Below are 57,671 nucleotides of genomic sequence, written 5' to 3'. Positions count from 1 at the left end.
ATTTATGAATTAAAAAATTCAAAAAGCAAAATGGAATTTCTTAAGTTAGTAAATAATAAAATACTCGAGTATTTCCCAGATGATGATTTAAGTGAGTTGCAATATGGATTTGAGAAAATACGTCATATTTTATTATTTCATAATGTACAAACTCTATTAAATAATCAAAATGAAACTACAAGATTTCCATTTGATCGTTACAAAAAAGAAAAATGGGATGTTGAACATATTACTGCACTTGCTGACCAGCCACCAAGATCTGATCAGCATAAGAAAGATTGGATAAAAGAAATTTTGGATAATAGTTCAAATTTAAACTTAGATTCTCAACTTCAAAATAAACTACTTGAGGTTCAAAGTGATTTATCACAGTTTGATGAGTTTTTTATTCAATTTATGGAGTCATTCCAAGATCAATGTTTAGATGTTAACTCTATTGATAATCTGGTTTTGTTAGACTCTTCAACCAATAGAAGTTACAAAAATTCAGTATTTCCTATTAAAAGAAGGAAAATTATTGAAAGAGAGAAAAATGGTACATTTGTGCCTATCTGCACAAAAAATGTATTTATGAAATTTTATAGCACTGATGTAGAGCAAATGAGTTTTTGGGGAGAGAAGGATCGGGAGCAATATTTAACTGATATTGAAGAAACAATAAATTCTCTCAAACAATCTTAATTTGCATAAGGAATTATACAGTGTTAAATAAAAAAACCGCAGAAAAAATATCTTTTTGGAATCTTATTCAGTCTAGCAAAATTGAAATTCCAATTATTCAACGTGATTATGCCCAAGGGCGTTTAGAGCAGGAAAAAGTCAGAACTCGTTTTCTAAATGCACTTCATACTTCATTAAATGAAGAAAAATTTATTGAGCTAGATTTTATTTATGGCAGTCAAATTGATGATGCTTTGCAACTTTTAGATGGACAGCAACGTTTATCAACCTTGTTCTTATTGCACTTTTATTTTGCAAATAAAGATCAAGTTGATATAAATTTGAAAAACAGACTGTTAAATTTTAGTTACGAAACTCGTATTAGCTCACGAGAGTTTTGTGAATCCTTAATTAAGGATACTTTTGATTTTTGTAACTTAGAGAGTAGTGAAAAAATATCTGAATTGATCACTGATAAGCCTTGGTTCTTTTTATCATGGAAGCAAGATCCTACGATTTCTGCTATGTTGAACATGCTAGATGCTATTCATGCTAAGTTTTATAATATTCGCAATGGATGGAGTAAACTCACAGAACAAAATGTGATTCAATTTTATCATCTAGATTTGGATAATTTTGGTTTATCGGATGATCTTTACATTACCATGAATGCTCGTGGAAAGGCTCTTACCTCATTCGAAAACTTTAAGGCATTATTAGAAAAACAAATTAGTGATGAGGGTTGGGAAAATAAAGACACTGAATTTAATCAAAAATTTTCCTTCAAAATAGATAATCAATGGACAGATTTATTATGGAATTATCGTAGTAAAGATAATTCCATTGATGAATATTTTTTACAATTGATTTCTAATCTATACTTAATAAATAAAAAAGATTTACTTAATATACAGAAATTAGCAGCCTATCCATCTGCTTTAATTTCTATTCTTTTTGATAAAAGTACATTTGAATATTTAGTAAATAGTTTAGACAAATACGCTGATATTGATTTTAGTGCAATTAATACTGCATTGAGTAATTTGAAGTTTTTAAACCTTAAAGATTTAAAAAGTGACTCTGTTTTTAATAATTTTTTTGAGCTCATTGCAACTTCGACACATGTTACCTATCCACAACGAGTGATGTTCTATGCACAAACTTCTTATTTAATTTCCGAATTCGAATTCTCAATAGAATCCTTTTCAGATTGGATGCGTGTTATTCGAAATATTGTTAATAATTCAACAATTGATAACGATGATTCTTTTTTAAGTGCTTTAAACTTGGTGACAGAGTTAGCACCAGGACAAGATAAGATTTATCAATATTTGCAGGATAAATCTATTTCTTCAAAATTCGCAACTAAGCAAGTTGAAGAAGAGAAATTAAAGGCTGCATTGATTATTCAGTCTGAAAATAATCGAAAGGCAATTCATGATTTGGAGGACACTTTATTCTGTCGTGGAAGTATTAAAATTTTCTTAGAGTGTTTTAAAGATTTTGATTATGAGAATTTAAATATATTGCGAAAAAATGTCGTAGAAAAATACCTATCTGAAAAGGATATTTCTAACGACTTTAGGCGTGCTTTATTAACTATTGGTGATAATAAATTCTACCAATATTGGTGGTCTATTTTACATGCAGTATCTGCACCTAAGCGATGTTTAATAGCGAATACTGAAGATTTAAAATTTCTATTTAGTCGTGATTCAAGTTATTTAAAAGAGCTTTTTAATTTATTGATGAAAAAAGATCTGGGAGAAATTATTACTGACTATAAAATCCCTCTAGATATGCCGAATTGGAAGAAGCGTTTAATTACTGAGCCAAATTTGTTGGACTATGCAAAACATCATTATATTGCGATTAAAGATGACGAGTCTTGTTGCTGGCTGATTCCACAAAGTCGAGTTGCTAATAGTGATGTCGGACGTTTGAAATGTAGATTAATTACATAAATAACAGGATAGGCGTCTATCATAAGTGAATTTTCTGATAGACGCTTTTCATTATTATGAAATAGAAATTAATTCTTTTACTCGATTAGCATTAAAAAAATATGCGATGTCGTTTAAAAAGATACGGCGTCCTTCATCAGCTTTTACATAGCTTTGTTCCAATTGAGCGCCGTGCTTGAGCATAAGATCGACAGCATAAGCATTATCTTTTTCAATAGCCAGCATAAAGGGTGTATAGCCTTTAATGGGATGTTGAGCTGTATTTTGATTTGGATCGGCACCATATTGTAGAAGTAACTCGAAAATCTCGTAGGCATCGCAAACCTTCTTGTCTACAAAAGAGATTTTTTGTATTTCTTCAAATAACATTTTTCTCGAATCATGACTTGCTAGGCTTTGAAGCTGTCTGTAGCTTTCGAGATCACTGCCTCCGTTAGAGTGACGTCTAATCGAATCTGCAAGATATTTATCATTGGCTTGTTCAACTTTATGACCATTTAATATGCCAATCACACCCAAGTTTTGGTAAAGCATAGAAATACCATAAAGACCTGTAATATTGGGATTAGCCCCATTTTCCAATAAGAGTTTTACTAGTTTTGGCAGATTTTCCTCAACAGCAAGGTTTAAAGGGCAAGTTTGCTTTTTGGCTGTCCGTTCATTTAAAAGCTCTTTATCAAAACCACATTTGAATACATATTGGATAAATGCATATGTCTCATCGGGGCTAGAATTAATGTGGTTTAATGCCAATAGCACGATACTTTCTTTGTTTGAAGTTAAGGCATTTATGTTGGCACCAGCTTCAATGAGTTTTCTAGCCGTAGAAAAATCTCCGATAGCGACAAAGTAGTGAAGCTGAGGCCATTTGCGTCTTTGTTCAATATCAATGTAAATGTTTGCATTTACTTTTTTAAAGTTAGGTCTAATATCTATAGAAACTGCAAGGTTCCCGATTTTTGGAATTAATCTCTTAATCTCCGTACCTTTGTCGCTAAAAGTCTCGGCAGTAAAGTATTTAAAGAACCCAACCAGCGTTGCTTCTTTTTCCCATTCTTCAAAAACAAAGTCAGTTTTAAAGCGGTCAGGGCGTTCAATTGGATCAAATATTCCAACCTTAAGCTCGAATTGGATCGCTAAATTTGAAATCTTTCCAATGAGTTTGTTTTGGCTCTCCACGAGTGAAGCAGTGCAAAGCATCTCATTTAGTAGTACTTCTAAATAACGCATATCACGATATAATAAACCATCCAAGCATAGTTCATATTCAGCGAGTGCTTCCTTAAATTGATATTCATATACCAAATTAATCGCTTTAACCCAATGAATATATGGCAGTAGGTGAGCTAGTTCTTGGTGCTCGGTAAGGTACTTTTCGATTTGGTTTATCATCAATATATTTAGTTGAAACGTTGTTTCACCTGTTGAGCTATATACCATTGATGCTAAACGAGTATCAGTTTGATCAATACGTTTGATGTGTGTTCTATCAAAAAACACTTGAGTTAACTTCTGATATGAAAGAGGAATCTCCATTAAAAAAGGAAAATGTGTTTGTGCATTGGCAATCGCCATAGCGCTAAATATTAGTGCTTGGGTGTCATGTTGCGACATATGATGAGACTTTAATTTTTGGTTGTGTTGTTCGGCCAAAAACTGGATAAAGTTGCCATGCTGCAATGAGAACCCATATTTAATTTTTAAGGCTTGTAGCAAGCGTGCAAAACACAACAATTCATAATGCGTCTGCGATGATTCCGTATTGGTCAAAAATAGGCGTTTTAAGGTCGACGGCGTAGGTAAGGCATCTGGACGACCAAATTTGCTGATGTAATTTTTCTCATCAGGATTTAAATCATCACTTTTCCAAAAATTAGCAAAGTTTTCATCATTATTTTTTAGATAGCTTAAGCTTTCTTGAATAAAGTTTTCGCCTTTCCAGTGCTTAGTGATCCCCATTTGTGTAATACAAAAGCTTATGAGTTGATGAAGAGATGGAACTAAGTAATTCGACCATAGTGAATTTCGGATAGAATCAACATTCATCAAGGCAGTTAAGCGAGCATGTAATAGCATTGCATTATAGCGGTCTAACACATTACGTTTAAGCAATGTCGTGAACTGCAAATTTGTACGATCTGAAAACTCTTTTGGGCATAACTGCTCCAAAAATAAGTCTACATCATAGTGTGAAGTGAATAGTTTGTTTGATGAACCATCTAAGTGTTTAGAGTCTGTCTCCGAGAGTTGGCTCTTGGTATCCATGTGACTAAATAAATCACGAACAATCTCTATAGTTGTTGGAAATGTATTCTTTGGCATTGTAAAGCTCTGCGTATATCTGTCTTAAAGTTTAAATAGGCTTTTCGGTCACTAGGTGTACCTGGTATCGTAATCTTCTGTATTTGGTTTACAAGCAAAAAATCATGTTTTTTACCGGGTTTAAAAGATGCGATACCATCCTTGATGAGTTGCCGAATAAATTTGTTCAGTTCTTTGTCATTACTGTACTTTTTCATCGGAAATCCTAGATTAAGGGGATTGCTCCCCTTAATAATTACTTGGCATTACCACGGCCACCACCTGATGGGCGACCTGTTGTGCTTGGCCAGTTACCACCAGGGCCAGGGTGAGATGACGGTGGGCGATTATATTGAATTTTCATGAAATGAATCCTTTGAAATCATAGCGAATTTGCTATGACTCAAAAGATAGCTAAGTATGATTTTTTCTTCTTCTGAGAGAATGGAGTTTAATTTTTAAAAACTAATTTTGGCTTGTTCTAATACCCAGTTTTCATACTTCTGTAGATGCCCTCGCAACATATCCATGGGGCGAACGGTATAGTGCTTTTCTGCTAAAGCACTTGGTTTATGTCCAGATATTTGTGCAGTGACACCTACAGGAATATCTACCCATTCTGCCAATGATTTAAATGAACGTCTAAGACCATGTATTGTTAGCTGAATATCTATTTCATTACAGATTTTCTTAAACTCTTTGTAAGGATTAACGATGTATCCCGTCGCAGAGGTATTACTGCTAAATATATAAGATGAATCGCTGGTTTTTTTTAAGTCACGTAGTAATTTTTCTACGTATTTGGTCATAGGTATAATACGCCCATTATCTTCAACTTTATCCTTCAGATGGATCGTTTTCCACCTAAAATCTAAGTCTTCCCATGTAAGTGATAGAAACTCATCTTTTCTGGCCCCAGTTAATAGACAACAAATATAAAATGTAGCCAAGGCCTTATTTTGAGAATTGAGAACGGTAGAGAACCATATGTCTAACTGTTCTCTTAGGAGGCAATCTTTTCTTGCTTGAACTGGCTTTACTTTGGATCTTACTTTTTTAGATTTAATTGCATTTGTAGGTGCTATTCCTTGGAATCTATCATCTTCTTCACACCAATTTAAAAAGGCTCTAATGAGACGGAAAGCTTTACTAGCTGTAGTTTCTCGGTAATTATTATTCTGAAGCCATTCAGAAAAAAAGTTGTTATCAAGATCTGATAACCTTTTTTCTAATAATTCAAAAATAGGCTGAGGTTTATAGTGAAATTTTTTTATTTCATCAAATCCACCTTTTGATAGTAATAAATGATCAAGGTAGGTGCGTTCTCTCCATCTTTCTTTATTTTCTTCAAGATAAATATTCCAAGCTTCTTTGAATAAAGTTTCTTTTCGTTTTTCAGTCTTAAGATATTCTTGGTCTGATTTAATACGTTTATTTTTTTCAACTTTGGGATCGATCCCTTGCGTACACATTACAGCAAGCTCTTTAGCTTTTTCACGAGCTTCAGTTAGTCGCCAATCTTTAATATTCCCAATAGTTATACGTCGTGTTGTAGACCCTACACGTCCCTGAAAGATATATGTCTTTTTATTGTTTGGGGTTACTTTTACCCCAAAACCGCTGGTAGAGCTATCCCAATAGAAAGAAGGCTTTGAGTCAGATAGGCATTGTAGTTTTTCAATTGCTGGTTTTGTAAAATTCATATAGATACCAAAAAAATAAGCAATTAGTAAGCATACTTAAGATACTATAATCAACTTTAAAGGCCAATGGTTGAAAAATAAAGTTTCATATCTTATTGTATATAAAAATATATTTGTTTTTTTCTTGTGTGTTGTTATATGGGTTGTAGAACTCATAATCCATTGGTCCCCAGTTCAAGTCTGGGCGGGCCCACCATATTAAACCTCGTAGATCAATGATTTATGAGGTTTTTTATTATCTGTTGTAGAGAAACTGGCTTTAGCCTATGGAAACCACTAAATAGCGAATAATGTAAAAAATGACACGCCTATAATAAACCAGACCTCATACGCGTACTATTTCCATGGTTTTTAATAAAATCAATCAATAACCATGAAACAATTCATCCAAAACTAGATACTGTCATAAGCCGTAGAAAGCTGCTCCAACTATCAATGCAGATTTAGAACCAATGTAATACGACGCTATAAATACAAAAAATACTTAAAAATTTATTATATATTAATAATTTAATTCTATTTAAAATTCGATTCCCTTCCCCTAATAACTCCCCAAAAAACTAAGTAACGACCATTATTACAATACAATTGTGCATATCTTAATGATATTAATTATCATTATTGTTTGCATTAGTGATTACAAGCAAATACAATACGCAACACTTCCTTCACAATCCCCCAAAAATTAAGTGGTGTATTAACATGAATAAACAATTGATACTGAAAACACTTTCACTTTCTATTTTAACCGCGATGTCGTTTTCAACTTATTCTGCTGAAACACAAGATAAAACAGCTCAACTACAAACTATTGTTGTTACTGCAAGTAGTGAAGCTGTTGATATTAAAGAAGCACCTGCAAGTATCAGTGTCATTACGAGTGAAGATATTGAAAAACAACCTGTAGGTAGCATTGCAGAATTGTTAAGTAAAGTTCCGGGCGTAACTGGTGGTATAAGCCCATCGGGTGAAGGATCAAAAATTAAATTACGTGGTTTACCAGAAAATTACACTTTGATCTTAGTCGATGGCAAACGTATCGGGTCTTCTCGCGATACAAATTATCGTCCTGATTTAGGTCGTCAAGATTTAAACTGGATTACACCAGACATGATCGAAAGAATTGAAGTTGTACGTGGCCCTATGTCATCGCTCTATGGTTCAGATGCAATGGGTGGTGTTATCAATATCATCACGAAGAAAATTCCAAATAAATGGGGCGGAAATGCAACGCTTAACTACACTCAACCAACTACATCTTCAGATTTAGGAACATCTCTACAAACAAGTATAATGGCTGCAGGCCCTTTAACGGATACTTTAGGTTTACGACTTACTGCCGGTTTAACAGAACGCGAAGCTGATAAAAAATACCTTGCAGGAAGTGGAACAACAGGTTCCCAAGATCAAAACTATAATGCAATGCTACATTATAAGCCGTCTGATCAGCACTCATTAAGTTTTGAAGCTGGGCATAGCATTCAAAAAAATGAAAAAGGTTCTAGAATTAATCCAACCACAGGTGCTGAAGTTGCCACTAGCTGGGGTGCAACAGAGTTGGAGCATAACTCAGTGAGTATTTCGCATGATGGTGAATGGAATATTGGTAAGTCGAAATTAAGTGCTTATTACAATGATTATGATTCAAGTATTGCAGACTCTATAACAAAATCTAATGAACTCATCGTTGAAGGCAATTTAACCATGCCTTTTGAAGCCGTATTTGATCAGGTATTAACTTTGGGTGGTCAATGGAAGAAACAAGAGCTCACAAATACTGACACCATCGGAACTCTACCTGGAGGAAGTTGGGATGGTCAAAGCTATACAAATCCTAAAGTAGACAATAAAAGTTGGGCTTTATTTCTTGAAAATAACATCAGCCTTTTAGACAATTTAAAATTGACCGTGGGTGATCGTTTAGATCATGATGATAAATATGGTACGCATCATAGCCCACGCGGTTATTTAGTTTTTAGCGCCACAGATGACTTAGTGATTAAGGGTGGGGTTGCAAAAGGTTTTCGTGCTCCGACTGTCAAAGAATCAACGCCTGGAGCTGCAACACAGTCTGGGGGTAATGGATGTAACGGCTTAAAAGGTCAAGTTTGGAAAGATATGGCTACAGGCAAAGATCTAACCTATATTAGTGGTGGATGTTATATGACAGGTAACCCTAATCTAAAACCTGAAGAAAGTACAAATTACGAAATAGGTGTCAATTATACTGGTTTTGGGACAGATCTAGGTTTGACATTCTTCCATACAGATTTTAAAAACAAAATTGCATATTCCCCTTTAGGTGTTAGAAACGGTGTTTGGTTCACACGTAATGAAAATATTCAAAGTGCTGTAACACGTGGCTTAGAAATGGTTGCAAATTTCCCAATTTTAGACAATTTAAAATGGAACAACAACGCAACCTACTTCTTAAAAGCTAAAAATGAGGATACAGGTACTACATTACTTACTACGTCAAAATTAACCATCAATTCATCATTAAATTGGCAACCTATTGATCCCTTAAATATTGATTTATCAGCGCAATACCTTGGTAAACAGTATTTAACTGAAAAGACTACAACCTCAACCATGCAAAAACCACATACCATTGTAAATTTAGCAAGCAATTATAAAGTGAATGATAATCTTACGATTCGCGGTGGTTTTATTAATTTACTGGATAAAAAACTTTCAAATGGATCTGATGCTTATTTAGTAGAACGTCAAAAAGTATTTGTAGGTGCAACCTATAAGTTCTAATTTTTTTAAATTAGAAAATATTCAATAATCAATACGAAAGATTCCTACTTTGATAAATATTTAGGAATCTTTCTTCATTTTATTGAATTCCGTTTGCTGTAATTTAAACCTAACAACCAGTTTAAGCATAAGGCAACTAAAAAGGATCGCATATAAATTCACTTATGCCTAGAATAGTCTAAAAGCTGGTCATAGCACTAAAACTGCTAAGTTCTTATTGAAGCGAAACATATACCTCTACATAAACAACGTTCTGTTACGCACTTTCAGCGTTCTAAAAATCATACTTAGCTTTTCATTTTCAGCGCTTATTCAATAGAGCTTCTCCGCTATGATTTATTCATGGTTAAAAATTAAATTACGGAGAATTACAATGTTTGATATGCGTTTATCTCAAGAACGTGGTGCAGCACATCACGGTTGGTTACAGTCAAAACACAGCTTTTCATTTGCAGATTACTGGGATCCAAAACAAGTCGGTTTCTCTGATCTGTTGGTGATCAATGATGATACTGTAGCACCATCCAAAGGTTTTGGCACCCACCCTCACCGTAACATGGAAATTATTTCCTATGTACTCGAAGGTGCGCTTGAACACAAAGACTCGATGGGTACAGGTTCTGTGATTATCCCTGGCGACATTCAGTTAATGAGCGCAGGCAGTGGTGTAGCGCACAGTGAATTTAACCATTCAGCACAAGAAAATGTTCACTTTTTACAAATTTGGATTGTGCCGAATAAAGTTAATACTACACCTGGCTATCAACAAATCAATATTGCCCCTGAAGACAAACGTGGCAAATTGCATTTGATGATTTCTGAACAAGGCGGTGACAAAACCATTGCGGTCAAACAAGATATTCGTATCTATGCAGGCTTGTTCAATGGTGATGAAAGCGCTGAATTCACCATTCCTGAAGGTCGTTATGTTTACTTACATGTCGCCAAAGGTAGCCTGTTGGTCAATGGTCAACTGTTCAATACAGGTGATGCTGCACGTATTCGTGAGGGTGGCACACTGAGTTTCAGTGGTGGTGATCAAGCTGAGATTCTGTTGTTTGATATGCGCCCTGAAGAACGTCCAAGCATGGCGTAATATTGAAAATCTTCAATAAAATACTCAAAATGCCTTAGTTCGCTAAGGCATTTTTATGGGTGGTTTAAATGCCTGATGCTTTCTAGACTTTATTTAAAAAAGCACCCTTTCGGGTGCAAAGCATGGAACTGTAAAACATTGAACCTTGAAACCAAAAGAATTCAAAAGCCAAATAAATCTTGAAACTAACTCACCTGTTGAATCCCTTGCATCTTGGCAATTTCTTGTTGTTTTAATAAATTACGTTGAATTTTCCCGCTTGAGGTTTTTGGCAAACTCTCCACAAATTCAATCTCACGTGGATAAGAGTGTTTTGATAAACGAGAGCGGACATAATCCTGTAATTTGAGATTAAGCTCATCCGATCCAGTATATTGCGGTTTCAATACCACGAATGCTTTCACAATTTCAGTCCGTTCAGGATCAGGCTTACCAATGACTGCCGATTCAAGGACTTCTGCACATTCCAATAAAGTACTTTCGACATCAAACGGTCCAACACGATAACCTGACGTTGTAATGACATCATCAGCACGACCAATGAAATCAACCCCTCCAAGTTCATTAAAGCGAACGGTATCCCCTGTTAAATAATAATTTCCAACAAATGATTTACGATTATTACCACCATAGCCCTTAAACCATGTGAGTGGTGATTGTGAGAAATCGATTGCAAGCGTACCAATTCCGCCCTGTACTACTTCTTCATTATTTTGATTCAACACGGCGAAACGGTGCCCAGGATTGGCAAATCCTGCCGAACCAATTTTAATCGGATGTTCTAAAGCATGATGATTACCGATCACCATGCCTAATTCAGTTTGTCCATATTGATCGTAAATATTGACCTCTAAATCATTTTTAAACCAATGAATCACTTCAGGTGTTAATGGTTCACCTGCACTACTGACAGCGCGTAGATGTGATTTAATCGTTTCATCAAATTTTTCTTTAAAGCCAAAGAACATACGAAATGCTGTAGGCGAACCTGTCAAATTACTGACTTTATATTGGCGAATGATTTCTAAAGCATTGTCCACACTAAACGCACGTTCATCCATGATAATACTATGCCCTAAACCCAATGGACCTGTAATGCCATAGTACAAACCATAAGCCCAACCTGGATCTGCGAGATTCCAAAAAGAATCTTCTTCACGTAAATCAACTGCATGACGCATGTATTCTTTGAATGCCAAGACTGCTTTTAATGGCACAGGTACAGACTTCGCCAAACCTGTTGTACCTGAGGTAAACATCATTAAAAAATCATCTTCAAAAGTCAGCATAACAGGCGCTTGTTCAGCTGACTGTCGATTTGCTTCTGGCCAAAAATCAGGATCTTGTCTATGCGTTGTAGCTTGTTGATGGACAGTTAATATATGTGGAAGCTGAATGCCATTTAATTTTGGGCGTTGTTCTTCATTGGTCACGATCAATTGAGTTTGCGCAGTTTCAACACGATGCTCTATGGCTTTAGATTCAAATGCGGTAAATAAAGGCTGATAAATTGCACCGATCCGCCAAGTTGCAAAAATCGTGATAAGCAATTCAGGCGTACGAGGCAAAAGCCCTGCAATGCAATCACCTTGTTTCAATCCAATGCTTTGAAAATAATTGGCGAGCTTTGCCGATGCTTCAGCCAATTGTTCAAATGTCCACTGAGATGATTCACCATTTTTACCCTGCCAAATCAAAGCCACTTTATTTAAGCCGACATAACGTCCACAGCACTCTTCATAGGCATTGATGGATTGAGGATTGCCGAACAATTGCGTTTCGATCAATTGTTCATAATCAAATTCTTGGTAGGCTTGTTCTAGTGTTTTCATGTCCATATCCTTGTTTCAATTTTACAAATCATCTCGATTTGTATGTCCATTTAGGCTTTTAGCTTTTATTAAATATGTTGAATCATTCAACACGCTGGCTGATGTCTATAGATAATCATGATTAGAATTTGCACACAATTTCCAAACACCTCAATTGTGTTGCAGTTTTTGAACAACCTCATTTACACAGTAATTTTGCACAATAAAAAAGGACGAATATCTATTCATCCTTTCATTTTAGTCATTGAATTTAAAAATAAAACCAATCAAATCTGCGTCACTTCCCGTGCAATCACCAAGCGCTGAATATCCGAAGCCCCTTCATAAATTTGACTGACACGTACATCACGATAAATCCGCTCTACAGGGAAATCCGAAACATAGCCATAACCACCATGAATTTGTATCGCATCCGAGCAGACTTTTTCGGCAATTTCAGAGGCAAATAACTTCGCCATCGAAGCTTCTTTTAAGCACGGCAATCCTGCATCTTTTAAACAGGCCGCATGGTAAATCAACTGTCTTGCCGCTTCGATCTGAGTCGCCATATCTGCTAAACGGAACGCTACTGCCTGATGCTGAACCAATTCCACACCAAAAGCTTTACGCTCATTGGCATATTTCACAGCAGCATCTAAAGCTGCTCTTGCCATACCGACACATTGTGAAGCAATACCGATACGCCCTGATTCCAAATTGGACAATGCAATCTTGTAGCCTGCACCTTCTTGACCCAATAAATTTTCTGCGGGAATTCGGCAATTTTCAAAGACAATCGTTGCCGTATCTGAACAATGTTGTCCCATTTTGTCTTCAATTCGAGAAACGATATAACCTGGTGTATTTGTTGGAACAATAAAACAGGAAATTCCTTTTTTCCCTGCGGATTTATCGGTAATGGCAAATACAATCGCCACTTGGGCATTTTGTCCTGTGGTAATAAATTGCTTAGTACCGTTAATGACCCACGAATCCCCATCACGTTCCGCTTTACACAACAACGCACCTGCATCAGAGCCGGCTTGTGGTTCAGTTAAGCAGAAACAACCAAGCCATTCACCTGTAGCGAGTTTGGTTAAATAATCTTGTTTTTGTTGTTCTGTGCCGTATTTTTGAATAATTCCACATGGCAATGAATTTTGTACACTGACAATGGTGGAGATCGCACCATCACCTGCGGCAATTTCCTCAATCGCAGCCACCAATGAAATATAATCTAGCCCTGCACCACCCCATTGCTCAGATACGGTCATGCCTAGAGCGCCTAATTCACCTAATTCTTTCAGTTCTTGGGCAGGAAATTGCGAAGTTTTATCTCGTTCAGCCGCTGTAGGTTTCAATTTATTTTGCGAATAGTTTCGCATCATATCCTGAACCATTTTTTGTTCTTCATTTAAAATCATTTAAATATCCATCCCTGTAATATTCTGCTTTTTACACACTTGCATTTTTAAGTCCGTTCTAAAAATAATTCGAAATCTTAAATTTATTCACTCACAATAAAAATTTATATTGGACGTCCCTTCTCCCTTTGGGAGAAGGCTAGGATGAGGGGAATTGCTGCAAGAAAATAAAAAGTTTAATTATTTAAACGTACAGAACGATATTCCTCATCTTTTTAAGAAATAAAACTCGCATTGTGAATTGGGTATCGTTAAGAATTTACAATCACTTCGGTTGCATACGAATTGCGCCATCTAAACGGATCACTTCACCGTTTAAATAGCCATTTTCACAAATATGCCCAACCAAATGTGCAAACTCTTCAGGCTTTGCCAAACGTGGTGGATATGGCACCATCGCACCTAAAGCATCCTGAACATTTTGCGGTAAGGCTTTCAACATAGGGGTTTCCATGATCCCTGGCGCAATCGTCATCACCCGAATATGTTCACGTGCCAATTCACGCGCCAATGGTAAAGTCATTGCAACCACCGCACCTTTTGAAGCTGAATATGCGGTTTGACCAATTTGACCATCAAAAGCCGCGACAGAGGCTGTATTGATAATCACACCACGTTCTTCTTCACCTGCTTTTAGCTCATAACGTGAAATCACGTCAGCAGCAAAGCGCAACATATTGAATGTTCCTGAAACATTAATATTTAGAACTTTTTGGAAATCTGCCAAAGCATGAATACCATTTTTACCCAAAACTTTTGCCGATGGTCCAATGCCTGCGCAGTTAATCAAACCATTCAATTGACCATAATCTTGTTCAACATTTTTGAAAAATTGCTCAACAGCAACTTCATCCGTTACATCCAATTGAACGAATTTAGATTTATCACCTAAACGCTTTTGCATTTCTTCGCCAAGTGCCTGATTCATATCGACCATAATCACTTTTGCACCTTGCCCGACAAGGTGTGTAGCCGTTGCAGCGCCAAGACCTGAAGCACCACCTGTAACAACAAAAACTTTTCCTTCAATTTTCATTTTATTTTCCTGATTGTTTAAACATTTTTTGAATAGCAGTTTCAAATTGTGAGTTTTGAATGGCAAATCATACTTTTTCGACTTAAGATGCAGAGTAAACATAGTCAAGCTTGAGTACAATTTCCAAAAGTTGCATCCTGTATGATGGATTTGGACAATTTAAAATTGCCTGTGCAAAAATCAATCACAAGATAATGGAATAGACCGTGATTAATCAACAATTCAGTGAAAATAAAGGCACCATTTCAATTGCACTCGTACAAGAAGCGTTGATTGATGCTACGCAAAAGGGCTTTGATCCTCATCACATTCTAAATCAAGCAGAAATTCCACTTGAATTGTTTCATGCACCCAAAGCACGGATTTCAGTTTCGACTTATGCAAAATTATGGACTGAAATTGCCAATGTGATGGATGACGAATTTTTCGGTATGGATAGCCACCCTATGCGTCGCGGTTGTTATAAATTATTGTCTAAAATGGTCATGCATACAGGCACGCTTAGAAATGCAATTGAACAAATACTGCAATATTTCAATTTTATTTTGGATGATTTTTCCAGCAAACTGATTATTGATGAAAATTATGCATACATTGTCATTACTAATAAATTACAAAATAAAAGAATGTTTTGCTATGCCACCTATATCATGCTGATTCATAGTCTGATCTGTTGGTTGGCTGATCAACGAATTATCCTGAATCAATTGCAATTAAAATGTGATCCTCCACAAGATGACCAAGATTATCGCGTGCGCTTTTGTGAAAAAATCAGCTATCAAGCGGATGAAAATTATCTACAATTTGATGCCAATTATTTAAATATTCAGATTAAACGTGATCAAAAATCATGGTATGAATTCATTAAAAATAGCCCTGAAAATTTACTGATTCGTTTTAAAAATCCTTTAGCACTCAGCTCAATTATTCGAAAACAACTACTTTCAATTTCCCCATGTGAATGGATGGAATTGAGTGAACTTGCACAGCAACTCAATATTTCTGAAGCGACATTTCAACGCCGTTTAAAAAATGAAGGTATGAGTTATCAGCAACTTAAAAATGATATTCGGCGTGACATGGCGATTGATTTGCTCACACAATCGACTGACAGCTTACAAGACATCAGTGACCAATTGAATTTTCAGGATGTCAGTGCTTTTCACAGGGCATTTAAAAAATGGGTAGGCGTTAGTCCAGGCGCTTACCGTGATCTACAAAGTATTGGCTGATTTTTAAAATATTTGTGTTTAGAAAACCATCTCCATGATTTTAGAAAATATTTACAGTTCGTCTGAATAAGATTGCTTTTTAAACCAATTTGGTATAATTTTCACTCAATTTAAAGCAGTCTTTCTGCTTAACTCCTGCTGTAAACTCCTCCCCTTTAATCACCTTCAGGTCACTACCATGATTAAGATGATTGATGTACTAGACCACAATCTAGTTCAAAATTTTATCCATTCACTTTCTGCTCAAAATGAACATTTCGATGAATTAATCGACGGCATACTCAATGCGCCCGATCAAGATTTTGACAATGCAATGCAGCATTTTTTTAGCAATAATAATCCACTTGATCTTGCTCAAGCACTTGATATTAACCAAGATCGCTTGAATGCAATTCGTTCGGGTTTAGCAATGCAAAAAGAAAATCTTGCTGACACTGCAAAAATCGTTGCATTGTGTCTCACACTCGAAACAGGCAGCCTAGACCAAATTGAAATTGCGGATTGTTTAGAAGACTATCTTGTATAAAAGTCACTTAATTATAAAAACGGCATCTCTATGATGCCGTTTTTTATATATTCAGAAAAATATACTAAGAAAATTATTAGATAAGTGTTTCATTTAATTGTCTATAATATAGATTACACAAATTAAATATTAAAATTACATTTAAAATAAAGCACTTAATTAAAACATAATAATTAATTCAATTTTCATGAAGTCTTTATCTATTTTTCTTTTTTGTACTTACATCGTAAAAACTATACATATCTATTCTGTTTTCTCTTTGAATTTTATGGAGTATTTATGAAATCTTTCGGCAAAAAATTGACAACGCTTGTTTCAGGTCTGACTCTTAGCTTGACAGCCACCTCATCATTCGCAGCCATTCCTACAACATTAAAACTTGACTATGCTTACTACGCACCAACAAGTTTAGTCGTCAAAGAGCAAAAACTGTTAGAAAAAGCTTTACCTAAAACAGAGGTCAAATGGGTCTTTAGCCAAGGCAGTAACCGTTCACTTGAATATCTAAATAGTGGCAGTATAGACTTTGCCTCAACAGCCGGACTAGCTGCAGTATTAAGTCGTGCCAATGGAAGCCCAATCAAAACCGTTTATATTCAAAGTCAACCAGAATGGACAGCATTAGTCGTTGCTAAAAATTCAACGATCAAAACTTTAAAAGATTTAAAAGGGAAGAAAATTGCGGCAACCAAAGGAACAGATCCGTTCCTTTTCACGCTTCAAGCACTTGAAACAGTTAATTTAAACAAACGAGATGTTCAACTTGTTCATTTACAGCATCCAGATGGCAAAACTGCATTAGAACGTGGACAAGTCGATGCTTGGGCAGGTCTTGACCCACTTATGGCTTCAGCCCAATTACAATCAGGTGCTAAACTTCTTTATCGTAATATTTCATTTAATAGCTATAGTGTTTTAAGTGTAAAAGATCAATTTGCAATTCAAAGTCCTGAAGCTATTGATGCCGTCATAAAAGCTTATGAACAAGCACGTAAATGGGCAAAAGCAAATCCTGACAAACTTGCCGAACTTTTAGCGCGTGAAGCAAAATTACCACTCGAAGTTGCAAAACTTCAACTCAGCCGAACCAACCTCGATCAGAATATTCCAACAGCGAAACATTTAAATGCGCTGAAAAAAGCAGGAACAATTTTGAATGAAGAAGAATTAGTCCGCAAAGGCACCAATGTCAACCAAGTAATTGATCAATTATTTGATAGTAAATATGCGCAAAAGGTTGTTGGGAAATAATGAATAAAATTTCGGCTTCAGCAGTCAATACAATTGCACCTACGGCTGTCAAAAAAGTTGTTATAAAAGCCAAGCTCATTAAATGGTTAAAAGCAATAACCATCCCAGTTTTGTTCATTTTACTCTGTGAATATTTTGTTCGTGCTGGTTGGGTTGAACCATATCTTCTTCCAGCACCGAGTAGCTTATTTGAATCTTTTAAAGATCTAGTCAATGGCGATTTATTCACGCATGTATATACCAGTACATGGCGAGTTTTTTTCGGTTTTTTTGTGGGTAGTGCTCTTGGACTGATTATTGCAATTGCGGTGGGTTTGAATCAACACATTGAAGAATTTTTAGAGCCAACATTCTCAGCGATCAAATCCATTCCGAGTCTTGCATGGATTCCTCTATTACTGTTATGGCTAGGAATTGATGAAGCTTCTAAAATTACTTTAATTGCGATTGGGGCTTTCTTTCCAACTTATACCAATACTGTTTCAGCCATTCATGGTGTAGATAAAAAATTACTGGAAGTCGCCAAAGTCTATCGCTTGAATTATTTACAAACTATTTTTCAAATCGTACTCCCTGCTGCTTCACCAGGAGTTTTAGTGGGTTTAAGAAATAGCTTAAGTTTGGCTTGGATGTTTATGATCGCTGCTGAATTAATCGCTGCCACACAAGGCATAGGTTATTTACTGAGTGATGGTCGTGAAACCTCCCGACCAGATATAGTGATTATTGCAATCATTTTATTGGCAGTACTGGGCAAATTGACCGATACGCTGATGAAATGGATTGAAAACTGGTTTTTACGCTGGCGAACCTAAATCATGAAGAAATACGGCTTTTACTCAGCCGTATTTTTTATTTTCCTATTTGAAACTTGCATTTATAGTTTTGTCTATGAAACACTGACAAAGTTATATGTAGGTAAACAGTATGATCATTCGAGATAAAAGTAATAGCTTTGCCCTGCTATTTGCATGGCATGGCACGATTCTTCCTAAAGTATTACCTGCCTTAAGTATAGTCGTACTGATCTCGACGATCATCGTGTATTTATCCTCACAGCATTATTTTACGTTTCCTGCTGTACCTGCGATTGGTTTCACTGTTTTTGGGATTATTTTGTCAATATTTATGAGCTTTAGAAATACGGCATGTTATGATCGCTGGTGGGAAGGACGTAAACTGTGGGGCGCTTTAATCGCCACTTCTCGCCATATTTCACGTGATAGTCATGTCTTGAATGATAATGAACGCAGAATCATGATGTATCGTGTAATGCTATTTACAGGTTTACTGCGCAATCGACTTAGAAATAGTTCACAATCTATTGAATATTATCGTGATAAAGTCAATTTCAATGAACGACAATTCAATGCATTATCTACACACATCAATGCATCACAATATGTTTTAGAAGAAATCCAAAAATCATTGGTACAATCCCTAAAATCAGGTGAAATTTCCGACATTATTTATCAAGGATTGAATCATCACATTGTAGAACTTGGCGCAATCCAAGCAGGCTGTGACCGTATTTTAAGTACACCTTTGCCTTATTCTTATTCAGTTTTATTGCATCGTACTGTGTATTGTTTTTGCCTGATTCTTCCTTTTAGTTTGGAATCAAGTTTAGGAGTTTGGACACCTGTGATTGTCAGTTTGATTGCTTACTTATTTTTAGGATTGGATGCTTTAAGTGCTGAACTTGAAGAACTGATGCGCGCCGAGATAATTTAGGGATTTTTTTGAGATAATTACATTATTTTTTCATTTCATAGAATGCAATATCTTTTCACTTTACGCATGATTTATATTTACACGTTATTCTGCACTAAAATCAATGTGCAGAATAACGAATGAATTAAGCAATTCGAACCCAACGGTTAACGACGATCGATGGCTGGACAATACTAAACATTTCACCTTGACCTACACTTTGTTCTGCTGCATCTTCCCAAGCTTTCGCTGTTAAACTTGACACAGCCATCTCCATCTCAATTTTTGAGTTATCATTTTCAGATGAAGTTAATCCACCATATCCCTCATTTTTATCATATACAGTAGACCTTACATCCTGAGCTAACGCAGCAAACTTATTGAATTTGTCCGTTTTACTGTGTTTATGGGGAGGCAGGTTTTCAACCTCTAAACTTTGGTTAAATGTACCACCGAATCCATTGACATTTTTAGTCCAACTTGGTGCTGTTGGATCACTATCAACTATTAGACCAACACTGACTCGACCTTCACCGTGTCGTATCCATGTCGTACCTACAAAGCGTACATTTGGGTTAATATTTTGGATACCGAAATCAACGATTGTTCCGACTGGATAAAAGTAATCAACCGAGTTCTCAACAAAACTTTCAAGCTGAATGACTCGTTGTTTAAGATCATCTGATGCATTACTTGCTTGTTGACTAATCTGTTTCAAAACAGCAAGTAATTGAGTGTTATCAGTAGGATCAAGTGATTTTGAAAATCCTTCTATTGCATTTGCTAATTCCTCTTGAATTGTATTCATAAAAGGTGGAGTTAAATAAGTTGCGTCCTGACCACTCAAATCAGCATTATCATGAAAGCCATTTTTACCTTGACCATTTTGATTCGCACGTGCGTTAACGCTATCAATTCTTTGCATGATGATAGTTCCTATTTTCTTAAGACTTTGTTTTGTTCAAATTGAGAGATGATATCTGTCAGTTTTACAAACTGTTTAGAGCTGTCTGAATTACAAATCGATTTTGCAACTGTTTCTAAAAAAGCTTCAGCGAGTAGTGATGTTGCTTGATTTGAAGATTGTGCGTTTGAAATGATTTTTTGAGCAACAACATAAAACTGAAGTGTTTTGCGAATCACATCGTGAGGATCGTATGTGGGATTAACAGCAGATGCAAGATCAATACGTCTATATCTAAAAACACATTGATTATTTGAAACATATTGAAAAGACCCCCAAGCCCCACTGTCTGAGGTAACCGTTGGATTTCTAGAAACTGCTATCATACAAGCTTCATATTGATCTGAAGAAGCTGTGTAATCTAGACCGCCTAACCACCAGATTAATTTAGGGTTATTTGGATTTTGAACTGTGTATACAATCTGATTATTAGCAACGTCCCAGACCCAATCAGTTACACCCGTCAACTCATTAGCTGCATCAATCACAGCTTGCCATTTTTGCATATCAACATCATGCATAGCCCTAACGACTGCTTCAGTTAAATTCAAATCAGCAAAGCCATCATAATAGTCACGTAAATTTGTTTTATACGCAGAGTAGTGTGCAATGCCGTTATTTACCCTAATGTTTGAACAATTGACGATCCATTCACCCCAAGGCATATCAATCATCCAGTCAACACGCAAATAAGCGGGCAAATAGTTTTCAATAATACATTCAATGTCAGCATTTACTGGATATTGCAGATGCAAACGTACTTTGTAGCGCAGTTGCTCCGTATTCACAGGTGCATTACACGGTGCAGTACATTGGATTGGCTTAAACTTAATAACATCAACCAATACAACACCAAAGATTGCCAAAAGTTGAGTTAAGTACTTCTTGTTATAGACATTTTGGTTATTTCGAACCCACTTTAAAATCTCAATGCGTTCAGCAAAAGTCCGAGTAACATTGGTTGAACATTTCAGTGGTAAACCGTACTCGTACTCAAACTCATCAATAAGTTCTTCAGGAATAGAATCAATCACTTTAAGTAAGCGATGAGCATCTAAGTCAGCTTGAGCTAAGAGCTTTGCATGTGCGTAGATGTCTTTTGCGACAACTGTATTTGGTGATTTGTCATAGCCTCCCTCGGGCAGTAATTGACGCAATACAGACGCATATAATTCAGTAACTTGCTCTAATGTCATCATGCTCGACTCACTGTTAAAGAACCAAGGCGAATCCAGTTTGTATACATCCAATTCACCACTGGAACAACGTTAGAACTGGGTGTTAATTTAACGTCAGTCACATATTGTAGGGCCATGATACGAGCTGTTAAAACGGCTGACTGATATTCTTCAGCTGGGGCAAGTTCTGCAAAATAATCACGAATCGTTGTTTCAACACTACTGAGATCAGAACTACTTCCTGACACTACAGCTGAGACATGTAAAAATTGTTCAGTTGGTGCATAAACACGCAGATCACCCCAAAATGCTTCTTCCGCATCTAAAAAATCTTGAGCCGTTTTGATTAAAGCCTGTGTGGGTAAAGTAGGTGGATTTCCAACAGCTGTGATTGCAGCATCTAACGACCCTAAACCACGACGCTTCGGATAAATATAAACGTGCTTAATACCTGTGATTTCTTTAAGTTTTGAGATTAAATCTGTGTTTCTATCACGATCTTTCCCAAGCTGTTTTCGTTCAAGCAGACGTGCGCGCCAGTCTTCAAGTTCTTCTTGATCTGAGCCACCTGAAATGGAAATAACAGTTGCTATACCAGCCAAGCCTGCAATCGGGCTTACAAACAATAATGTCGAACCTGAGAAATTCCACGAAGCGCCAACTTGATCTGCATTTACGCTAAGCACAGTAGCAACATTCGCTTTTAACTGAGTATCAGCAACAACACTCCAGTAATGACCTTTGCCGTCAGTTACTTTAGTTCCAGCAAGTACGGTTAAGTCAATATTTGATGTTGCTTGAGTCGTACCCGAAGCACGTGTACCGCCAAGTCGTGGAAGTCCAAGTTCTTCAGCATGAATATACAGATAAGGCTCATCCGCTGTTTGAATGAACAACTGACGCTGTATATAGTTTTGGTGTTGATATAAACCTTCCACAACCGCAGCTGTACCATCAGCTCGAATAGAAGCATCTGAATCAGCTGAAATCGTTAAGCCTGTTTTGTTGCGAATTTCTTGAACAATGACTAGATGCAGTTTTTGGAAAGTAGGAATCGAAAACATATTAACCTCCCACTGGGACAAAGTACTGAATAGTCTGCTTTTGACCAGTCAACGGGACTAAATCAATCACTAAATTCACTTGGCTTTTTTCACTTTGAATAGCATTTACAACAATGGATTGAAAACGCCCTGGTACTAAATCTAGAAGCGCTTCTTCAGCATATTGCTTTGCCAATAAAACATTACGTTTTAAATCTTTTGCACGTCTCAACAAGTACAAGCGACTACCAAGCTTTGGATTCGCCCAATATTTGCCACGATGAATATTCAATCGCTGGCAAACACATTGCACATCATCTTGACCAAATGCAGCATCAAGACTGAGTAATACATAATCTTTATTTTCTAAATTAATGATTCCCATGAATTACTCCATTTTCGATCCAGTTTGCGGACTATTGCCATGCACATGTCCGTTATAAATGACGCGCATCTGCGCCATTGAACTTGTTTTATCTGAGATATCAGCTTTAGATTTAATGTCTTTTTCAACGGTTAGACCGCCTTCAATAATTTCAACATCACCAACCATTTTTATGCCGTCTTTATGCAGTAACACTTGATGCCCAAATTGGTCATAAATACAGGTTTCACCTTCAGAGACATTAACAACGACTGGTGCGCCTGTTGTGGCAACCACGATTGATTTGGAAGTCTTTCCATTCAGCGGAATAACCACTACACGTGCGTCTTTTGGAATATGCGAATTGAATCCAACATGCTGATAAAGTTCTATATCTTGAAGCGTTTCATCTGTAAGACCAGTTAGCTGAAGGGTTTTAGAGCCACTACGAGCCACAATTCCCAAAAATGCTTGGCGGACTTGATTTAAACCTTTATTGATTTGAGTTTGCATTGCCTTGATCATTTGTGCTTCTCCTTATGAATTAAAGGTTGCGCCCAATCACTTTGGCGTTTTAAACGTAATTTAGTGGTTTTCCCTTGCTGACGTGAAAGTAGAAGTGTGCGACCATAAACTGCCCATTTTGCTGTAGCGTTAGAAATCACATTGGTTTCAACATTGACATGCCAAGATGGTGTCCAAATCTTTCCATCTACAGCCCAACCATCAAAAGTCGTTGAAAGGCTATAGGCTTCCAAATCATTGTCTTTTTTTATTTTTGCAAGTGCTGCCTCAGCTTCAGCTTTGGTTTCAACATCACCTAGAGTCACAATTTTTAAGCGATTAAATGCGTACTGCGTTTTTGTTTTTGACTCAGCCAAAATATGATTGCCTTTTCCATCTTGGCTTAATACTTTAATTTCACTGAAGACACCTGAAACGTCATTGTCATACTCCAAATCAAGTAAATTATTTGTGTTATCTAACGGCTTAATTAAACGTAGTGATGTCTGCACTTGGTAGGGATTTGCAAACGGATCGCCGACAACTAACGTGCCGTTTGGCTCTAACCAAACATGCTGTCCTGTAACCTGAGCTGCTTTAGCAATAGAGTCCCAAAGTGATTCACCAGGCTCTATTGAAATTTTATTCTTCAGCCATGCGTTATCTTGAACCTTTACACCATGAATGACTGATTTAAAGTCACCATCCCGAACAAATTTATTAATTAATTCTTCAAGTGTGATCTGACGACCATTAAAAATGGGTACTGAACAATCTATGAGCTGACCAACTAAGTCACGACCTGCAATCTGCAAACCATAACCATCTCGACTCACAGCTTCTGTCACGCGATCTGCAATAGATGTTAAAACCAGTTCATTGTTGTAATAAACTTTGATGTTTTTTGCGCCAGCGATGTCTTTAGGTAGTGTCAAGCTTTCTTGCTGAAAAAGTGTAAAACTCCAATTTTCAGCTGGCGTATCGATCTGACTATCAATTGAAATACTATCCCAACTTGAAATCGAATATCCGCCAATTTCTAAACGGATTTCATTCCCTTGGTTATCTTTTAGATTGTTTAAATGATTATTGGGCATAGATCGTTAACTCCATGCCAGGTAAAAGCAATGCTGGATTTTCTAAAGTTGGGTTTAGACGTTGGATTTCATTTGCACGGCTAAAATCACCATAGAGCTGGTGTGCTAACCAATGCAGGGTACAAGGCACAATAATCGTTGTTGTTGAAATCGGTGGACGAGTTTCAATGAGTTCTTGAATCTGTAAATGCACTTGATCTGCAACAGTTTTATAGACTGCTATTTGTGCAACACTGTTTGCTGAAGTTGTAATTAAACGCTCAGCATTGATTGAGTTTTGAATCACAATGCGATTTTGTTGACGAATCACAGCAAGATCAATTGGCGTTAGATTAATCTCTTTATTTACCGCCATATCACTTCTAACGCTTGCAACAATCTTTTGCGTTAGAGTTATCGTAGAAGCAACTTGGGTTGCGCGCCAAAGCTGTTCTAAAGCTTGTTGAGCTTGAGCTGTATTCAAGCTACTTGAAGAATTATCACTGGTGAAAAGCTTTTCAAAGCGTTGGATGCGGTTTGCCAAATCACGCCATTTTGATATTGCTGAAATACTCGTATCGAAAGTGACTAATTGAGACACATCATCAACCAATCCAACAATAAAATTGGCTGGTGAGAGTACGTTATCAATGGTGCTACGGATTAGACCTAAGCCTTCGCGGAATTTATTGACACCAGTGCGGATATTATTAACAAAGGTAAAAAATTCATTCTGATCAAGCTGTTCTAATTTTTTTAATGCCTTTTCTAAAGCCGAAGCTGGAACTTCAATAATATCTTCAGTTGCAATAGTTTCTTGAACTTGGATCGGGATAAAAAGTTCACGTTGTTTATCTTTGGCTTGGATGAATTTAATTTGAATTGTGCATGAGTCAAAGTTTTCAGCATTATGATCAACACTGTAATTCACAACATTAACTTGCTGAATACCATAGATCGGGTGGATTAATTCACCTGAGCCTGTTTCGAGCAAAGCTGCTTCAAGTGCATCTAACCACGTTTTATAGTCTTCACCTGAATAAACCGCATTGATTGAAATATCACGTGGGTTATTTCCCATGTCTTCAATGCTTGCATCATTCGAATATGGAGCTTGTTTAATACTGAGTGATTTAGATACAGCATCAGCTGTTGATGTACATTCGAATTGCACACCGCGAAAACTTGCATCTTGTAGTTCTTCAGCCCAGCTCATAAGAAAAAACCTCCATTAGAGGAGGTCATTATTCAAAATTCATCGTATTTATATCAGACGGAAAGGCTTCCTTTTAATTTGGCTTATACATCAGCAAAGCTGCGCCATGTCTTTTCTCTTCAGTAGCAGCATTTTTTGAGATATCTCCTAATAATCCTCCGCCACTCATTGTAGGGAAAGGGAGAGGTTTGTTTTGGCTGGTAACCGCAATTAATGAGTTTAATTTATTAATCATATCCGCACTTAACTTGTTACCTTGCTCTTGTTGCGCAAGCATTTGATCATACTTAGCTTGAGCCTCAATAGCAGCCTTAGCCTCATCATTACCAAAAGCAGCCAAAACATGAGCGATACCACTACCCAACTTATCATCAAAATCTTGCCCAGCTTCAGTATTCATATACATATTCCGAACACCAGTGCCTATGCCGTAACCAACCGCTCCAGCAACAGCAAACTGCCCACCGACACGAGCAATACCTGCCGCACCTCCAGCCGCACCCGAAACGCCAGCAACAGCTCCACCAACTTTACCCAACAACCCACCTTTACCTCCACCTAATGCTCCTCCTAAAGCGGCCCCACCAGCAGCACCCGCTAGAACAGTTAAAGCTCCAGTGGCTGCCAATGTTGCAGCTGTTAAACCTTGGTTGCCCTGCATAATAGAGACGAGATTCTTTTGAAACTCTCCAAGCTTTTCGCTGGCTGTATCATAAATTTTAATTTGAGCAAGAATAACTTCTTGTTGCCGAGCCGTAGCTTGAGCAAACTCATTCCCCCCCTTAATGTCAGAAATTCTATTTACAGAACCTTCAGCCTCCCAAGATTGATTGTAGATATCTTGGTAATCTCCATTTTTCATGCCTGTTACAATTGATGAGATTCCAGATAAAGATTGTTTATTATGAAAAATATCCCCAAATTCGCCCGTAATAACTAATTCAATCGCTTTTCTTAAATTCTCAGCTTGAGCTTCATCTTTGCTTTCGATTGCCTGATTAAGTTTAGCTGTTAAGTTATTGTATTCACTATTTTTTGATAATTGACGGTTCATTAAGTTTGCAATAGATGTTGTTGTATCTATACCTTTTAATGAATCATTAACTAAATACTGAGTTAGATCAAACTCTCTCGATCCTTTCTTTTTACCAGCTCGCGTGGGGTCACCAGCTTCCACAGTAATATTTTTTGCAATTGCATCTTTAAAATGCTTTTGACCTGTTAGACCATACAAATCTTCCATATTGGTCGAAGCCTCACCAGGTGTTCCTGTATATTTACGCGCAAGTTGCAAATGCGTAGTTACGGCATTTAAGCCTTGCTCACCTGAAAAGCCTGCCTGCTTAGCTACACCCAATAGAGCAGGAAGATGTTGAGCCATATCTCTTAATTCAAAGCCACCAGCAATACCAGATCCCATCATTCTATCTAGCGCTGCCTGTGTACGATCAGGTGCAACACCAAATTGCTTTGCTTGACCAGCGAGCCTCGCCATATCAGCTTCAGATGCATTTGACGCAAAAGAGGATTGGGCGATTGCAATAAGAGGTTTTTGAAGGTCAGAAACGGTTTCATAATTCCCTGAAGCACTTAAAATTTGAGCTGCCTCCGAAATACCCTCCACAGTGCCACGCCCCTGACGGACAGCATCCTTTGCATAACCCATTAACTGTTGATTGGCTGCCTTGGCTTGCTCATTAGTCATCCCCTTAAATCCACCAGTGATAGAGGTTGTTGCATCAAAAATACTGGCAGAAAAATTGCGACCATGATCTAAAGGTGATGCAGCAACATTTCTTGCAGCATAATAACCAGCCGTAGCAGCTCCAGCGATAGCCCCGCCACGCTGTAGGGTACTCATTCCACCAGAGCCACCAGTCTTTTGAATTTGCTGAATTTGTTTTTCAGTTGATACTGTTTTACCTAGCTCAGTATTGAGGGTTGCTACACGTGATTTCATGGAGGCGTATGCACGCTCCATATCTTTGGTTGTAACTAAGCCTTGCCGCTGTAGAATACTGAATTGAGCGTAAGTGTCCCGCGTCTTTTTAATCTCAGCATTAATCTGCTGTTCAGTTCTAATCCCTAACTTTCTTGCAGTATCTAAGGCTAGCGCTTCACGTTTTTGTGTTGTAAATGCTTGACCTTGTTTGCGAAGTTCATCCGATATTTTTTTGGCATTATTAATCTGACCTGCTTGAATAGGCACAAGCTTTTGTTGCTCAGTATTAATTCTTTGCACAGCGGTAACTTGCTCTGTAGTAATCCGCTTCAGCTCTTGACTGGCTTGCTGACCTTTGACTAGAAGGGTTAAGGAGACTACAGAGTTCTTGCTCATGGATTATGCCTTTGGTTGGGAGTGTCTACGCTTCGTTGCAACCTTGGTGGTTGTGGTTGATGTTTCAGTTTTTGGGCTTTGCTGTTTTTTCGGGTTTTTAGGACGAGTATTGTTTGGCCGCTCATCTACGAGCATGGCGATTGCCACATCGGTCGGAAGCTTTATAGCTTCAGAGTATGGAATACCTATAGCAAGAAGAGCGCGGATTAGCCGCGCTCCTTCCGTTACTCTTCGGCTTCTTCCTTTGCCTCAAGTTCTTTCAACTTTTTATTGAGGTATTCAAGGTTGGACTTAGAGGAGTGACCTAACATGTCATAAGTAATTTCATGTTCTTTACCATCTTCACCCACTAGCTTGGTCATGGCAGCAAGGTCTGCAATTGCGATATATTGACCTTCAATGCCTGATTGTGACTGCATATATTCAATAGCCGTCATTTGGCGCATGACAATTTTTTTGCTTGAAATCTCAGTCTGACCATCGAGTGCTTTTAGTGCAACAGGCAGTGTGCCTTCAACTTGAAACATATTGTTTTTCCTTATGGGTTATAGGTTTTCTTGGATATAGTTCAATGCAAAGCCTTCGAGATTTCGGCGAGTTTCACCTGCAACATCGTAAGAGTCACTAATGGTTTGTACGTTGAAATCAACATAAGTTTCACGAAAATCACCTGACTCAGATTCAATACTGAGGCGAGCATCCTCAACTTCAAGCCAATTAATTTGATCCTTACCATCAGGAATCACCACAGCAACAGTGAGTGCGTAAGTACGAAGCCCTTTTGATTTGAACTTCACTTCACGGGTTCGGTTCATCGTTGCGATTGGACGATTGCCTGTGGTTTTGGTGGCGCTAAATGATGCACAGTCATATTCATCACCGTTGACACCTAAAATAATAAAGCCAACTGCTTCTTCAGACATTTGTGTAGTCTCAATTTAATGTTGACTTATTTTTTCTCAATTTGTGGCTGGATATCAGACGGAAGGGCTTCCATTTAAATTAAAAAAAGACTGCGGATGCAGTCTTTTTAGGGTGATAACGCTAGCAATTAAAATCAATACACATTCAATGTCGTGGCAATCACATGCATACCACGCACCCAATGGCTTGGAATCTCTGCATTGGCACGGGTTTTATCATTACCATCTTGCGTTACAGTGAGCTGATCGGCTGTAGTAGTCACATTTTCAAGAATTTCTGCTTTTTCAAGCTTGATTGCCTCTGCCATAAACACTGAACGCAAATTACGACGCGCAGGGCCAGTATTTTTACGACGACGTTCTTTAGATGCCGCTGTACGCATCACAAGGCGAGTGTAGTCAATCACCAAGGCGCCATTGATATCCAGCATAATATCATCAGCCATACCTGAATCTGGATTTTTACGGAAAGTGGAAATTGCACGCACAATTTCGGGTGTACCATCCGCACCAGTTGCAATAACACAAACACCTGCTTTCAAAGCGCGTTCTTGACGCTCAAAAGTCAGCTTGTATTTATCCTCCACAGCCCCAACACCTTCGAGATTTACCCCATTAAACGGCAATGCAGGGTCATTCGAGTCAGCTAAAGCGGCTGCCATTGCTGCACCAATCTCTGCTTCTTGGCCTGTTGCACCGTGATAGCATACTGCGACAATGCGATAGCATGTTTCAACGGGTGCTTGGGCTGCAAATAGTGTTGCTGATTCAATATTAGAAAATGGTACAACCAAAATTGCTGGGCGTTGTTCAATAGCATCACTGACAAAATTCAAGTGATCCACCCAAGCCTCTGTATCATCACCCACAGAGGGCGCTTTATCTAACGCCAAAATCGTATGACCTAGCGGAGCAATAATTTCTGTGGTTTCATCCACATCAACTACTGGTGCTTGAGGGTCAGTGTGGTTCGTTACCAAAGTGATGGCCTGAACATCAACCAGACGGTTGGTCTTAACAGCCGCCTTAATCATACGACCAACAATGCTGTCCGCACCAATTTTAGTATCTGCGTCCGATACATCATAAATTGCTACGGGCTGATCCATAACTTTGGTATCTGCTGTAATAAACAATACTTTATGCGTATTTGCAGGTAAGCCAGTACGCTGAGTATTAATATTGACATTGGTATACATACCAGGGGTACGAATGCCTGCTTGAATAGACATAAAAATTATTCCTTCAGCTCGACCAGATCAGATTCAAATAATCCAAATTCTTTCGGGTCAAAATGGTAATTAATGTTGATTTTTTCCAGCCATGCTTCTTCAGCAGCCTCTTCGCGAACGCGGTCTGAAGCAGTAATGGTGTATGAGGTGGTAAATTCTTGCGCCAGCACACTTAAAGATTGGCTGCGGGTGGACGTATTAAAAATAGTTTTAACTCGACCCAGCTCCAAAGGTGCTAAACCTTTAAGCTCTTGACTTGATAGGTCATTGCCTGTCAGTAATTGCTGTACATTGTGTAGCATCTGAAATGTGCCAATATCTGCACCTGCACCATGTCGTTGTGACTCTTCATTACGTACAGAACGATTACCAACCAAAACCACAAAGGTCACTGGCATCTTGGTTTTGTTGGCACTGGTTTTTTCTGGGGTTTTACTACCATCAAACGTCACCCAAATCGCAGGAAAGGTTTTAATAATCACAGAAATATCATCATCAAACTCGCCGCCATAAGTTTTGATTTCACGAATCCAAGGCCATTTCTTGTCCTGAATTTGCTGCGCCATTTCATCCTTGATGGCTTGCTCAATGATAGATAAATTCAGCATCACCAACCCCCATTACCAAAATCACGACGCCCTACAGCAAAGACCACATTATTGGAGGATGTTTGCACTGGCTTTGATTCTCCAGCTGGAGAACTACCCAAGGTGAGCTCTCCTTTGGAAATCTTGGTTAAGGTTTTAATCGATGACTCATAACGACTCTTAATTGGATCGTTTTCAGAAAGATCACCTGTAACAGCGTAATAACGCGCTAAGTTACAGCCAATCTCAGTCAAAAATGGAGGGATAACCTGCAACGGCAGTGGATAGCGACTTCCCACATAGGCGTCAATTTCACTGTTTGCTTCATTCATGGCTGAATTTAGCTTATCCATGTTGATTTCACCCAAATAAGGCGGTTCGGTTTCAGTGAGCTGAATCAGCTCACGTTCACCAAATTTGAGTTTCATTGCCTTTACCGTTGCGTACATGGCTTATGCTCCCGTTGAACCCACAGCCATTTGCCACAAGCCGAAGCCAGCCGCGCCACGTGCTTCAGCACCAAACTTAAACTTCTTGCGCATAAACACAGCATCGCTTGAAGTATCGGTCTGCTGTACAAAAACAGGTTTTTTACGTGGCTGGAAGATGATTGGTTTGACAGCTTTACTTGCATCCAGTAAATGCCACTCCGTGTCTGTTTTAAGCCATCCCACAGCCAGCACTTTGGCAGTGCCTTTGTATGGATTTGGCTTACCATCTTCCAAACGATCCACGGTCATCAATGCGTTAGCAGCATCTTCCAATGCAAAAGGAACAACCAGTACACTTGGGGTCAAATTCAGTGGACGACCTTCATTGTCTTTCACGCTTCGCAGCATAGTGCGGGCTGTACCATAGCTGGCTTTAGCTTCAGCCAAGGTATCAATTTTTAAAGGTGCGCTTAAACGGTTGGAAACCAGTTTTTTTGATTTACCTTCACCCACTTCATGGTTGGTGGCGTAGAAGGTCTTGCCGTCATAGCAGACTTCATCAAAACCACCTGTCAGCGCAGCAAAAACCAAATCATCCGCCCATTGCTTGGATGATTCACCCGCCATTTGCGCTTGAGGTTTATAGATACCTAAGTTGTCATCTTCAATATCGTTGCGGTCAATTTCAACAGTAGCTTCAAAGTCATCATTCACAATGGTGTAGGCATGGCCTTTAAGCTGATTGACGACTTTGTCACCCAACCACTTACGCAGCTTGGGGAACTTTTCAATCCACGCATAAGTATTGGATGCACCATTACTTGGCACTTCCATTGCTACATCCGCCCACTGACTAGGCGCCGCTTCAAATGCACCGTCAAAGACTTTTTTAATACTGGTCGCAAGGGTATTCACCACATGCTGTGCATTTTTTTCATTAAAAATCATTATTCAATCTCCACCCATACATAAGCAGGGTTTTCTAAGTCAAATCCCATAAAATAACCCGCTACAGAGCGCGTGCCAGTTCCATCTGTTTTAGCAATGGTTTGATTGTCTTCTACATAAACCACAGCCCCAAGATCAGCTTGTGTGACAGGATCAGCAGTCGAGTTTCTCACCAAAAACTGCTGCTTGCGGCGTACACATGCCACTACTTCACCATCTACACCAGAGTTTTCAGCAGAGTGATCCCAAATACCGATACAGCTTTGATCTGCACCACCAACGTCTGCGGATGCCACAGCAAAGCCATTTGCATCTACAACAGCAAAAGTACCCTGAAGTACCAGCGCTAAAGCTGCCAAAGGCACAGGTATTAAAGACCCGCAACGCATTTCTGTGACGATCGCTTGTTCTGTTTTAGCCATAGTAAATTGTCCTTAAAGCCCAAATTGAGCGTCGATTGATGCTTGAACATCATCTACAGCTGGAGGTGTTTTAGTTTGACCACTGCCCAAGTCGATGTGCTGAGTTTGTTGTGAGGTCAGTGCTGCAATTTTTGGCAAAGCTTCGATTTGTGTTTTCACAAAGTCGGGGTTAGTTGCAGCCTGAGCTTTGTACCAGTCGATGGTTGCTTTACCTGTCAAACGACCATCACCACATGCAGCAACAATCAGATCATTAATTTCTTTGGCTTTAGCCGCAGCATCTGCATTGCCTGCTTTTTGAACCGCTTCTTGATAAACAGCCATCGGTACAAACTGGGTTGGATCGACAGCATTTGAGCTGTTGGCTGCAATTTTCAACTGATCAATAGCATTCAATGCGTCATAAAGAGTTTGACTATTGGCTGCCACAGCAACACCTGTTTTTTCTTTGATCTGCGTTTTAAGCTTATCTAACTCAGCAGTAATTTCTTCTGCGGTTGCTGACAGAGGCAAATTCAACATCCAACGCAGCTGTTCTAATAACTCTTCCATTGTGGAATCCTGTTGTGGTAAATCTTGGGAAAAAAGTTCCTGAGCCGCAGCAGCAAGTTTTGCTTCAGGCAGCTGATCTAATGCAGGGGTATTGGTCAAGGCAACATTGATTAAAGCCGTAATGTCGCCCGTCTTGGTGTACAAAAAGACTGGGGAAATGTATTTATATTCTTTGGCTTCTATATGCGTTTTAGCTTTATCGAGCCATTCAAAGTCAGTGCTACATAATCCAACTCCTTCAACATAGGTAAACCCCGCTGATTTCAGCCATCCCGCAGCAGGTGCAGATTCACCAGTGGTTTTTGATTTTAAAGTGGCGTGCTCATAATCAATGACCATGTCAATTTTGCGCTGATTCAAGGCCGCAGCCATTTGATGACCACGCTCAGGGCTGAGTGCCCAGTGAGGCGCATCATATGGACGTCCATCAATCTCACTACGAAAAACACCTTCAGGTATCAATACAAAGTGATCTGATAAATTTGATAAGTCGAATGAGCACGAAGCTGCGAGAAGATTCTTTTTCATGCAGTCAGATTAAAACCAACTGCATAAAAAGATCAGACGGAAGGACTTCCGATTATTTTTAGGAAATTAGAAGAATTTTTTCCAATAGAAATCGACGTCTTTGAAAATTTCGGTTTCCGCTTCAGGTTGTAAAAATCCATGTTCGTCCATCGGCATGTATGGACGGGGTTGAATCTTGATGTCGTGTGCACCCGTAACGCCCGATGTCGGGCCTGTAAAACTATTTTTGCTAAAACTGGCTAGACGAGCACCTTTTTGATAGCGCGTTCCACCAGGGTGTTTAATGGTTCCACCAAAATGCTGAATCGCTGCATAAGGCATATTACTGCCAATACTGGCACTATCCCGATCCGAACTGGATGTGATGCGTGATCTTAAAGCACCTGATAATTGCAGCACACCACCATAAGACAAGCCTCTACGCTGATAACTTTTGATTGTCGAAGGTTTACGCCCAGCCCAGGTGGGCCGACCTTGCGCTGCAAAGTTATCATCAACCACCGCCACAAAACTGCCCGCAATAGCCGCAGTCAGTGGTGAGGTATCCTGCATTGCTTCAGCGACTTGGTTTAATTTTGCGATTAGCTCAGGGCTTTGAATCTCCATAATGCTCATCATTCACCTATCGAACAGCTAAATATGTATTGGAATTCAGTCGATCCACCGCAGTACTACGCTCAACAACTGCAATATCTACAATTTGCATCACACCATTTTTGGATTGTACTGCGACCTGAACCACTTGATTTGCACTGTGTGACTCAACAGTAGGCAACCAATACAACAACTGGCTGTTTGCCTGATCCCAAAGCACACGCCATGATTGAGCAATGATGCCTGGTAAATCCACCCATTCAGCATCTGCTAAAATCGATCTTTTATCTAAAAACAGTTGGTCACCCAGGGTGATGATTGGGTTTTCAATAGCTTGCTTCTGAGCAGCCATAAATTGAATATCAGTCGCATGCATCACAGCAACTGTGCTGGTTTTATTCTGAAGTGGTGTATCACTCAGTGAGTTTTTGATAAACGCCTCGTGCGCCTTAAGGCGTGGACGAGACAACAACATTTGCTGAATTTGCTGAGTACCTTTGTCCACACCCACCAGATCTACAGCACGCTTACTGAGTTCAGCATCGAGCAAGTAGCTTGAAGCTGGATGGCTATTAAAACCCGGTGCTGGACTGAAGAAAGACTCAGAACCATCTTGCTGCTTAATGCGAATGCGGGTTTGCGTAGAAACAACATCCTGACCTGTAAAACTACTTTTCCCAATTATGACTTGATGATGCTCAATATCTTCAGGCTGGGTCTGAATCAAGTTTAAGTTTTGATCCTCAATATCACTTTCACGCCTTGCAATCACTTTGCATTTGCAGCCCCATTCCGTAGGTGGGTAAGCATACAGCCAGAATGGATCATCATAACGACGTGCTTCACCATTACGGGCTAAATGAATTTTACGGGGATTAGAAATTGAAATATGCACCCATACCCAAATTGGACGGGTCTCAACGGTTGCCATCATGGCCTTATATCGCCCAGCGGCAAGGCTCTTGTGCATATTGGTGTCAAAGATAGTTTTAAGGCGTCGAGGGCTACCCAACTGAACAGGTTGTTCAATACCCGCAGGATTGATTACGGTTTGTTTTCCCCACCAGCCCTTTTGCTGAAGTGTGGGGGTGATATTGGCTTTCCATTGTTCAAAGCCTTGACCTTGCTGCATCGCATCAATCAGAGATTTACGGATATCCTGAAGTAAATCAATGCGGGCCACCTTGGCAACCGTGAAAGCTCGACTGTGCGCCTCATTCAATGTTTCATGCCAATCCCAACCAATTTTAAAACCCTTGGCTTTCAGGTAGTCAATTGCATCCTGTGGGGGCATTTCAAACAATGCATTGAGTTCTGGGCGTTGTGGGGTTTTAGCCATTTTCCGCATCCACCTGGGCGCTTAAGCGTCCAAATACTTCTGCTGCAAAAATCAGCTGAGTCAGCTTTTCCTGAAGCACAGGTTCATCATCGGTTGGATATATCTCAGATAGAACCGCCAAGATTTCATTTTCATCTTGTCCAGCATTGATTTTCGCCATTAAATCATGCATCCAAAGTTCAGCAGTTTGCTGGGCTTCTTTGGCCTGATCTCGCAGCTGGAGTTGCACCGCTTGCTCATCCAGTGGAATATGCGCTGAATTGGCAGCCAGTAAATTCCCCAGTAGGTGCGGTTGCCAACTGTTCATTGCCAACTGTGGCGTCTGTGCTTGTACGCGGGTCAGAATCGCTTCCTTGTCATCCGTAGGCATTGGAATACCAGCCCGCTCATGCGCCCAGGTGAGTGGAATTTTCATGCCAGTATCCACCATTTCACCTAAAGATTTACTGAAGCTCTCAAGGTCTTCAGTATCAGAAGTGTCAAACCAAAATTTTGGATAGCGGTCAGGCGTAATATTTGGATGATTCAACTGCATCATTGCAGTAATCAAGCTGTCATTGATTGAGCGGGCCAATTGCTTGGCATCCGATTTATTAATCACATCAAACTGGTTTTCATGGGTCTGACTTTGTGCGTTGGTGCTAGTCTTGCCATCTGCTTGTGACAGCAATGTACCACCGACAATAATCTTAGACTGGGTTTGTTCACACCATTTCACCAAATTCATGTGATTGTTGGTATCGCCATCGGTGGCATCATCAAAATCAATTGACATGCCTTGGGGCACAATACCGCCAGCATTTCGACCAATGCTCATCACTGCACGCATCAGCGTCATTTTTTCAGCATCAGTTGCACCAGATGGGTACTTACCAATTTTTGAAGGTAAACCATAGGTTTCTAAAAACTCCATGATGTCCCTGACACCATAATTTTTAAACAGGAACGGCCAGGCTAAAACACGGAACAATCCTGAACGAGAGACATAACCCGACTTGGCTTTATGCCGATGAATAAACCAGCCAAAAGGCCAAAATTCTGCACCATCAGGTGAACCATCATTCAGGCGCAATTCATTTGGCTGGTTGTATGGCGTCATGATCAAGCGCGGTTGGGCGTGCTGAAAACTTTCAGGCAGCCAAAGACCGCCAAGTTGATGCCATTTGATTTCCTGAGCACTGTAGCCATGTCCCACGGCATCCATGGCTTCAAACAAAAACATTTCAAAATCTTCAATGTCATCCAGCCATTCATAAACCTCTTCAGCAATTTTCTTTTCTTGCTCAGAGGCATTCTTAGGTGGCTTGACTCCCCACGGCAGACCATTCACAGCTTGCTTACGCTTGGTCATCTCAGAAAAAATATGCCCATCACGCTCTTCCATGTCACAGAACAAATCAGCTTGGGCCTGTAGGTTGCCTTGCTCAGCATCCGTCAGCAGCAGATGCATACGCATAGGTGTCATCCCTACAACTGGGTGTTCTTGCCACTGGTTCGCCAACCAAGCAACTTCTGCGGTCTGTGAGGTCTCCAGTGCAGCGAGGTCTTGTTTCTTTTGAGAACGGTCTTTTTTAGCCATGATGAATGCAAATATAGAAAGTGGATTTTGCATCACGATAGACAATTTAAGCTGGATGAATCAGACGGAAGGACTTCCATTTATTTTTAGAATTTATAAGAACGCCTAATTTGCGATTTAAGCGTTTTTGGCTCAAGCATGGGTCATTTATGCAAAACTTTAAAAAAAGCGTAAAAAACACATTCATGAATCTTCATGAATGTGTTTTTCTAAAGGAGCCGTGATTAATATTTAAAAGTGTAGCCATTCACCCCTAAAGAGGTATTCACAGAGCCTAACGCTGATTGCAAAATTTCTTTGATTCGCAAATTGGTTTGTGTGTCCATAGTTGCCACACCACAAGGCGAACCCACTTCAGGAACGACACGGCTAAAAACAACATCATCCCCCAGCTTAACCTCTACACTAAATGCTTGAGAGCGCATAGCTCGACCATCAACAGGACGTAGTTCTGCTGGTTTGAATCGCGATTTCTTCAACTTGGATTTTATTTTTTTAAATTTTTTAGGTTTCAATGGCTGGAAGGATGCGTGTACACCTTCATGTCGAATAGCACTATGACCATCCCAGCATGAACATTGCTTATTTATTCCAAGCTGCTGCAATCGAACAAGCTCATCTACTTGGTTTATCGCATTCGCAAATCGAGATTTCATTTCCTTCAGTGTTTGCACATCCGTAGGCCGTGTTGCAAAACTCTGCATCTCACCCATAAAGTCCAAATACCAGCCCGAACAGTCAAGCACACCCGATGATTGTTTCATTTCGCATCACTCATTTTAAGGTGACTTTATGGTGGGGAATTGCACAAGTAAAAGTCAGACGGAAAGCCTTCCAGCCAAGTGCATTCTTTTTAAATGCACCCAGCTTCACTAAACCATCCGTCATAACGATCCTGATTCATTTCCAAATCACTGGCAGATGGCAGTGGGATAAATTCAATTGGGCTGGATAGATGCAGGCTTGCAAACCACCCTAAAATCATGGCTACCGCACCATCCCCATGTCGGTGCAGCTCAGGGTCTTTAATATCCTTGGCACGCGCCTTGGATACCATGTAAATACCGTCTACTTCCTCAATCGCAGAACAGTCATTTTTGAGGTCTGCATCTCGTGGCAAATCAATCATATCCTCTTCAAAGGCAGTGACTAATTTGGGTGTCCACAAACCATACCAAGCACGGCTGAGCTTGATTTGGTGCACCATGTGTTCACCATATTTTTCGGCTGTATTTTCTGCAAGGGTTTCACCGTTACCCGTTGCATCCATCGCAATACCACCAAAACGTGGCAGTCGATCCAACATGTACCAAAGGATCTTTTGCTGTAAACGTGAAGGCACTTTATGCATCTCAATTGCAAACGGTGCAATCCGTCGTAAATCCTGAGCAATATAAAACGGTAGAATAAAACTGAAGTCGCGGTGACGTGCATAGTCTTGTCCAGCACAGTGCTGTTTGCGCTGATCTAGCTTTTGTAATTCAGGTTCTAAATAACGTTGAATCCAATCATCAATATAAGCATCACGCTCATCAGGCGTCATTTCAGTAAAGTCATCGCCCAGCGCTAAGCGTAAAATAGTCCGTGGCTCAGACATTGCTCGCTCTACCCAAAGTGTAGGTAAGCACACTGACGATCCATCACGCGGAATGGCATCAAGTTCCTCACGCATGGCAGCCTTACGACTACCATAAGCTTTACGGATTTTTTTGTACCATTTTTCTTTACCTTCAAGCGTTGCTTCTTTGCCTTGCATAAAGCAAACACGCTCATATAAACCATTTTCTACAGCATCATCAAAAGTTACTACATGGACTTTGGCATCCTCTCCAAAGACTCCATTTTCAATATCTTTGACAAACTGGTTGAAAGGATTATTTTTGCCATTATGTGAACTAATAACAGAAATGCGACCACCCCAAATCAATAGTGCGGTTGCTGCTTCCATTACACCCTGTACATTTGGGTGAAAGGCTGCCTCATCAATCACCACCTTACCTTGTAAACCACGGATGTTTTCAGGACGACTGGACAAAGCCACAATCTGAAAACCACTCGCATATCGAATACGGTATGCGGTAATCTGCCGTGTTTCACCTTTGTCATTTTGGTCTTCAAAGAGAAACTCTTCAATCTGGACAATTTGCCCCTGAGCTTCAGCAATGACACGTGAAAATTTGGCACAGTAGCCAATGAACTCAAGACCTTTTTCTTTGGTATCACCAATGTAGTAAACACTCATACCACCAGCTTCTTTGCTGGCAGCAGCAGTAAATACTGCATCAAAACTCTCAGCAAAGGTAATGCCAGTACGACGGCCTTTAGGGCATGCTTTAATATCTGTCTTAATCTTGAGCCATTCGACTTGGTGTTTCATCAAAACACCTTCCTCAAATGGGTTGAGATTGTTAGGCAGATTTCGTGCACGCTCTGGAAGCTCATCCCAGTCAATAATCCGTACTGTATCTTGCCGAGGTTTTAGTGTAGTCATTATTTAATTCCCAGTACTTTTTCACGCCAGAATTGAATTTGATCTTCACCCATACCTTGTGAAGCAGCTGCTTTTTTCAGGTTTTCATCCTGTTCTTTCAGCAACTCCTCACGTGCTTGACGACGAACTTCAGCACGGTTTTCCATGGCTTTTTCTTTGGTCATAATGGCCGCACGTGCAGCACGTGCCAAAGCTCCCACATCAGAAATGTCCATCTGTGGATTCTCGTCATCGTCGCCATTATTGGTCAATTCATCCAGTGCACGTTTAGTCACAACAGCCTGAACAGCCTGAGCCAATAACATACCGCCTTTATCATCTGGATCTTCACCAAACTCCTTGACCAAATGCTCCGAGGCTGCGGCAATTTTTCTAAATTCTCTTGCCTCATCTTCAAAGTTCTTGTGGTAGCGACCTAATGCTGAGCGACTCGGAATAGTTGCTGTAGGAAACTCAGCACGAATTTCATCCAACATTTCATTAAGTGTGAGACGATCTTCACGCAAAAGCTTCTCAATGAACTTTCGCTGCTCTTCAGGCAATCTTTTAATGGATGACATCATGCCTCCTAAACTGAAGGACGTTTAATGCCAGGAATGCGAGTGCGGTTCTCAGCCACTTCCTGACCACGTTCAGTCAGTTTCACCACAAGCACAGCAGGATCTTCCATTTCAATACTTAAACAACCCTGATCCTTCAGCCAATACAATTCAGTCTTAACCTGATCACGGCTGAAACTTAATCCCCAACGATCTAGTCCGCCATGTAAAGTTGAACTATTGCCTCTGTAAGATGGCATTTCATTCAGTAAGCGAAGTAGCACTAAACGCATTTCTTCCTTAAGCTGATTTTCAAAGCTCATGATTCCTCACTTTTTATTATCAATAAGCCATTGTTCAATACGACGTACACCATGTTGCACACTGTCCATTTGTTTATTCAGTGAATTCAATTCACCGCGTAAGTTTTCAACATCCACCTTTGATGGCATGTCTTTGACAGTATTTTCTAGTTCAACTACGCGCATGCGTAAATCCAGCATTTCTTTTGCTGAAGCACTTTGTTTGTTGATGAACCAGATATAGATGCCGAGGATCGTTGTCACGATCCAATTGGCTTCTGAAAAGTTAAATTTTAGGGTTTCAAACATCAGCATCCCCAATACCAATTGGTGGAAGCGATACAGGTTTAGTCTGATTGATGTAACGTCCAACAAGGCCACAGAGTGCCGTCCATGCAATCAGATATGTACGTATATCTTCAGGCAGCACCATAAGCAGCTCTGGAGGAATAGGTGTAGTTGCAAAGAAAACAATTAGGCCAAAGCACCAGTTACTGATCCACTTCCAGCTATTACGCCAATTTCCCACCACAAAACCAGTATTTGTAAAGGAACCCAGCTCAGCCAAAATCGGCTCAGGCTTTTGTGCAATTTCAATCTTAAGCTCATCTACACGCTGTTGATGTCGCTTTGCTTGATCTAGTATTTTTTGCTTAGCTTCAGAAAGCTCTAGTGTTTTTTGATCCAGCTCACTTTCACGTGTGGAGAGCTGTAGGCGAAGTTGCTGAATTTTTTCGGATTCAACTACTACAGGTTTATTTACGAGCAATGTGATTTTGTCTTTAGCAGCATGACGCTTAACAGCTTCACTGGCATCACGTGCACCAGCGTCATAGCCACTTTTCCAAGAGTAATCTAGCTGGTCGTTATGCCCAATCAGAGCACGCTCATGGATGTTTGAGAGCAATTGAAAGCGAGTAATATAGCGTTCAACTTTCGCCAGCTGGGCAAGGTTATTTTTAACTTTAGAAGGCATGCAATATCCTCCTTAAAGTTCAAAATGCGGTGAATCATATTCACCTTTTTCGCGGTAGTTGCCATCATTATCCCAGTCTGCACCCCAGCGGATCGACACACCTAACTCTTTGGCGGCGGCAAACATGGCTTTAGCAATCTGGTCAAATTTGGAAAGATCGTTCCAGTCCACAGGGAAAGGCACTAAATCAACTGCTTTACCTGTAACGTGTTTGCTGGAGAGTGGATTATTCAGCCATGTCACTTGCGCAAGTTTTGGCTGTGCGTATTTTACTGGCACACCTTTCGCAGTACATTGCGCAGCTGTACGGCCTTTGCCGTAGTTGATATAGCATTGCTCTTTAGAACGCACGCCTTCAACAACAAGAAAGTCTTGCTGGGTGATTTCAATCGCTCGTTTAACAACTTTGACTAAGTCAGGGTTTACGCCTTCAAGACGGCCTAGACTTAACTTTGAAAGTACAAATTTTTTAGGGGTATTTGACACAACAAAAAACCTCATCTAATGATGAGGTCATGGTGCTGCTTTTATATTTTTTATATCAGGCGGAAGGGTTTCCGATTAATTTAGCTTGAACATCCTCAAGACAACCTTGCTTTGCAGCTTCATAATTTTTTGAGTATGACTCATATGAATGCTGGTCAAATTTTGCATCCCTCGAAGGTGAGTATTGAAGCTGCCATAGATTGCGCGCGATATCAACAAATACAGTACAATACCTTAAGTGATTAGCAATATTCATATCTCCATAAACAGCCTCAGCCTCATCAACTAAAGCGTTGTATTTTCGGCTCTGACGAGCAACATCAGGAGTGTATTCTAGGTTAATTTGTGAATCACTTGAGCGGAGCTGCTCAACACGATTTATAAAACTAATAGTTTGTTGCAAACTTATTTTTGGATATGCTGAAGGATTATCTTGAGTGTATTGCGCCTCCATTTGTGCCTCATGCATTGCCATAGCCACTTCATCTAGATTTTTTTCATACTCTCGATCCGCTTGAAGCTGAGCATCTTGATTAACCTCTATTTCATTCTTGTGATTTTTACTATTAACAAAATAAACAGCCCCCAAGATACTAAGAACAACACTTAAACCAACCCATCTTAACCATTCAAAATCACGCCCCATAACCCACCCAATAAAAACTAAAAATAATATTTATAAATTAACACTCAGTTAAAATTAATAATCGCCTCGCACTCTCAAAATGTGTTTGATCAATTTAATTCGAGCTTTGTAATAGACCAACAATTCATCATCCTGCTTCCTAATCCAAATCAACCAGCCCAGTGGAATTACCACACCAAAAAACATAGCCATATAAACAACAGCCAAATCATGAGGAGAAAGACCGAATAGGTTGGGAATTACGATTTTTAGCAAACAATATATTGTAAGTATTATGCCAAAAATACCCCAAATAAAAGGAAGAATTCTTTTTGACCTCAACTCCCAGAGTTTTTCAGCGCATAGTGCACGCTCAGTCCTCAAAACACAAGAGTTTTCATCCCAGAGAGTCACTGGCTGTTGAATGACGGTTGTTCCATATGGCTGATTAATTACAGTTCCTGTATTTTCATCCATCACAACACCATTATTTATATCGTTATTCAATTTAATCACCCCATCAGGAAAAATTGCTTCTACTAATCTTTAGAAAATATTTTGCCTGAATTATGCCCAACTTGAACACCGTTATTAATACCACCCTGATTGTTAACGACAGCACCTGTCGCGTCTTGTGCACCTAGCAATAACATTAAAATTTTATTTCGAGTTGCCGCATCTGCTTGACGAATCTTCTCAAGCATAAAGGCTTCTTCTGATGGTAAAACCGCAGAAGATCGTTGCCCGGTAACAATATACTGAATATCCGCACCAATTAAAGCTAATGCAGACAATTGAAATCCGTTTGGCGCCGAAACACCTTTCTCCCAATCAATTAATGTTCGCTTAGAAGCATCTGCAACCTTAGCAAAGTCAGGCTGTGTGAGGCCAAGGCGCTGTCTTTCTTCTTTTAAACGTATACCAATCATGAAAATATCCGCACTTTATATGTTTACAAGTGCAGAATTCTGCACTATTATCAAATTAACACAACTTAATACGTTTTTTTACGCACCTACAGGAGCACAACAAATGGCCGTTAAAACCGTTGAACAGGTTAAAGCTGAATACCGTTCAAAAGGCGTGACCTTCGCATCTATTGCCAAAGAACACGGCTGGCGCAAACAAGATGTTTACAAGGTCTTGAATGGGCAATCAAAGGGCAACTTCGGTATTGCGCACGACATTGCTGTTTTCTTTGGTTTAAAACCATCCGCAAAATAATAGCACCTTTTTGCACCCTAACAAATACAAGGAATAGAGAACAACATGAAATCAATCCAGCATGCTCTTGGCTTAAACCCCACTGTTTTTCCTGAGAATTTAAAAACCGTTTTCATTGATGGTTGTGAATTCGTTTCAACACTCAATATGGCGAAATACTTTCTGTGCACACACATGCAGACCAATTGTACTGCGGCATATGTATATACAAAGATTCACCAGACCAACCTCCAAAAACTGCAAGAAATTCATGAGCAACTGAATACCGAACACCTCAACCTCACTTTGGTTGACAGCATTTTCCAAGCCGAACCAGCTGAAGGTTATTTATTGGATCAGTTCGCTTACAGCCTTGTATTGCGCTGCATGCAAAATACAAACGTCATCGAACAGCTCACTCAATTACTGCAAGACAGATCAATGACCGCGGTTTTGGAGGCGTAAGTGAGCACAGTTAAATCGGGCGGCAAAATTCTCAAGGTGCTTAAAGCGCTCAAAGGCCGAAGCCTCAAAGGCATAACAATATCTGATTTAGCCAAAGAGCTAAATGAAAGTGCAAGCCAAGTACACCGTGCATTGCAAACCCTGATTCAGGAAGGTCTTGCTTCTCAACTGGATGATGGCAGCTACGCATTAGGGCGTGAGCTGGTTGCAATTGCTCATGCGCATTCAGATGAAATTAATCGCGCCCAATCGCATATTTCAGAACACATACAGCGTGTAGGCGCTCGTGTTAATCAAATTAAATCAGAGGATTGATCATGTCTGAATTTAACCAGAATGAGTTAGCTCAAATCCAACAGTCAGTTTCAGTTGAGCAAATTCAGCTTTCTGAAAAAATAGGTGCTTTAAAGGCTACAGCTTTTTTTAAGAAACTTGTAACGGTTACAGAAATTAAGCTAATTGCTGAAATCAAAGAAACCAAGCAATACAAGGGTTTGAACATAATTAGCACAAATGGAAAACCTGTAACAGTTACAACCTTTGAAGAATTTTGCAATAGCCTTGGGCATAGCTATGAAAAAATTAATCAAGACATCCAAAACCTTTCAGTGTTTGGCGAAGACTTCCTTGAAACAAGCCAGCGCATGGGCCTTGGCTACCGCGACCTGCGCAAGCTTCGCAAACTAGATGACGCTGATCGTGAAGTCATTATTGAAGGTGAAGCGGTTAAAGCTGAAGACCGTGAAAGCCTAATTGACCTCATTGAAGAAATGTCAGCAAAGCACCGCAAACAGAAAGATGCGCTTGAGACTGAAAACAAAGAGCTAAAAGCGGATAAAGACGCTTTAGAAACCATTCTTCAAAAGAAGGATGAAAAAGTGAATCAACTGGACACGCAAGTGACCAAGCTTAGCAGTCCAGCTGAAATTAAACGTCGTGCTGAATCTGAACCGCAGGAATTGGAAAAAGCTGCACTGGAAACTCTGAGCACAGAATCAATTCTTTTTCTCACAGCATTCAATCGTTACATCAATGCCCTTGGTGGTGTGATGGATATCGCTGAAAGCAAAGACTTACCGCAACTGTTTGAACATGTGGATGAATCTGTTGTTGCTGTTTGCCAACGCTATGCGCAGTACGTTCAGCGCCTTGGCACTGAGGTCAGCTTTGAAGAGATTTTAAACCCAAGCTGGATGTTCCCAGAAACAGCTGATACCGATACATCAGGACAATAATAATGACTCACCCGAACTTAGCCGAACTCGACTATTTGCGCCAAATTGCCGCAGAGCTTACCGAAGCAGGTCACGGTAAGCGCGGGCCAATTATTAAGCGTGCTTGTGAATATCTTACCGTCAGTAATGCCGAACTGTACCGCCGCCTTGCAAAAGTCGGCTTTAGCTCTGGCCGTAAAACCCGCTCAGATAAAGGCAATACCGTTGTGAGCACTGAAGCTGCCGAATTGGTGGGCGGCATGGTGATCAACACCATGAGCAAAACTGGTAAAAAACGCATGTCGATCAAGCTTGCGTTAGAAGTCGCTCAAGACAATGGCAAAGCGCCCAATGTTTCTGCTGCAACCATCAGTCGCATCATGAAACAAAACATGTGCCACCCTGCACAGTTGACGCTGCCGACAGCGCACACACGCCAGCGTTCATTGCATCCAAACCATGTTTGGCAAATCGATGCTTCAGTCTGTGTGGTGTTTTACCTAAAACATAAGGTCGGCCTACATGTCATGGATGAGCGTGAGTTCTACAAGAACAAGCCTGCCAATCTTAAAAAGATTGAGAAAGACCGTGTGATCCGCTATGTGCAAACCGACCACACCTCGGGCAGTTTTTACCATGAATACTTCTGGCGCTCTGAGAATGTGGAAAACCTGACCAACTTCTTTTTTAGCTGCATCCAAAAACGCAGCATGAAAGAGCCAATGAATGGTGTGCCATTTATTCTTTATGTTGACCGCGGTACAGCCAACACCAGCGGCATGTTTAAGAATTTAATGACTCGCTTGGATGTGGAATTTATTGCACATGACACCAACAACAGCCGCGCCAAAGGCTCGGTTGAGCAAGCCAACGATTTAATTGAAACACAGTTTGAGTCGCTGCTGAGCTACAAAACAGTAGACAGCATTGAAGAGTTGAATGCCTTTGCAAACGAATGGCGCATCATGTTTAACGAGACCAAGATTCACAGCCGCACCAAGCGTACTCGCAATCAGGTTTGGAACATGATTCGCCCAGAGCAATTACGCATTGCGCCAGCAATTGAACTATGCCGAGAATTGGTTACTACCGTACCAATTACGCGCACTGTTCGCGGTGATCTAACCGTGCAATACACCATCAAAGGCTATGGCGAAAAATTCTATAGCTTGAAGCACATTCCTGACATTTATGTGGGTGCAAAAATTGATGTTGTGGTCAATCCATACCGCGCCCCCGACATTGATGTTATTGCGGTTGATGAACATGGTGAAAAAGTGATTTACACCTGTGTACCAGATCAATTAGACATGTTCGGTCAGCTGCAAGATGCACCTGTGATCGGTCAAGAAATTCGCGCCATGCCAGACAGCAAGATTGATGAGGCCCGCAAGCGTGTCATGAAGCAGGCCTACAACGCTGATACGCAAGCTGAAGTAGATAAGGCGATTAAGAAGCGCACACCAATTTATCAAGATCAAATTGATATCACCAAGACCATTACTAAGCATGATGTGCCTGATTATTTACCGCGTGCGGGTCAGCAAATGGATATTCAGAAGCAGAAAAATCAATTGCCGCCACTGAATTACATTCAGGCCGCAAAACAGATCAAAGGCTTGGTTGAGGATGCGTGGACAGCCGAGCACATGAGCATGCTGAAAAATGAATACCCAGATGGCAACGTACCACAGGAAGATATCCAGCACTGGGCGGAACGCATCTTAGGTACTCAAAACAAACCTAAATTAAAAGTCGTTGGGGAATAAACATGACTTTGCAACAACTGCTTGACGACAACAAGATTACACAAGCTTGGCTTGCTAAGAGCCTCAGCATCAGCCCGCCAGCAATTAATTCAATTGTAAAGCATGGAGTGTGGCCAAAACGTGATCCCGAAGCTGTAAAGCAAAAACTAATCGAGACCCTAAATTTATTGGGTATTGAACTCACCTTAATCAATCAAGCATTAACCGCTGCTGTAACTCCTAGTTCAGGCGTCCAAACCACTAAGAGCACAGCAGCATCACTGGAGGAAGAACAACTCATGTTGCTCAGAAAACAAACTTTATCGCAACCAGCGAAAAGACAGTTTAAATTATTTAAGAATATTTTTGCTGAAAATATTCGTAGTAGTGCTGAAATGTTCCGTAACGGCGACATTGATTATGTGCGCGAGTCCATGTATCAGGCAGCCAAAGGCAACAGCAGTTTCATCGCAGTTGTCGGCCAGTCTGGTGCTGGCAAAACCACGTTGCGCCGCGAACTGAATGACCGTATTGAGCGTGAACGCATTCCAACGATTGTGATTGAACCCTACCCGCAAGGGATGGAGGACAATGACACCAAAGGAAAAACCTTAAAAGCATTGCATATTGCGGAAGCTATTCTGTCAGCACTTGCACCTAGCGCGAGCGCCAAACGCTCTCCAGAGGCGCGTTTCCGCCAAATCCACAATCTACTGAAGGAATCAAGCAAGGCGGGTCATCACCACCTGCTTATTATCGAAGAAGCACACAGTCTGCCTATTCCAACCCTGAAGCATCTGAAGCGTTTTATTGAATTGGAAAATGGTTTTACACCACTGCTCAGCATCATTCTGATCGGACAAGATGAGCTTAAAAATAAGCTTGCTGAAAACAACCCTGAAGTGCGTGAAGTGGTTCAGCGTTGTGAGATTGTCACACTGGAGCCATTCACCCAAACCACACTGGTTGACTATTTACAGCACAAATGCAAATCAGCAGACCGTGAACTTTCCGAGTTTATTGATGAATCTGGCATCAATGCTATTTGCGCAAAACTCACCCGCAATGTGGGGCGCAACAAACAAAATGAAAGTCTCTTATACCCATTGGCCGTAGGCAACCTGCTTACAGGCGCATTAAACGTGGCGGCTGAGTTGGGTGCTGATGTGGTTGATCACAATCTGGTGATGGAGGTCTAAATGGAATTTACTCTAACCAACGCCATGCTAATCAATTTCCCAATTTACCTCTTATGCACTGCCTTTGTTGCAGTGCTTGGGGGGTGTAATGGTTGATCTCGTTGATATGGCTGAGGAATTTCGCACCCAACAGATGCAAGCATCTATTAGTGCGCGCCCTCAGTTCGACAAGGAAAGTGAGCTGGATTGCGAGGATTGCAGTGATGCAATCCCAGCTCAGCGCAGAGCTATTGGAGGTGTGACACGCTGTGTTCAGTGTCAAATCAATTTTGAAGCAAAACAGAAACATTTTAAATAACAGGAAAATCGCATGAATGCACAAACAAACATCCCTGAAGGTTATTGGGAAAATGCTCAAGGCTCATTAGTGCCTGAAGCCAATGTTAAAGAAGTTGACAAGCTACGTGATCAAACAGTGCGTCGCATTTGGGAGCTAGCGGAAGCACTACATCAAGAAATGCTAAATTTCAAAGGCCCAGCTTTTGCAGATGTTGCTGCATTTGTTCAAATTTCTGCCGATCAATATGGTGCAAAAATTGGTGGTACCAAAGGTAATGTACAGCTTTTAACTTTTGATGGCCGTCTGAAGATCCAGCGCAACATTGCTGAACGCATTACCTTTGATGAGCGCCTACAAGCTGCCAAGCATTTGATTGATGAGTGCTTAAAAGAATGGACTGCTGATGGTCGCGATGAAGTCAAAGCCATCATCAATAGTGCATTTAATGTTGATAAAAAAGGCGAAATCAGCACCACCAAAATTCTTGGTCTTAAACGTATTGAGATCAACCATCCAAAATGGCTTGAAGCAATGCAAGCCATCACTGACAGCATCGGTATTGCTGGCAGTAAATCTTATTTGCGTTTTTACAAACGTAATGATGAGACCGGTGAGTATGTACCGATGTCTCTTGATCTAGCAACAATCTAAAACGAAGGAAATAAACCATGAATAAATCTGAATTAATTAAACAAATTGCTGAACGTGCTGACCTGACTCAAGCGCAAGCAACAACAGCACTTCAGGCTTTTGAAACCACAGTGATTGATGAATTAGCCAATGGTCGTGAAGTTGCACTTATCGGCTTTGGTACATTCAAAGTGACTGACCGTGCTGCGCGTACTGGGCGCAACCCACAAACAGGTGCAGAGATTCAAATTGCTGCATCAAAAGTTCCAACCTTCAAAGCTGGTAAAGCACTTAAAGAGGCGGTGAATTAAATGATTGAGCAACTCACAAGCGAAGAATTAAAAACCATTGAAACCATTACGTATCTAAAAAATTGGTTTGAATCATGTGTTAACACGATTAATGGAGCCGCCGATTCAGATGCCCAATCAGTAAAGCTCCAAGGTGGCGATGGCAAAGATGATATCGAAATTACTGGACGGGATAAAAATATGTTTCTTGCTGGCCTAAAAACAGCAGGTTCATTTTTTGGAAAATTCCCAATTTCAATTGATACACCAGAAGGCTCATTTGAAATAACCACTGACTCGAAGCGCTTAGAGTTTTTAGTTCAAAACCGCCTACGTGTTGAAAAGTGGAATACAACCCCTAACCACATCGAATACTTTGTTTATGACGATGAGGATAAAGTTATTGCCCAAGATTTTACACATCGCGATGCAATCGATAAGGCAATGGAAAGCTATTTAGAAGCATAAGCGAAATACAGGCTAAAGCCTGATTTGCCAAAGGTCCCGCCATTTGGCGGGATTTTTTTAACCAAAATTTAAGGAAATTCACGTGATCACACATGAAGATTCAGACAAATTGCCGCTGGAAGTTGCTATCAGCGTTGGAGAGATTTCATGAATAAAAAAACTGTAATTGAAAAAATTAAAAAGTGTTTGGCACTGAGTAAGTCTGCCAACCAGCATGAAGCTGCTGCTGCCTTACGCCAAGCCATGGCGTTTATGGAAAAATATAAAATTGATGCCGATGACCCTGAGCTTCTAGGCATTGCTGAAGCAGCAGTTTTAGGCAGCGGCTCACAAAAACCAACGGTATTTGAAGCGGTACTTGCAAATTCAATTGCAAAAATGATGGGCTGCAAAGTTATTCTCAGTGTAGATATCAAAATCGCAAAAGATATGTATTTTAAAAAGGTCACCACTTGGCAATTTATTGGTTTTGACCCAGCACCAGAGATTGCCAGCTACGCATTTGAAGTTCTGTACCGCCAGCTCAAAAAAGCTCGCAGCGTTTTTATTTCCGAGAATCTGAAGCGTGTTCAGATCAAAGCCAATAAAGTAAAACGTGCGGATCTATTTTGTGAAGGCTGGGTGCTTGAAGCAACTAAACTGGTCTCAGAATTAAATCCTGATAAAGAGAAAATGGACCAAATTCAGGCTTACGTTCAGCAAAAACATAAAGTGCGTAATAGTGAACCGACTGACCGTAATAAAAAAACTAACATCAATACAGACCGCGCTCAAAATGATCTGCATGCAGGCCGACGGGCTGGAAAGAATGCCAAATTGAACAATGCAATGAATGGCGGTGCTCCAATGGAAAAACTAGGAGTTTCAACATGAACGTCTTAATGAATTGGCTAACCGTTCTCGCATATTTTGCCGTGTTTATTATGGGGCTGGTAGGCTGTTTTAAGGATGCAAAGCAGTCTTGGGTCACACGCAATAACGCGGGTTTAACGGTATTTGAAAAACGTGCGTATAAGCTAAAAGCTGGCACTTCATTGTCACTGGCATTTCTTGCAATATTAGGCTTGCTTCAAGCGATAGCGGGTGTTTGATATGGCTAAATTCAATAAAAAAACCAAACTGATCCAGCTCATTCATGTCGGTAAAAACCATCTAGGGCTTGATGATGAGCTTTATCGTGAAGTACTGGAAAGCTGTACGGGTAAAACCAGCTCAAAATTACTAAGCATCCCACAACTAGAATCTGTTTTAGCGCGTATGAAGCAGCTTGGCTTTCAGGTTGAGTCTAAAAATAAAACTGGCGTTAAAAATCTTGCTGATGATGCACAAAGCAAATTGATCCGTCACTTATGGCTCCAGCTACACGAAGCAGGCCAAGTCCGCAACAGCAGTGAAAAAGCTCTGGCTAAGTTTGTAGAGAATAAAGTTGGTGTTAGTGCTCTTCAATTTCTAAGTACGAAGAATGCTGATATGATAATCACGCACCTCCGCCAATGGTGCAAACGCTGTGGAATAGAGCGCCTAGACCTAGCATAAAAAAGAAAAGCCCACGACTGCAATCATGGGCTTTTCAAAATCCAATAACCATCCCACCACGGACGATCCAAGCTAATATAACATATTACTTTATAAGGTAAAACTATGGCTTATCGTCCGCACATCACTGATGCTCAGCAAATTTTTTCTGATGAAGAAATCATCAACTTAATGCCTAAGAATTTTGCATTTGTCGCAAAGCTAATCGGGGTTGAAGCCTCTTTAAGTCTTATCCATGCCTATGGTGGTACATGCGTATTTATTCCATCAAAACATGCTTTAAATATTGCACACGATATTACTCACATTATTGGCTTAAACGCGCTTAAACGGCTTTCTGAGCAACTTGGCGGTTCAAACATTGAAGTACCAATGGGAACACCAATCACCGTTGCTATACGTAATAAAGCAGTCCGTGACTACGCGCTTAAAGAAAAAAGCAAACCAAAGCTTGCACGCCATTTTGGCCTCACGTTACGCTCAATCAGAACAATCCTAAATAATGAAGTAAAACCTAAAAGCAACGAAGACCGAAATTATGATTTATTTGCGAACTAAAAAAGGCGGACTCTATGTCCGCCTTATCATTTCACCAGTTGCAATAACGTTTCAAAAGTCATCCCACTTTATTTCGGTAAATCTCACTTAATCCCACAATTATCTCAATAGTCTGTATTAGTTATATAGTTAGTTATCAAAGAACCTTTTGGTTTACAGGACAATGACTTACCATTAGATTCAATCACTCGACTGATTGAAAGAGAAATGCTTTCCTCACTCGGTGAAGAACTCCTAGAACCGATTCAATTAGTGAAAAGTAATTTGACTTAATAGATATATTACATAATAAAAAATTAGAACATTCACCGCCAAGCATTTGTTTTTTTTAAAAATTAAAATATAAATTATTGCTAATAGTAATTCTAGATTATGGTGCTATCACGTTAGGCGACATGGATGTCGCCGTTGGGCGTGAGGAGTGACACTCCGCAAGAGGACATACCCCTCGCCCAACAAAGGATTTTTGTTCCTTTTGATCCTTCAAAAGGAAGGCACCACCTACGCAAATTGAGCTAAACTTTGTAAGGCTGATGAGGTTGTGCTAACCCAAGTGTAATGCTTAGAAATGTTATGCAATAATTTTGAATACACTCAACATCATAACAATAAAACTAACTCTGCCACTGCCCCAAAGTCACACGATCATTCCCGCCATAATCTTTTACAGTACGAACTTCCTTAAAACCCGCACCCTTAAAAATATTGCGAACCGCTTCACCCTGATCATAACCATGCTCAAGCACAATCCAACCTTGAGTTGCAAGCCACTTCTTGCCCTGCTGAATAATATGCTCAATATCCGCCAAGCCATGTTGCTCAGCAACCAAAGCACGTTCAGGTTCAGTCGCAAGATTTGCCATGTGCTCATCATCAGCATCAATATAAGGCGGATTCGACACAATCACATCAAAATATTGACGATTTAAAGCCTTAAACCAACTGCCTAAAAAGAACTTCACATGATCCAACTCATGCTTTTCAGCATTATGCAAAGCCACTTCTAAAGTCGGTTCATAAATATCTGTTGCAGTAACTTGCCACTCAGGACGTTCACTTGCCAATGATAAAGCAATCGCACCTGTACCCGTACCCAAATCAACAACACGACAATCTTCAGGCAATTCAAGTTTTAAAACAGTTTCCACCAAGATTTCAGTATCAGGACGAGGCACTAAAGTATCTTTAGTTACAGTTAAATCAAGCGTCCAAAACGGTTGCGAACCTGTGACATACGCCAAAGGCTCACCTTCAGCAATACGTTTCAAACCATCCACATATTGCTGTTCTTGTTCAGCTGTCAGTTCTTGCTCTTTTTTCATCACCAAATCAAAAGAATCAATTTTGGTAATGTGCTCAAGCAACCATGCATTTTCTTGGCGTTCGTAGCTTTCAGGTTCACCACGTAAGGCTAAAGCCTGTGCAATATTCACTTAGCCACCATTTTGTTGTGCAAGAAGTGCCAACTGATCGGCTTGATATTCACGATGTAAACTGTCGAGCAATTCTGTCAAATCACCTTCCATCACCGCATCCAACTTATATAAAGTTAAGTTAATACGGTGATCAGTCATACGACCTTGCGGATAGTTATAGGTACGAATACGTTCAGAACGGTCACCCGAGCCGACGAGATCACGGCGCATTTCCGAAGTTGCAGCATCGGCAGCAGCACGTTTAGCATTTTCCAAACGAGAAACCAAAAGCGCCATCGCTTTGGCTTTGTTCTTATGCTGTGAACGTTCATCCTGACATTCCACCACTGTACCTGTTGGAATATGGGTAATACGCACCGCAGAATCTGTTTTGTTAATGTGCTGACCACCCGCACCCGAAGCACGGTAAGTATCAATACGTAATTCTGATGGATTAATTTCCACAGTCGTATCAACATCAATTTCAGGGAGAATCGCCACAGTACATGCTGAAGTATGTACACGACCTTGAGATTCAGTCGCAGGAACACGTTGCACACGATGTGCACCACTTTCAAATTTCAAGCGACCATAGACGCCTTCACCATTAATCAGGCAAATAACTTCTTTATAGCCACCGTGTTCGCCTTCATTTTCAGACAGAATTTCAATACGCCAACCTTGTGTTTCGGCATATTTACTATACATACGATATAAATCACCAGAGAAAATCGCAGCCTCATCACCACCTGTTCCAGCACGGATTTCCAAATAAGCAGAGTTGGCATCATTCGGATCTTTTGGAATCATGAGAATATTTAAATCAGCTTCAAGCTGTTCGATTAAAGCTTTATTCTCTTTAATCTCTTCAACCGCCATTTCTTTGAAATCTGGATCTGCCAGCATCACTTCAGCAGTTTCAATGTCTTCTTCAGCTTGCTTATATTGCTTCCAAACATCGGTAATTTCAGTTAAATCATTATGCTCACGTGACAAATTACGGAAACGCTTATTGTCTGAAATAACTTCTACATCAGCCAATAATGCTTCTAACTCTTCATGTCGATCACAAAGTTGATCTAATCGTAAACGTAACGATTCTTTCATTTTAACTACATTCTCAATCAAAGCCTTAACCAACTTCAATGCCTGATCTACCGTGCATTTCAAAGTCGCTAAGAAAATTCTAAAATTGCGCATAGTTTAACGACTATGACTTTTAAATGACACTGTTATCTCGACAGGAAAATACAAACTTGTGAAATTAACTTTTATATTTCAAATAAAACCACATTCATGCCTCACATTTTCTTCTCAATTTTCATTTTTGTTTTTAAATTAGCCGTTTAAGTCACATTGTTAATAGAAAACATACATTCAGATACCAAACACTATCAATTAACAGGATCATCTCCACATTTTTAGGAAAAATTTTTGTTACATTTACCTCATCGAAAAGAGAGATAGAGCTGTCCGATTATTCAGGACATGGAGCAACATATGAAATTAAATACATTATTATTGAGTACTGCTTTGACAGTAACTTCATTATTTACAATGAGCGCTCATGCAGACAACTCAACTCGAATTGCCGCAACTTCAGCTTTAGGTAGTGTTGCGGGTACCGCAATTGGTAAACAAATGGGTGGTAACACTGGTGCAATGATTGGTTCAGCAATCGGTGGTGCAGGTGGTGCTGCAGTTTCTACAAACCGTCGTGACCGTACAGCTGCTGCGATTGGTGGTGGTTTAGGTGGTGTTGGTGGTTATACCGTTGGTAAAAATGTTGGTGGAACAACGGGTGGTTATATTGGTGCTGCCGCAGGTGCTGCGGGTGGTTCGGTTCTCGGTAAAAAAGTATCTGAAGACCGCCATTATGATCAACGTAAGTACAATAAAAAGTACTACAAAAAGCATCGTCGTCATAACCACTAAAACGTGGATGATCTGAAAAGCACCTTTGGGTGCTTTTTTCGTTTTAATGTATTCATCTATTTAAAAATTATAAATTTAAAAACCAAAAGTTGCTGCTAAATTCACATGATGATGAATAACTTTTAAATTATTGGATGTCTATTATTTACTACACATATCCGAAGATTAATTGATTTTAGAAAATAGTAAATTCTCAAAACAACAAATGAGACCTTTGTTACAATCAAGCTCTATGAGAGTCATAACCACACTGAATAATTTGGAATTATTTACAGCAAAATAGCATAGAGAAATTCATTTTATAACAATGAAATAAAGCTTTATTTTCTCTATTGCACTCTCATCTAACATCATTTTCTAATATTTAAAATAAAGACATTTTAAATAGAAACATAACATATTGTGAATTATAGACTTATTTAAATTATGAATAAAAATCATAGATGGAAAATACAATCTAGACACAAAATTGTGAAATTGATTACATCCGTATCCATAATTATTGCTATATGTTTCGATATGATCATTTCAAGTTAAATAATTCGAAGAAGCTTCGACACGGAGTTTGAAATGAAAATACAAGCAATATTTGGTGCAGCGGTAATCGCAACAGCAATGATTTCAACTGCTCATGCAGGTAACTCAACCAATACAGCATTGACCTCTGCCCTTGGTGGCGTAGTTGGCGCAGCAATTGGTCAACAAATGGGTGGCTCAACAGGTGCAATGATCGGGTCAGCAATCGGTGGTGGTGTCGGTGCAGGCGCAGCATCAAATAAACGTGACCGTAATGGTGCAATTATCGGTGGTGCTTTAGGTAGTGCAGGTGGTTATACTGTTGGACGTAATGTAACAGGTACATCAACTGGTGGTTATATTGGTGCAGGTCTTGGTGCAGCTGGTGGTGCTTCGCTTGGTAAAAAAGTCAGCGATGACCGACGCTATGATGATCGTTACGGTGATAGATACGATAACCGTTATGATCGATACGATGACCGTTATGACCGTAGTCGTTATGGATACCGCAATACCAATTATCGTTATAATGATCGTGGATACCGTAAAGACAACGGCAACCATTATGGTCAGTACAAAAATCAAAATCGTTGGAAAAATTGGAAAGACTAATTTCTCTGAAATACCAAAAGCACTTTCGAGTGCTTTTTTCATGTCTGCGGTAAAACCATTTAAAAAACCAAAATAATAATGACTTAAACACATGGAAACAAAATATCGAAAATTATCGATATACATTTCACATTTCATATCGTATTATTTCGATATATGAATTAAAGAGTTTAAAAATGTCAGTTTCAACAGACAATTCGTTTAACAACACCAAGTTCTCAATACTTGAACTTGCACCTGTCCGTGAAGATCAAAATGCTGAATTCTCCCTTAAACATGCTTTAGAACTTGCGCAGCATGCTGAGCGTTTAGGCTATGACCGACTCTGGTTAGCTGAACATCACAATATGGATGGTATTGCCAGTTCAGCAACAGCAGTTTTATTGGGCTATATCCTTGCCAATACACAAAATATCCGTGTGGGTTCTGGTGGTATTATGCTACCTAATCATGCCCCTTTGGTTGTCGCTGAACAGTTTGGAACTCTCGCCACACTTTATCCAAACCGTATTGAGCTTGGACTAGGGCGTGCGCCTGGTACAGATCCAATGACCATGCGAGCGCTTCGACGTGGTCGCCAAGAAACTGAAGATCAATTTCCGCAAGATGTTTTAGAAATTCTGAGTTATTTTGCTGACGCTCAACCTAATCAAAGAATTAAAGCCACACCAGGACAAAGTACACATGTCCCTGTATGGTTATTGGGTTCAAGTTTATTTAGCGCTCAGCTTGCAGCAAAATTAGGTCTACCCTATTCATTTGCCTCACACTTTGCGCCAAGAATGCTAGGACAAGCCATTCAACTTTATCGTGATAATTTTGAACCATCGCAATATTTGGACAAACCCTTTGTGTCAATGGGCGTTCCAACTGTAGTGGCACCAA

General features: G+C 39.8%; 61 protein-coding genes and 3 pseudogenes (2 of these 64 running past the window's edge). 27 read left to right on the top strand and 37 right to left on the bottom strand.

Going from position 1 to position 57,671, the window contains the following annotated elements; genetic code table 11:
• Positions 1-681, top strand: partial view of a DUF262 domain-containing protein gene (locus EXE09_RS02465; RefSeq protein ID WP_130116227.1) — the 3' portion only. It extends 1,047 nt beyond the left edge of the window; only the last 681 of its 1,728 coding nucleotides appear in the window; the start codon falls outside the window, past its left edge; the stop codon is at positions 679-681.
• Between the two features lie 20 nt (positions 682-701).
• The gene (locus EXE09_RS02460; protein WP_130116226.1) at positions 702-2,624 is read left to right on the top strand and encodes a DUF262 domain-containing protein; all 1,923 of its coding nucleotides are present in this window, start codon (positions 702-704) and stop codon (positions 2,622-2,624) included.
• Positions 2,625-2,678: 54 nt separating this feature from the next.
• On the opposite strand, the gene EXE09_RS02455 is transcribed toward EXE09_RS02460, so the two are convergent.
• Together EXE09_RS02455 and EXE09_RS02445 are read right to left on the bottom strand one after the other, a co-directional pair.
• Positions 2,679-4,946 carry an ankyrin repeat domain-containing protein gene (locus tag EXE09_RS02455; protein WP_130116225.1) on the bottom strand — a complete coding sequence of 756 codons (2,268 nt, stop codon included), beginning with the start codon at positions 4,944-4,946 and terminating at the stop codon, positions 2,679-2,681.
• Positions 4,947-5,383: 437 nt separating this feature from the next.
• Entirely contained in the window at positions 5,384-6,628 is a 1,245-nt protein-coding gene (locus tag EXE09_RS02445) for a tyrosine-type recombinase/integrase (RefSeq protein WP_130116223.1), read from the bottom strand.
• A 702-nt stretch (positions 6,629-7,330) separates the two neighbouring features.
• On the opposite strand from EXE09_RS02445, the gene EXE09_RS02440 reads away from it, so the two are divergent.
• The gene (locus EXE09_RS02440) at positions 7,331-9,391 is read left to right on the top strand and encodes a TonB-dependent receptor domain-containing protein (protein WP_068976189.1); all 2,061 of its coding nucleotides are present in this window, start codon (positions 7,331-7,333) and stop codon (positions 9,389-9,391) included.
• Between the two features lie 373 nt (positions 9,392-9,764).
• Positions 9,765-10,487, top strand: a complete 723-nt coding sequence (locus EXE09_RS02435) for a pirin family protein (protein WP_130113545.1) — start codon at positions 9,765-9,767, stop codon at positions 10,485-10,487.
• A 185-nt stretch (positions 10,488-10,672) separates the two neighbouring features.
• Here EXE09_RS02435 and EXE09_RS02430 read toward each other — a convergent pair whose 3' ends face one another.
• The 3 genes from EXE09_RS02430 to EXE09_RS02420 all read right to left on the bottom strand — a co-directional run bounded on the left by EXE09_RS02430 (position 10,673) and on the right by EXE09_RS02420 (position 14,758).
• On the bottom strand, positions 10,673-12,319 hold the full coding sequence (locus tag EXE09_RS02430) for an AMP-binding protein (RefSeq protein WP_130116222.1): 1,647 nt from the start codon (positions 12,317-12,319) through the stop codon (positions 10,673-10,675).
• A 266-nt stretch (positions 12,320-12,585) separates the two neighbouring features.
• Positions 12,586-13,722 (bottom strand): acyl-CoA dehydrogenase, encoded by a 1,137-nt coding sequence (locus tag EXE09_RS02425; protein WP_130116221.1) that lies wholly within the window; start codon positions 13,720-13,722, stop codon positions 12,586-12,588.
• Between the two features lie 265 nt (positions 13,723-13,987).
• On the bottom strand, positions 13,988-14,758 hold the full coding sequence (locus EXE09_RS02420) for a 3-hydroxyacyl-CoA dehydrogenase (RefSeq protein ID WP_130116220.1): 771 nt from the start codon (positions 14,756-14,758) through the stop codon (positions 13,988-13,990).
• A 206-nt stretch (positions 14,759-14,964) separates the two neighbouring features.
• On the opposite strand from EXE09_RS02420, the gene EXE09_RS02415 reads away from it, so the two are divergent.
• From EXE09_RS02415 to EXE09_RS02395, 5 genes and pseudogenes are all read left to right on the top strand, one after another.
• A complete protein-coding gene (locus EXE09_RS02415) occupies positions 14,965-15,990 on the top strand; it encodes an AraC family transcriptional regulator (protein ID WP_130116219.1) in 1,026 nt (341 codons plus the stop codon).
• A gap of 178 nt (positions 15,991-16,168) precedes the next feature.
• Positions 16,169-16,516 (top strand): hypothetical protein, encoded by a 348-nt coding sequence (locus tag EXE09_RS02410; RefSeq protein WP_068976195.1) that lies wholly within the window; start codon positions 16,169-16,171, stop codon positions 16,514-16,516.
• Between the two features lie 279 nt (positions 16,517-16,795).
• Positions 16,796-17,767 carry an aliphatic sulfonate ABC transporter substrate-binding protein gene (locus EXE09_RS02405; protein WP_130116218.1) on the top strand — a complete coding sequence of 324 codons (972 nt, stop codon included), beginning with the start codon at positions 16,796-16,798 and terminating at the stop codon, positions 17,765-17,767.
• Entirely contained in the window at positions 17,767-18,582 is an 816-nt protein-coding gene (locus tag EXE09_RS02400; RefSeq protein ID WP_087552735.1) for an ABC transporter permease, read from the top strand. Before EXE09_RS02405 ends, EXE09_RS02400 begins: the two co-directional genes overlap by 1 nt.
• 112 nt (positions 18,583-18,694) lie before the next feature.
• A pseudogene (locus EXE09_RS02395) lies at positions 18,695-19,477 on the top strand (bestrophin family protein); the annotation flags it as partial.
• A 148-nt stretch (positions 19,478-19,625) separates the two neighbouring features.
• On the opposite strand, the gene EXE09_RS02390 reads toward EXE09_RS02395, so the two are convergent.
• From EXE09_RS02390 to EXE09_RS02250, 30 genes and pseudogenes are all read right to left on the bottom strand, one after another.
• Complete coding sequence (locus tag EXE09_RS02390; protein ID WP_130116216.1) at positions 19,626-20,405, bottom strand: phage baseplate protein; 780 nt, start codon at positions 20,403-20,405, stop codon at positions 19,626-19,628.
• A 716-nt stretch (positions 20,406-21,121) separates the two neighbouring features.
• Positions 21,122-21,640: pseudogene (locus EXE09_RS18695) on the bottom strand (hypothetical protein); the annotation flags it as partial.
• Complete coding sequence (locus tag EXE09_RS02380; RefSeq protein ID WP_130116215.1) at positions 21,640-22,686, bottom strand: baseplate J/gp47 family protein; 1,047 nt, start codon at positions 22,684-22,686, stop codon at positions 21,640-21,642. The gene EXE09_RS02380 and the pseudogene EXE09_RS18695, both read right to left, overlap by 1 nt.
• 1 nt (position 22,687) lies before the next feature.
• Complete coding sequence (locus tag EXE09_RS02375; protein WP_130116214.1) at positions 22,688-23,050, bottom strand: phage GP46 family protein; 363 nt, start codon at positions 23,048-23,050, stop codon at positions 22,688-22,690.
• A 3-nt stretch (positions 23,051-23,053) separates the two neighbouring features.
• Positions 23,054-23,554 (bottom strand): phage baseplate assembly protein domain-containing protein, encoded by a 501-nt coding sequence (locus EXE09_RS02370; protein ID WP_130116213.1) that lies wholly within the window; start codon positions 23,552-23,554, stop codon positions 23,054-23,056.
• Entirely contained in the window at positions 23,551-24,630 is a 1,080-nt protein-coding gene (locus EXE09_RS02365) for a phage baseplate assembly protein (protein ID WP_130116212.1), read from the bottom strand. The genes EXE09_RS02370 and EXE09_RS02365 overlap by 4 nt, the downstream gene beginning before the upstream one ends.
• Entirely contained in the window at positions 24,620-25,825 is a 1,206-nt protein-coding gene (locus EXE09_RS02360; RefSeq protein WP_130116211.1) for a DNA circularization protein, read from the bottom strand. The genes EXE09_RS02365 and EXE09_RS02360 overlap by 11 nt, the downstream gene beginning before the upstream one ends.
• Positions 25,826-25,898: 73 nt before the next feature.
• Positions 25,899-28,163, bottom strand: coding sequence for a phage tail tape measure protein (locus tag EXE09_RS02355; RefSeq protein WP_130116210.1), 2,265 nt, complete (start codon positions 28,161-28,163; stop codon positions 25,899-25,901).
• Between the two features lie 3 nt (positions 28,164-28,166).
• Entirely contained in the window at positions 28,167-28,298 is a 132-nt protein-coding gene (locus EXE09_RS19130; RefSeq protein WP_265936883.1) for a hypothetical protein, read from the bottom strand.
• 89 nt (positions 28,299-28,387) lie between these two features.
• Entirely contained in the window at positions 28,388-28,690 is a 303-nt protein-coding gene (locus EXE09_RS02350) for a hypothetical protein (RefSeq protein ID WP_087554304.1), read from the bottom strand.
• Positions 28,691-28,708: 18 nt separating this feature from the next.
• Positions 28,709-29,086: a hypothetical protein gene (locus tag EXE09_RS02345; RefSeq protein WP_130116209.1), complete on the bottom strand. Its 378-nt coding sequence runs from the start codon at positions 29,084-29,086 to the stop codon at positions 28,709-28,711.
• A 134-nt stretch (positions 29,087-29,220) separates the two neighbouring features.
• A complete protein-coding gene (locus EXE09_RS02340; protein ID WP_165382027.1) occupies positions 29,221-30,024 on the bottom strand; it encodes a phage tail protein in 804 nt (267 codons plus the stop codon).
• Between the two features lie 299 nt (positions 30,025-30,323).
• A complete protein-coding gene (locus EXE09_RS02335; protein WP_130116208.1) occupies positions 30,324-30,926 on the bottom strand; it encodes a phage protein Gp37 in 603 nt (200 codons plus the stop codon).
• The gene (locus EXE09_RS02330; protein WP_130116207.1) at positions 30,926-31,354 is read right to left on the bottom strand and encodes a gp436 family protein; all 429 of its coding nucleotides are present in this window, start codon (positions 31,352-31,354) and stop codon (positions 30,926-30,928) included. The genes EXE09_RS02335 and EXE09_RS02330 overlap by 1 nt, the downstream gene beginning before the upstream one ends.
• A 3-nt stretch (positions 31,355-31,357) precedes the next feature.
• On the bottom strand, positions 31,358-32,284 hold the full coding sequence (locus tag EXE09_RS02325) for a Mu-like prophage major head subunit gpT family protein (protein WP_130116206.1): 927 nt from the start codon (positions 32,282-32,284) through the stop codon (positions 31,358-31,360).
• Complete coding sequence (locus EXE09_RS02320) at positions 32,284-32,706, bottom strand: hypothetical protein (RefSeq protein ID WP_130116205.1); 423 nt, start codon at positions 32,704-32,706, stop codon at positions 32,284-32,286. Before EXE09_RS02320 ends, EXE09_RS02325 begins: the two co-directional genes overlap by 1 nt.
• A gap of 12 nt (positions 32,707-32,718) precedes the next feature.
• Positions 32,719-33,786: a phage protease gene (locus tag EXE09_RS02315; RefSeq protein WP_130116204.1), complete on the bottom strand. Its 1,068-nt coding sequence runs from the start codon at positions 33,784-33,786 to the stop codon at positions 32,719-32,721.
• Positions 33,787-33,852: 66 nt separating this feature from the next.
• On the bottom strand, positions 33,853-34,392 hold the full coding sequence (locus tag EXE09_RS02310; protein ID WP_228257137.1) for a phage virion morphogenesis protein: 540 nt from the start codon (positions 34,390-34,392) through the stop codon (positions 33,853-33,855).
• A 16-nt stretch (positions 34,393-34,408) separates the two neighbouring features.
• Positions 34,409-35,719, bottom strand: a complete 1,311-nt coding sequence (locus tag EXE09_RS02305) for a phage minor head protein (protein ID WP_130116202.1) — start codon at positions 35,717-35,719, stop codon at positions 34,409-34,411.
• Positions 35,712-37,298 (bottom strand): DUF935 domain-containing protein, encoded by a 1,587-nt coding sequence (locus EXE09_RS02300; RefSeq protein ID WP_130116201.1) that lies wholly within the window; start codon positions 37,296-37,298, stop codon positions 35,712-35,714. The genes EXE09_RS02305 and EXE09_RS02300 overlap by 8 nt, the downstream gene beginning before the upstream one ends.
• A 224-nt stretch (positions 37,299-37,522) precedes the next feature.
• On the bottom strand, positions 37,523-38,062 hold the full coding sequence (locus EXE09_RS02295; protein WP_130116200.1) for a hypothetical protein: 540 nt from the start codon (positions 38,060-38,062) through the stop codon (positions 37,523-37,525).
• An 89-nt stretch (positions 38,063-38,151) separates the two neighbouring features.
• Complete coding sequence (locus tag EXE09_RS02290) at positions 38,152-39,789, bottom strand: hypothetical protein (protein WP_130116199.1); 1,638 nt, start codon at positions 39,787-39,789, stop codon at positions 38,152-38,154.
• Positions 39,789-40,349, bottom strand: coding sequence for a phage protein Gp27 family protein (locus EXE09_RS02285; RefSeq protein ID WP_228257135.1), 561 nt, complete (start codon positions 40,347-40,349; stop codon positions 39,789-39,791). The genes EXE09_RS02290 and EXE09_RS02285 overlap by 1 nt, the downstream gene beginning before the upstream one ends.
• A gap of 8 nt (positions 40,350-40,357) precedes the next feature.
• Positions 40,358-40,651, bottom strand: a complete 294-nt coding sequence (locus EXE09_RS02280) for an ArsR family transcriptional regulator (protein WP_130116197.1) — start codon at positions 40,649-40,651, stop codon at positions 40,358-40,360.
• Between the two features lie 6 nt (positions 40,652-40,657).
• A complete protein-coding gene (locus EXE09_RS02275) occupies positions 40,658-40,939 on the bottom strand; it encodes a DUF2730 family protein (RefSeq protein ID WP_130116196.1) in 282 nt (93 codons plus the stop codon).
• Entirely contained in the window at positions 40,932-41,606 is a 675-nt protein-coding gene (locus EXE09_RS02270) for a hypothetical protein (RefSeq protein ID WP_130116195.1), read from the bottom strand. The genes EXE09_RS02275 and EXE09_RS02270 overlap by 8 nt, the downstream gene beginning before the upstream one ends.
• 12 nt (positions 41,607-41,618) lie before the next feature.
• A complete protein-coding gene (locus tag EXE09_RS02265; protein WP_228257134.1) occupies positions 41,619-42,092 on the bottom strand; it encodes a M15 family metallopeptidase in 474 nt (157 codons plus the stop codon).
• Between the two features lie 55 nt (positions 42,093-42,147).
• Entirely contained in the window at positions 42,148-42,738 is a 591-nt protein-coding gene (locus tag EXE09_RS02260; protein WP_130116193.1) for a hypothetical protein, read from the bottom strand.
• A 54-nt stretch (positions 42,739-42,792) separates the two neighbouring features.
• The gene (locus tag EXE09_RS02255) at positions 42,793-43,224 is read right to left on the bottom strand and encodes a hypothetical protein (protein WP_130116192.1); all 432 of its coding nucleotides are present in this window, start codon (positions 43,222-43,224) and stop codon (positions 42,793-42,795) included.
• 32 nt (positions 43,225-43,256) lie between these two features.
• Entirely contained in the window at positions 43,257-43,646 is a 390-nt protein-coding gene (locus EXE09_RS02250; protein WP_130116191.1) for a helix-turn-helix domain-containing protein, read from the bottom strand.
• Between the two features lie 103 nt (positions 43,647-43,749).
• Here EXE09_RS02250 and EXE09_RS02245 point away from each other — a divergent pair, with 103 nt between their 5' ends.
• The 15 genes and pseudogenes from EXE09_RS02245 to EXE09_RS18965 form a co-directional block, all read left to right on the top strand.
• Complete coding sequence (locus EXE09_RS02245; RefSeq protein ID WP_130116190.1) at positions 43,750-43,941, top strand: DNA-binding protein; 192 nt, start codon at positions 43,750-43,752, stop codon at positions 43,939-43,941.
• A gap of 45 nt (positions 43,942-43,986) precedes the next feature.
• Positions 43,987-44,385, top strand: a complete 399-nt coding sequence (locus tag EXE09_RS02240; RefSeq protein WP_130116189.1) for a hypothetical protein — start codon at positions 43,987-43,989, stop codon at positions 44,383-44,385.
• On the top strand, positions 44,386-44,700 hold the full coding sequence (locus EXE09_RS02235) for a helix-turn-helix domain-containing protein (protein ID WP_130116188.1): 315 nt from the start codon (positions 44,386-44,388) through the stop codon (positions 44,698-44,700).
• A gap of 2 nt (positions 44,701-44,702) precedes the next feature.
• Complete coding sequence (locus tag EXE09_RS02230; protein ID WP_130116187.1) at positions 44,703-45,620, top strand: hypothetical protein; 918 nt, start codon at positions 44,703-44,705, stop codon at positions 45,618-45,620.
• 2 nt (positions 45,621-45,622) lie between these two features.
• Entirely contained in the window at positions 45,623-47,368 is a 1,746-nt protein-coding gene (locus EXE09_RS02225) for a DDE-type integrase/transposase/recombinase (protein WP_130116186.1), read from the top strand.
• Positions 47,369-47,370: 2 nt separating this feature from the next.
• Positions 47,371-48,546 (top strand): ExeA family protein, encoded by a 1,176-nt coding sequence (locus EXE09_RS02220; protein WP_130116185.1) that lies wholly within the window; start codon positions 47,371-47,373, stop codon positions 48,544-48,546.
• A gap of 88 nt (positions 48,547-48,634) precedes the next feature.
• Positions 48,635-48,844: a TraR/DksA C4-type zinc finger protein gene (locus EXE09_RS02215; RefSeq protein ID WP_130116184.1), complete on the top strand. Its 210-nt coding sequence runs from the start codon at positions 48,635-48,637 to the stop codon at positions 48,842-48,844.
• 12 nt (positions 48,845-48,856) lie between these two features.
• Entirely contained in the window at positions 48,857-49,477 is a 621-nt protein-coding gene (locus EXE09_RS02210) for a DUF3164 family protein (protein WP_130116183.1), read from the top strand.
• Positions 49,478-49,494: 17 nt separating this feature from the next.
• Positions 49,495-49,767 carry an HU family DNA-binding protein gene (locus EXE09_RS02205; protein WP_130116182.1) on the top strand — a complete coding sequence of 91 codons (273 nt, stop codon included), beginning with the start codon at positions 49,495-49,497 and terminating at the stop codon, positions 49,765-49,767.
• On the top strand, positions 49,768-50,214 hold the full coding sequence (locus EXE09_RS02200; protein WP_130116181.1) for a hypothetical protein: 447 nt from the start codon (positions 49,768-49,770) through the stop codon (positions 50,212-50,214).
• Positions 50,215-50,361: 147 nt separating this feature from the next.
• Positions 50,362-51,087, top strand: coding sequence for a DUF2786 domain-containing protein (locus EXE09_RS02195; RefSeq protein ID WP_130116180.1), 726 nt, complete (start codon positions 50,362-50,364; stop codon positions 51,085-51,087).
• On the top strand, positions 51,084-51,305 hold the full coding sequence (locus EXE09_RS02190) for a hypothetical protein (protein ID WP_130116179.1): 222 nt from the start codon (positions 51,084-51,086) through the stop codon (positions 51,303-51,305). Before EXE09_RS02195 ends, EXE09_RS02190 begins: the two co-directional genes overlap by 4 nt.
• A gap of 1 nt (position 51,306) precedes the next feature.
• Entirely contained in the window at positions 51,307-51,750 is a 444-nt protein-coding gene (locus tag EXE09_RS02185) for a gp16 family protein (protein WP_130116178.1), read from the top strand.
• 105 nt (positions 51,751-51,855) lie between these two features.
• Entirely contained in the window at positions 51,856-52,308 is a 453-nt protein-coding gene (locus EXE09_RS02180; RefSeq protein ID WP_130116177.1) for a Mor transcription activator family protein, read from the top strand.
• A 135-nt stretch (positions 52,309-52,443) separates the two neighbouring features.
• A pseudogene (locus EXE09_RS18965) lies at positions 52,444-52,581 on the top strand (bestrophin); the annotation flags it as partial.
• 341 nt (positions 52,582-52,922) lie between these two features.
• Here EXE09_RS18965 and prmC read toward each other — a convergent pair.
• Together prmC and prfA are read right to left on the bottom strand one after the other, a co-directional pair.
• Positions 52,923-53,741 carry a peptide chain release factor N(5)-glutamine methyltransferase gene (gene prmC / locus EXE09_RS02170; RefSeq protein WP_130116176.1) on the bottom strand — a complete coding sequence of 273 codons (819 nt, stop codon included), beginning with the start codon at positions 53,739-53,741 and terminating at the stop codon, positions 52,923-52,925.
• The gene (prfA, locus tag EXE09_RS02165; RefSeq protein ID WP_130116280.1) at positions 53,742-54,830 is read right to left on the bottom strand and encodes a peptide chain release factor 1; all 1,089 of its coding nucleotides are present in this window, start codon (positions 54,828-54,830) and stop codon (positions 53,742-53,744) included. It lies immediately after the preceding gene.
• 393 nt (positions 54,831-55,223) lie between these two features.
• Here prfA and EXE09_RS02160 point away from each other — a divergent pair, with 393 nt between their 5' ends.
• The 3 genes from EXE09_RS02160 to EXE09_RS02150 form a co-directional block, all read left to right on the top strand.
• The gene (locus EXE09_RS02160) at positions 55,224-55,658 is read left to right on the top strand and encodes a hypothetical protein (RefSeq protein ID WP_068976201.1); all 435 of its coding nucleotides are present in this window, start codon (positions 55,224-55,226) and stop codon (positions 55,656-55,658) included.
• Positions 55,659-56,228: 570 nt separating this feature from the next.
• Positions 56,229-56,786: a glycine zipper domain-containing protein gene (locus EXE09_RS02155; protein WP_087552739.1), complete on the top strand. Its 558-nt coding sequence runs from the start codon at positions 56,229-56,231 to the stop codon at positions 56,784-56,786.
• A 176-nt stretch (positions 56,787-56,962) separates the two neighbouring features.
• A protein-coding gene (locus tag EXE09_RS02150) for an LLM class flavin-dependent oxidoreductase (protein ID WP_130116175.1) crosses the window boundary here: on the top strand, positions 56,963-57,671 show its 5' portion. Its footprint extends 305 nt past the window's final position; 709 of the gene's 1,014 nt are visible here — the first part of the coding sequence; its start codon is at positions 56,963-56,965; its stop codon lies beyond the right edge, outside the window.

It is taken from the genome of Acinetobacter sp. WCHAc060025 (genome assembly GCF_004209355.1).
In the GTDB taxonomy this organism is placed as follows: Bacteria; Pseudomonadota; Gammaproteobacteria; order Pseudomonadales; family Moraxellaceae; genus Acinetobacter; species Acinetobacter wuhouensis.
The sequence above is the reverse complement of the archived record's forward strand: the minus strand, read 5'-3'. Positions and strand labels throughout refer to the sequence as shown.

Excerpts from the sequence above, each read along its gene's own strand:
- EXE09_RS02455 (WP_130116225.1), bottom strand. The coding sequence starts at position 4,946 with ATGCCAAAGAATACATTTCCAACAACTATAGAGATTGTTCGTGATTTA.
- EXE09_RS02445 (WP_130116223.1), bottom strand. The coding sequence starts at position 6,628 with ATGAATTTTACAAAACCAGCAATTGAAAAACTACAATGCCTATCTGAC.
- EXE09_RS02440 (WP_068976189.1), top strand. The coding sequence starts at position 7,331 with ATGAATAAACAATTGATACTGAAAACACTTTCACTTTCTATTTTAACC.
- EXE09_RS02435 (WP_130113545.1), top strand. The coding sequence starts at position 9,765 with ATGTTTGATATGCGTTTATCTCAAGAACGTGGTGCAGCACATCACGGT.
- EXE09_RS02430 (WP_130116222.1), bottom strand. The coding sequence starts at position 12,319 with ATGAAAACACTAGAACAAGCCTACCAAGAATTTGATTATGAACAATTG.
- EXE09_RS02425 (WP_130116221.1), bottom strand. The coding sequence starts at position 13,722 with ATGATTTTAAATGAAGAACAAAAAATGGTTCAGGATATGATGCGAAAC.
- EXE09_RS02420 (WP_130116220.1), bottom strand. The coding sequence starts at position 14,758 with ATGAAAATTGAAGGAAAAGTTTTTGTTGTTACAGGTGGTGCTTCAGGT.
- EXE09_RS02410 (WP_068976195.1), top strand. The coding sequence starts at position 16,169 with ATGATTAAGATGATTGATGTACTAGACCACAATCTAGTTCAAAATTTT.
- EXE09_RS02405 (WP_130116218.1), top strand. The coding sequence starts at position 16,796 with ATGAAATCTTTCGGCAAAAAATTGACAACGCTTGTTTCAGGTCTGACT.
- EXE09_RS02400 (WP_087552735.1), top strand. The coding sequence starts at position 17,767 with ATGAATAAAATTTCGGCTTCAGCAGTCAATACAATTGCACCTACGGCT.
- EXE09_RS02390 (WP_130116216.1), bottom strand. The coding sequence starts at position 20,405 with ATGCAAAGAATTGATAGCGTTAACGCACGTGCGAATCAAAATGGTCAA.
- EXE09_RS02380 (WP_130116215.1), bottom strand. The coding sequence starts at position 22,686 with ATGTTTTCGATTCCTACTTTCCAAAAACTGCATCTAGTCATTGTTCAA.
- EXE09_RS02375 (WP_130116214.1), bottom strand. The coding sequence starts at position 23,050 with ATGGGAATCATTAATTTAGAAAATAAAGATTATGTATTACTCAGTCTT.
- EXE09_RS02370 (WP_130116213.1), bottom strand. The coding sequence starts at position 23,554 with ATGATCAAGGCAATGCAAACTCAAATCAATAAAGGTTTAAATCAAGTC.
- EXE09_RS02365 (WP_130116212.1), bottom strand. The coding sequence starts at position 24,630 with ATGCCCAATAATCATTTAAACAATCTAAAAGATAACCAAGGGAATGAA.
- EXE09_RS02360 (WP_130116211.1), bottom strand. The coding sequence starts at position 25,825 with ATGAGCTGGGCTGAAGAACTACAAGATGCAAGTTTTCGCGGTGTGCAA.
- EXE09_RS02355 (WP_130116210.1), bottom strand. The coding sequence starts at position 28,163 with ATGAGCAAGAACTCTGTAGTCTCCTTAACCCTTCTAGTCAAAGGTCAG.
- EXE09_RS19130 (WP_265936883.1), bottom strand. The coding sequence starts at position 28,298 with ATGCTCGTAGATGAGCGGCCAAACAATACTCGTCCTAAAAACCCGAAA.
- EXE09_RS02350 (WP_087554304.1), bottom strand. The coding sequence starts at position 28,690 with ATGTTTCAAGTTGAAGGCACACTGCCTGTTGCACTAAAAGCACTCGAT.
- EXE09_RS02345 (WP_130116209.1), bottom strand. The coding sequence starts at position 29,086 with ATGTCTGAAGAAGCAGTTGGCTTTATTATTTTAGGTGTCAACGGTGAT.
- EXE09_RS02335 (WP_130116208.1), bottom strand. The coding sequence starts at position 30,926 with ATGCTGAATTTATCTATCATTGAGCAAGCCATCAAGGATGAAATGGCG.
- EXE09_RS02330 (WP_130116207.1), bottom strand. The coding sequence starts at position 31,354 with ATGTACGCAACGGTAAAGGCAATGAAACTCAAATTTGGTGAACGTGAG.
- EXE09_RS02325 (WP_130116206.1), bottom strand. The coding sequence starts at position 32,284 with ATGATTTTTAATGAAAAAAATGCACAGCATGTGGTGAATACCCTTGCG.
- EXE09_RS02320 (WP_130116205.1), bottom strand. The coding sequence starts at position 32,706 with ATGGCTAAAACAGAACAAGCGATCGTCACAGAAATGCGTTGCGGGTCT.
- EXE09_RS02315 (WP_130116204.1), bottom strand. The coding sequence starts at position 33,786 with ATGAAAAAGAATCTTCTCGCAGCTTCGTGCTCATTCGACTTATCAAAT.
- EXE09_RS02310 (WP_228257137.1), bottom strand. The coding sequence starts at position 34,392 with ATGGAGATTCAAAGCCCTGAGCTAATCGCAAAATTAAACCAAGTCGCT.
- EXE09_RS02305 (WP_130116202.1), bottom strand. The coding sequence starts at position 35,719 with ATGGCTAAAACCCCACAACGCCCAGAACTCAATGCATTGTTTGAAATG.
- EXE09_RS02300 (WP_130116201.1), bottom strand. The coding sequence starts at position 37,298 with ATGGCTAAAAAAGACCGTTCTCAAAAGAAACAAGACCTCGCTGCACTG.
- EXE09_RS02295 (WP_130116200.1), bottom strand. The coding sequence starts at position 38,062 with ATGAAACAATCATCGGGTGTGCTTGACTGTTCGGGCTGGTATTTGGAC.
- EXE09_RS02290 (WP_130116199.1), bottom strand. The coding sequence starts at position 39,789 with ATGACTACACTAAAACCTCGGCAAGATACAGTACGGATTATTGACTGG.
- EXE09_RS02285 (WP_228257135.1), bottom strand. The coding sequence starts at position 40,349 with ATGTCATCCATTAAAAGATTGCCTGAAGAGCAGCGAAAGTTCATTGAG.
- EXE09_RS02280 (WP_130116197.1), bottom strand. The coding sequence starts at position 40,651 with ATGAGCTTTGAAAATCAGCTTAAGGAAGAAATGCGTTTAGTGCTACTT.
- EXE09_RS02275 (WP_130116196.1), bottom strand. The coding sequence starts at position 40,939 with ATGTTTGAAACCCTAAAATTTAACTTTTCAGAAGCCAATTGGATCGTG.
- EXE09_RS02270 (WP_130116195.1), bottom strand. The coding sequence starts at position 41,606 with ATGCCTTCTAAAGTTAAAAATAACCTTGCCCAGCTGGCGAAAGTTGAA.
- EXE09_RS02260 (WP_130116193.1), bottom strand. The coding sequence starts at position 42,738 with ATGGGGCGTGATTTTGAATGGTTAAGATGGGTTGGTTTAAGTGTTGTT.
- EXE09_RS02250 (WP_130116191.1), bottom strand. The coding sequence starts at position 43,646 with ATGATTGGTATACGTTTAAAAGAAGAAAGACAGCGCCTTGGCCTCACA.
- EXE09_RS02245 (WP_130116190.1), top strand. The coding sequence starts at position 43,750 with ATGGCCGTTAAAACCGTTGAACAGGTTAAAGCTGAATACCGTTCAAAA.
- EXE09_RS02240 (WP_130116189.1), top strand. The coding sequence starts at position 43,987 with ATGAAATCAATCCAGCATGCTCTTGGCTTAAACCCCACTGTTTTTCCT.
- EXE09_RS02230 (WP_130116187.1), top strand. The coding sequence starts at position 44,703 with ATGTCTGAATTTAACCAGAATGAGTTAGCTCAAATCCAACAGTCAGTT.
- EXE09_RS02225 (WP_130116186.1), top strand. The coding sequence starts at position 45,623 with ATGACTCACCCGAACTTAGCCGAACTCGACTATTTGCGCCAAATTGCC.
- EXE09_RS02220 (WP_130116185.1), top strand. The coding sequence starts at position 47,371 with ATGACTTTGCAACAACTGCTTGACGACAACAAGATTACACAAGCTTGG.
- EXE09_RS02215 (WP_130116184.1), top strand. The coding sequence starts at position 48,635 with ATGGTTGATCTCGTTGATATGGCTGAGGAATTTCGCACCCAACAGATG.
- EXE09_RS02210 (WP_130116183.1), top strand. The coding sequence starts at position 48,857 with ATGAATGCACAAACAAACATCCCTGAAGGTTATTGGGAAAATGCTCAA.
- EXE09_RS02205 (WP_130116182.1), top strand. The coding sequence starts at position 49,495 with ATGAATAAATCTGAATTAATTAAACAAATTGCTGAACGTGCTGACCTG.
- EXE09_RS02200 (WP_130116181.1), top strand. The coding sequence starts at position 49,768 with ATGATTGAGCAACTCACAAGCGAAGAATTAAAAACCATTGAAACCATT.
- EXE09_RS02195 (WP_130116180.1), top strand. The coding sequence starts at position 50,362 with ATGAATAAAAAAACTGTAATTGAAAAAATTAAAAAGTGTTTGGCACTG.
- EXE09_RS02190 (WP_130116179.1), top strand. The coding sequence starts at position 51,084 with ATGAACGTCTTAATGAATTGGCTAACCGTTCTCGCATATTTTGCCGTG.
- EXE09_RS02185 (WP_130116178.1), top strand. The coding sequence starts at position 51,307 with ATGGCTAAATTCAATAAAAAAACCAAACTGATCCAGCTCATTCATGTC.
- EXE09_RS02180 (WP_130116177.1), top strand. The coding sequence starts at position 51,856 with ATGGCTTATCGTCCGCACATCACTGATGCTCAGCAAATTTTTTCTGAT.
- prfA (WP_130116280.1), bottom strand. The coding sequence starts at position 54,830 with ATGAAAGAATCGTTACGTTTACGATTAGATCAACTTTGTGATCGACAT.
- EXE09_RS02160 (WP_068976201.1), top strand. The coding sequence starts at position 55,224 with ATGAAATTAAATACATTATTATTGAGTACTGCTTTGACAGTAACTTCA.
- EXE09_RS02155 (WP_087552739.1), top strand. The coding sequence starts at position 56,229 with ATGAAAATACAAGCAATATTTGGTGCAGCGGTAATCGCAACAGCAATG.